Here is a 57,671-nt window from a genome sequence, read left to right on the forward strand (position 1 = left end):
GGTCCTTGCCGGCGCTGCCCTGGCCAGCCACCACCACGGCGGTCTGGTAGCCGGGCACGGTCGGGCGTGGATTCAGGCGCGCGCCGGTGCCGTCGAGCAACCGTGGCCGCCACGGCAGGCTGCGCTCGACCGCATCGAAGCGGTTGCCATAGCCCACCGCTTCGGCCTGCTGCCAGAGCGCGGCGTCATCGCCCTCGGCCAGCGCCGCGCCCAGCGCATCCTCCAGGCTGCGCCGCAGGTCGGTAGGCAGGTTGTTGATGCCGGCGTGATCGACACTGACCAGCAACAATTCCGGCGGTGTGGCACCGGGCGCCTGCTGCAGGCGCAGCCAGCTGCCCGAGTGCAGGCCGCGCACCGTTCCGTGCCCCTGCCAGTGCCGGCTGTGCGCTTCGCCCGCCTGTGCCAGCAACCGGGCCTGGCGCGACGCGGCAGCACTGTCACTGAAGGCATAGGCGCCGACGGCATCGAAATCTTCGCGTGCCGACTCGCTGCCACCGCCGTCCATCGGCGACTGCCCCGCCAGCGCACGCACCTGGCGGTAATCATCGCTCTGCAGGCTGACCGTCGTGCTGGCCAGGCGCCGGCACAGGCCAATGGCCTGCACGCTGTCGCTGCTTTCGGTGGCATCACTGCGATGGAAACGCACGCCGATTCCCGCACTGGTGGCGTCTTCGGGCAGCGCAACGCTGTCGGCGAAGATCTCCATGCCATTGCCGCAGGGCGCCTCTTCGTCGGCATACAGCCGCCAGCCCAATCCCTCTTCGGCCAGCACCCGTTGCAGGAAATCGCGATCACTTTCGCGGTACTGCACGCAGTAGCTGCGCACACGCGCACCGAGGAATGCGTCAACGCCTTCGGCCCAGCGCCAGCGTGCGATGTCGGCGTGCCCGGCCAGCACGGTGTCGACAATGGCGCGAACACTCTGCTCCTGGAACACGCGGCTGTGGCGCGCATGCTGCAGCCACCAGGTCCAGGACACCAGGCGCAGCCGGTAACGCACCAGCCCGCCATCGCCGCCGAGCCTGGCGGCATCAGCCACCAGGCCGCTGCGCTGCCATTGCCCGCCGTCGGCGAGCTGGGTGACCAGGGTGGCGCGCGTGGCCGGCAGCGCAGCCAATGCCACACCCGCGTCGGTGGCCAGCACATCGACCTCGGTCCAAGCGTCCTCGCCCAGCGCGTCACGTCCACGCCAGCGTTCCACGGTGCATGCGGTAAACGCACCGGACTGCAGACGATACAAGCGCAGGCCGTCACCAAGACCGGCGGCCTGCGTCTTCAGGTAATTCAGCTGATCCATGCCATTTCCAGAGTGGAGACGCCAGACTCTGGGTACACGGCGTCGGTTTCCAGCCTTCAAATCTACCAGATCGAGGTGTTCGTCAAAATCACGACGCAGAATGACGCGATAAACTGCGCTTTCCGTCACATAACCACCGGGAAGCCGTATTCAGGCATCGGGACTTTCCCCGAACCCGCAACGGCATTCACATTCAGCGGCTAGAATCATCGGCAGTCCCCAACGAGACCTGCCATGCTGGATCAGGAAGCCCTGCTGGCCCCGATTTCGGACCACGCCCCGACCGGTGAAGACCTGTCGTTCTCGGCTGAGTTTGATCGGATCATCGAAAACCGTCGCGCCGACGACCCGACCCTGGACCAGGGTGCGTGGCAGACCGACATCAAGTACGCCGACTGGAGCAGCGTGCTGCGCGAGTCCAACGACCTGCTGCAGACCCGTACCAAGGATCTGCGCCTGGCCGGCTGGCTGAGCGAAGCGGCCACCCAGCTGGAAGGATTCCAGGGTCTGGCCGCGGGCTACCGGGTCACCGCCGGCCTGTGCGACCGCTACTGGGAGTCGGTCCATCCGCAGGCACCGGATGGTGACTTCGAGGAACGCATCGGCAACCTCAGCTGGCTGCTGACCAACTCGCTGCAGTGGCTGCGTGCGGTGCCGATCATCGCCGCGCCGCAGGGGCGCTTCAGTCTGACCGATTTCGAGCATGCGCACGCGCGCGCCAATAGTGGCGAGGATGACGATGGCCGGCCCGGCCTGGACATCCTCAATGCCGCCCGCCGCGATACCCAGCACGGCTTCTACCGGCAGTTGGCCGATGACCTGCCCGATTGCAGCCAGGCGCTGGCCGAACTGCAGGCCGCAGTGGACAACCGGCTGGGCCTGGACGGCCCCAGCTTCAGCGCGGTACGCGAGCAGCTTGAGCACCTGCAGCGGACCGTGCAGCGCTTCGCACGCGATGCCGGTGTACTGCTGGACGGCGAGACCGAAGCCGCGCCTGATGGCGCCGCTGAAACCGGCTTTGCCGATGCGCCGATCAGCTTCGACGCGCCGCCGGCCACTGCGGTGCGCGGTCCTGCAGGCGCGCCCGGTTCACGCAAGGAAGCGCTGCAGCAGCTGCGCCAGGTCGCCGAATTCTTCCGTCGCACCGAACCGCACAGCCCGGTGGCCTATCTGGCCGAAAAGGCCGCGCGCTGGGGCGAGATGCCGCTGCACGTCTGGCTCAAGCGGGTCATCAAGGACCACGGCACGCTGGAGCAGATGGAAGAGATGCTGGACGTCAATCCGGACGATTGAACTGGCTGTCGCTTCAGCAGGGGAGCGGGCCCGCCCCGCTCCCCACTGCCATTACTGGATCTTGAACTCGATACGACGGTTGCGTGCGCGTCCATCGTTGCTCGTGTTGTCGGCCACCGGCTCGTCCGGCCCCTTGCCCAGCACGTCCATGTGGCTGCCCGGGATGCCCTTGGCCATCATGTAGTTCTTCACTGCCAACGCGCGTGCGTGGCTCAGTGTCAGGTTCGACTCGCGCTGACCGACATTGTCGGTATGGCCGATGATCAGGAAGCGGCTGTCCGGCATCTGCGCCATCTTGGCCACCATCTCGTCAAGGATGCTCATGCCGAAAGGCGTCAGGCGTGCGCTGCCACTCTGGAACTCGATGATGCGGTTGGCCAGGGTCTGGTCCAGCACATTCTGCTGCGAACCCACCTTCAGCGCATTGGTCACCGTGTAGCTGGTGTTGCTGGCCAGGCTCAGGTCACTGGCAACCTGCTGGCGCAGGGCCTCGTTGCCCACGTCACCGGTGATGCGCACGGCCTGGCCGTTGACCTCCAGCTTGCCCGGTGACACCCGCTTCAAGCCCGGGTTGATCATGCCGGCGACATAGTCCCCCCAGTTCGGCGGGGTCGCGATGGTTTCCACCTGGATGCGGTCGACCACCCGCTCGGCGCCGTACACCGCACGCAGATTGTTGAGCAGCTTGGCCTTGGTCGCCTGATCGGGCACCACGCCCTCGATCACCACCGGCCGCTCGCCGGCCGCCGTTGCAGCGGTCGCAGCCGGCGCGTTCTGCGCGGCCAGTGGTGCGGCGGCCAGCAGCAGCGGCAGCACGAGATGGAAAGAATTGCACAGGCGCATCGTCAGGTTCCCAGGAAAGTCTCGCCAAACAGCTTGCGTGCGGTGGCCAGCGCCAGGTCGTCACGATCGAGGAAGCTGCCGAAGCGGTTGAGGTTGTAGTCGCCGCGCAGGTAGTCGTCCACCCATTCCGAATGCTGGATACGGATCAGGAAATCACCGGCTTCAGCCGGGTCCAGCACCGCACGCAGCACCTGGCGATCGGCGCCGTTGAAACCGACGATCATGCTCGGTGCGGCGTCGTTGCGGATCAGCACGGCCAGCTCGAAATCGCCGCGGGCGACGAAACTGGACAGCAGATCCAGCCAGAACGCGGCCACCAACGGGCGATAGGCCGGCTCGCGCACGAGCGGGAACACCAGGGCCTTGTCGATGTTGACATCACCGCCACTGAGGACCGGCTGCAGCAGCAGGCCCAGGGCAGGCAGGACCTGGCGCAGCGCCACGTCGCCATGGCCGGAGTCGCGCAGCCGCTGTTCGAGGTCGGCCACGGTGGTGCTTTCCAGGAAGTCCTGGAAGCTGCCGTTGTAGTCGCCCGGGTCGGTGCTGATGCTGAAGCGGGCATCGGCCAACTGCGCCAGCGCCTGCGCCGCATCGCTGTCCTGGTATGCCTGGCGCGCCAGCCGGGCCAGGCCCGACCAGGCGTTGGACATGGCCAACGGGCTGCGGCCAATGAACGGCAACGGCTCGGGCGCATCCAGGCGCAGCGCCGACAGCAGCGGGAAGCGCCGTTCGGACGCATCGCGGCTGGCCAGGAAGTGGCCGCACAGCACCATCTTGCTGCGTGAACCGAGGAAGGCGTAGTGGATCTCCGGCGCCTCGTCGTAGCGCTGCTTCCAGTCCGGGCTCTGGCTCAGCAACTCCAGGCTCTCACCGGCCCAGCGATCGAGCCAGCCCAGCAGCTGGTGATTGTCGGCCGCACGGACGAAATCGCCGCGCGACGGCACCTTGCCGAAGTATGAGACCCCGGCACTGACCACCCGGCTCATCGCGCACCTCCTGCGGCCGGGGCCGGTGCGGTGGGGGCAGTGGACGGCGTAGCGGCGGCCGGCGCCTGCGGCGCAGCAGGCTCGCCACCTGCCACACGCTCGGGCAACTGCAGCCCGCGCTGCCAATCGCCGCCGCCCTGTGCCGCTTCGCCGGCGCGACGCACGATGCGCATTTCCACCGGGACCGACACGCCATTGCCGGTCCAGGTGATCCTGCTCGAATCATCCAGGCGCTCGACCTGGCCGGCCGACATCAGGCGGTTGACACCATTGGAGCCTGGCGCGCTGAACACTTCGACGGTACGCCCGTCGCCGGTCACTGCGGTGATCTTCACACCCGGCACCTGGCCAACGTTCGGGTACTGCATGGTCGTCCACTGCGGCGGCGTGTTGCGGTATCGCAGCACCTGGCCGTCGATCTCGATGGTGTATTCCAGCGCACCGGCCGCCGGCGAAGGCAGCATTTCGAAGATGGTGGTGTCCTGCGCGGCACCGGCTGCCGAACCGCTGACCCAGTTGCCATAGTTGGCCACCAGCTCGGCCGACAGGTTCACGCCCTGCCCGGCCCAGCGCCGGGTCTCCAGCAGCGGGCCGCGCTGGATCACCAACGTACCGAGGGCTTCCTTGTTGAACGCGGCGATGCTGCCGCTGGCACCGAAGATGCCGGCGATGTCGCTCGGTGCCGCGTCCACATCGGAGCTCAGGTTGAACGGGTACTGCTGGCCGATGCGCGCCTTGAACGGATCGTAGACCTGCGCCTTCCAGGTCTTGTTGACCTCCGCCTCGGTCGGCGGGATCAACGCGCTGAAGGTCTGGGTCAGCGGGCGCAGCAGCAGCGGACGCAAGGCTTCGCGCTGCTTCTCGTCCAGCCCGGTCAGCACCTGCTCGTCGACCAGTGCCAGGCCCACGCTCAGCTCGGAGCCTTCGTTGCTGAAGGTGTCCTGCATCAGCTTGCGGGTGCCCACACCAATCTCGCCCTGGCTCTTGATCGCGTTCAGGCGCGCGCGCAGCTTGGCCAGCGTTTCAAAGTAGGCGGTCATCACCGCCGGCTGGTCGCCACGCTCGCTGGTCAGGCGGGCGATGCCCTCGAAGGCCTTGCCGATCGGGCCCACGCCCTGCGCCGCGGCGGCCGCTGCCGGGTCCTTGCGCAGGATGGTGCGCTGGAACCAGGCCACGAAGCCCTTGCGCGCCTTGCTCGAACGCGCCAGCGCCTGCGGGTTGTCCCACACCGTCTCTTCGTTGATGCGCTCAAGCAGGATGCGCAGCGGCGAATTGCTGGCGTCGCCCAGCTTGTTGATGCGCGCCACGGCCTCATCGAAGGTGCTGAACTCGGCCACGCTCAGGCCCTGTACGAACTTGCTCCACTCGCGTGCGTAGTCGTTCTTGTACATGTTGACCAGCTCACGCGAGACGTGCTCCGGGCTGCCGGCCAGCGAAAGGTCACTCTGCTCGGTGGTGCCCAGCACCCAGTCGGTGGTGCTGAGCTGGGTATTGGCCGCTTCCTTGATCGCATCCTGCACGTAGTCTTCCCACGCCTTGCGCGAGAACGCACCGGAGATCGCGTAGTTGCCGTTGATCATCCGGCCATTGCGCTCGACACCGATCAGGTTGTCGACCGTGGTGGTGCCAAAGCGGGCACCGGCGCGCGCCTTGATCTGCGCATACACCCGCTCCATCGCCGGCTGGCCCTTCATCACCTGGCCCAGCGCCTGGCGGGTGTCGGAGACCAGGGTGACCTTGTTCTGCACCTGCGGCCAGCTCGGCGCGCCGGCCTGTGCCACGTAGAAGGTCATCAGCTTCTCGGCGGCACGCACCATTTCCTCGCGGCTCATCTGGCCACGGTTGGCTTCCAGCCAGGTGCGCCAGAACAGCGTCAGCTGCTGCGACAGGTGCGCGCCTTCCACATACTTGGGATTGCCCAGCATCAGGTAGGTCTTGAGCGCGTTGTAGGCGTCGTTGGTGCTGGTCGGCGAGGCGTTCTGGTACAGCACCTCGCTTTCGGCGGCGGCGCTGTTGCCCTGGCCCAGCTTGTCACGCTCGGCTACCACCTGGCCCAGGTAGTTCTCCAGATTGGCCACGGTCGGCGCCAGCATCACCTGCTGCATGCCGTGGTTGTATTCGCGCAGCAGCTTGTCGCGGATCGCCGAGCCCTGGTACAGGCCCAGGCGGGTGGTGATGCCACCGTCCTTGCCGTAGCGGTCCAGCTGCTCCATGCGGTCCTGCAGCAGCAGCAACGCATCGATGCGCGACTTCAGGTCCATGCGGTCCTTCTGCACGCGCACGGCCTGGTCCAGGTCCTTGGTGGCATTGGCCACCAGCTGTGCGTTGGTGGTGTAGGACCACGTCCACAGGCCCAGTGCCAGCGCCAGTACGCCCACCGCGCCGAGGAACACGCCATAGCGCAGGCGGTTCTGGTGCGGACTGGAGTACTGCCGCACCAGCTCCTTGTCGGCAAAGATCACCTTGCGGAACAGGTCCTTCAGGAAGAACGCGGTATGCCCGGTCGGTGCCTCGTCCACGTTCGAGCCACGCTCCAGGTTGAACTGGCGGCCGACGCGTTCGGAGGCGTGATGCACCGAGCGCCCTTCCTGCAGCGCGCTGGAGAAGTAGAAGCCGCGGAACACTGGCTTGAACTGGTAGGGGTTGTCCTCGAACAGGGTGGCGATGAAGGTGCGCAGCGCCGGCTTGATGCCGACGAACTCCAGCGGCAGTGACAGCAGGCCCGGCGACACTTCGCGGCCACGCTGCATCGCCATGTGGGTCAGGCTCATCTCCTTGATGCCTTCGGCCAGCTCATCGAAATGGCTGTCGAACGCGGCCAGCGCGTCACCCTGCTGCTGCACATCGAACGGCAGCGTGGCGCCCCACACGTGCTCGCGCTCGCCCGGATCGAGGTTGCGGAAGAACTCGCTGAAACCGGCGATCAGGTCGGCCTTGGTGAACAGCACATACACCGGCGCGAACACTTCCAGGCGCTCGGTGATTTCCTGCACGCGCTGGCGCAGGTTCTTGGCCAGCTCGATGGCAAATTCCGGCTTGCTGCCGGACAGCTCGGCCAGGCTGGCGGCGATGATCACGCCATTGATCGGCGCACGCGGGCGGTTCTTCTTCAGCAGGCCGAGGAAGGTCAGCCACTCCATGCGGTCCTCGACGCTGACCGAGTAGCGGCCGGCGGTATCGAGCACGATGCCGTTGGTGGTGAAGTACCAGTCACAGTTGCGGGTACCGCCGATGCCCTGCACCACGTTGCCGCGGTTGTCCTCGAACGGGAACTGCAGCCCGGAGTTGAGGATGGCGGTGCTCTTGCCGGCCGCGGGGTTGCCGATGATCACGTACCACGGCAGCTCGTACAGCGCGGCGTTGCCCTTCAGCACGCCCATCCGCGAGGACTTGATCTGCTTGACCGCATCCATCATCCGCGAGCGCAGCGCCTCGGTATCGGCGCGCTGCGCCGGCTGGGCGCCGGCCACCGCCTTGTCCGCCTCATCCTTGACCATCGCCTCCACGCGCTTGGCCGCGCGCCGGGCGAGGATCCGCTTGATGATCCAGACCAGCAGTGCCAGCACCAGCAGGCCGGCCAGCACGATGGCCACCCAGATGCCGATCTGCCGCGCCTCGGCCTCACCGTAGTGGGCCAGCGCAGCGGCACCGACCAGGCCGATCACCATCCACAGGCGGTAATCGCGCAGGTAGTAGCTGAAATTGCTCAAACTCATGCAGGGATCCAGGGGTCAGGAGGCCGACGGCGCATCGGCCGCCAGCGTCGGGGAAGGAAGTGGGTCGACCAGGCCGAACAGGCGTTGCTGGTTGTCGGCCACGCCGAGCAGCAGCACCGGTTCGCTCTGGCGTTGCAGTTGTGCGTGGGCCAGCGCCAGCTGGGCCACCGGCAGCACCGGGCCCAGCTCGCCGGCGCTGAGCGCCAGGGCCAGACTCTGCGGACTGAAATCGAGATCGGGGGCCAAAGTTGCGGCGATGGCGGCGGCATCCACCATCAGGTCGCCGCGATGATCGGCATCGTGCAGTACGAACCGGGCCTGGCCGCTGTCAGCGCCCAGCGCCGCATGCCACTGGCTTGCCAACGCCGCCAGCTGGCGGCGCTGCTCGGCCGGGCGCTGGCCTTCAATCTGTTCGGCGCGCACCAGCTGCGGCCGCCACAGGCGGCCATCCCCCTCGCGCGCGGCGTGCGTGCTGGCCAGCAGGACACCCGAGGCGCCCTCGCCCGGCACGCGCCCGTCAGGATCCTTGGCCGTCGCCAGCACACCGCTGGCCTCCCAGGCCGAGACGATGCCCGGATCGATGCTCGACGCCGCCGCCAGCAGCAGATGCCAACGCGGCGTGGACGACGCATGCAGCGCGTCGATCACCCGCTGCAGGTGCGGCCAGACCTCGCGCGTACCGTCGAGCGTGGTGACGCATACGTCGAAGCGGCGCGCATCCAAGCCTGCCACGCGCGCCTGCTGCAGCAGCCAGTCCTGCACCCACGGCCGCAGCGCATCGGACCAGCTGCCCGGCACCAGCAATTCGAGGGTGAGCACATTCTCCACGCGCTGCTCATCGCGGCGGCGCAGGCCGGCCACCACCACTTCCTCGGAGGCTTCGATCTCCGGCAGCGCCGTGAAGGCGACCTCCAACAGCCGCTCCAGCACCGGCTGCAACAGCGCCAGTGCGCGGCGCTCATGCGCGGCGGTATCGATGCCGTCCTGGCGCACCTGCAGCACCTCGAATTCGTCCAGGTCCGGCGCAGCACTCATCCGCAGCGGCAGGTTGTAGTTGTCGCGGAAGCGCCCATCGAGGGCGGGACGTGGCGGCGCTGCCGCTACCGCCAGCAGCGCCTGCGGGTCGAGGTCGACGCCCAGCTTCAGTTCGCCGGCCAGCAGCGCAACGGCCGGCACCTGCTGCGCAGGCTCTGCCGCGTGACGGGTCGCGCTCGTTACCGGACCGGGCGCGTCATCGCCGGCCTTGGCCAGTGCTGCATCGGCACCACGCCGCGCCGCACTGCGCAGCATGAAGCCGGCGCCACTCAGGCCGACCGGCAGCAGGCCCAGATAGGCCAGCATCTGCATGCCGGTCGGTACCGTGCCGCTGTTGCGCCAATAAAGAATCGTTGCGCCCCAGGTGGCGATGAAGACCATCACCACCGACGCTGCCTTGCCCAGCCATCCTGCCATCAGTTGCCGTGCTCCATGCGCTGCTCCCGTCGACCGCGTCGTTCAGCGCAGGCCGGTAGTGGCCTGTGAGGCCATCAATGTCGCCCCGCACGCGGTGCGGTCGCCATCGCGCGCCACCGGCTGACCGTCAATCATCACCGTGGCATCGCCACTGACGATCGTGGTCGCGCCATGCACGGCGCACACGGCACGGTCGCCCACCCGGGCCACCGGCTTGCCATTGATGTCGGTCTGGCCGGTGCCTGCCACCACGCTGCCTCCGTGGCTGAGCTTGTCACCGACGACGATAAACGGTCGTGCCATCCATCATGCTCCTTGATCCTGTGTGACCTGGCGCTCCATCGCCCCCTGTTCCCCGGCGACCCAGATCATCGCCGTAACCATACCAGTACCGCCCGGTGGTTATCACCCTTGGCGTGACAGTTCTTCACGCTTGGCCGCACGCGCCGCGCGGCAACGCGATGTCATTTCCACGTGAACATAATCCTTGATGCTGCGCCAGTTCCCACCCCAGTCCAGCCCAGCCTGTTCAGCCAGCTCGCCGTAGAGGAAGTAACCGCGCTTGGTCCATTCGTCGTTCATGTCCCACTGCAGCTTGCCATCGCGGATCGGCGCACTGTCCACACCGAGCCCGTACTGATGGCAGCTCTGCCATGCGCCAGCGCGTGTCGCCTTGCCCCCGCCATCAGCTCGGCCTGCCGCTGCGGGCTGCGATAGCCTTCGATCAACACCATTTCGTAGCCGTACTGGCGGCGCATCACCTCGTAGATGGCCAGCACGCGCTGCTGCAGATCGGCATCGATCTGGTCCCACTTGCGATCTGCCGTCACGATTTCGGGCCGCAGACGACGCACCTCGGCGGTGGTGAATACTTCCGGCGGCGGCGGTGGCGGCGGGGTCAGACGCTCGCCCCGCAGCAGCTGCGCCACCATCGAACTCGACTCTGCTAAATCATCGCCGCGAAAATCTTCGAGCACCACCGTCTGACGTGTGATCAATATCACAGTTGGCGGAATCAACAGCGCCGCCGCCGCGATCGCGATAATCGGCCAATGGCGGCGAAGGGCACTGTGTGCGGCACCGGCTTCTTCACGAACCCCACTGCGCACCCGGGTCACGCCGTGACCGACTTTATCCCCCACCCGGCCCGCCCTGCGACGGAATCCACCCAGCCGGCGCGCCAGCGCTTCGCGCAGCGATTCCACCGTTTCGGGAAACAACAACACCCAGCACACCACGGCTACAAGCACTACAGCCGCAATGGCAGCAACCACGATTGGCAACACCGGTCCTCCCTGACACGTAATCTGGTTGACGCCCCACCGCCTTTCACTAAGAATGCGGAAATTCGCTTCGGCAGATGCCGACTCAAACCAAGGGCTGGATGCACTTGAATAATGGCGGAATCAATCGGCCAAGTCTGCTCTCAGGGGGAGCGCAGGCAAAAGGCCAGGCCCCGAATTCGGGCCGTATTCTGGCAGACATGGAGGGCCGGCAGGCAACCGCGTCGCCCCGTGCTGCGCGCGTATCGTCAGGCGGCAACCGTCGCCTCGGCCTATGGCTGGCCATCGCGGGGACCGTGGCGGTCATCGCCGGGCTGACCGTCTGGGGCATGTCCGGCAGCGATGACTATCGCGAGCCCGGCGAGTATTCCCTGGCCCCGGAAACGCCCCATGCCACCGGCCATCCGGATATTCCAGCAGGCACGCCACGTGATGGGGCCGCGATGATCGTCGATGCACCGGCCGCTGCGGGTGATCCGGCCTTGCCTGCACCTGCACCGATGGAGAACGCGACCGCTCCGGCCGAAGCTGCTGCCGCGACGGCCGCAGCCGGTGCCTCGACCGCTGCCGCAGCGCCAGCGGCGTCTTCACGTGGCGCGGCGCCGGCAGCGCGCAGCAGCCGCAGCTCTGCTCCAGCGGCCGGCAGCAAGGGCAAGCAGGATGAAAACCTGCTCGGCACCTTGCTGGGCATCATCAAGGAAGAAGACAAGACCAAGGCGAAGGCCAAGAGCCAACCGCAGAACATGGACGACCTGATCGCGCAGATCGAGGCCGACCAGCGCAAGCGCACCGAAGACGAGCGTGCTGCGTTCGAGCGCGTGGCCAGCAAGAAGTCCGCCTCCACCGAATCGAACATCCAGGCCCAGTTGCGCGCCTGCCCGAGCCCGGCATCGTTGAAGGGTGTCGATTGTCGCCGCCGGATCTGTGCAGCGGTGAGCGGCAAGGACCCGGCCTGCCCGGCGATGTGACCTGCTTCTGTAGAGTCGAGCCGTGCTCGACTCGGCTCTCTTCGATCGCATACACGCAGCCTGCGCGGATCACGCAAGCGAGTCCGTGCCCAGCGGCAACCCAACATCAAGTGTGATCGCATGCGCGTCCTCGCACCGCAGCGCGGGATTCGTTTGGCGCCCTGCATCTACTTCCAGCGAGCATGGCCCGACCAAAGGAATCGTTCATGTCCACGCCTACCCTCCGCACTGCAGTGCTGTTGGCCATCCTTTCATTCACCACGTCCACATCCGCCCAGGTGGAAGCATCTCCCATCCAGGCGAAGCGCGGCTCCGGTGCTGAAACGCAGCAGAAGATCGTTTCGGACCTTATTGCGATCAAGGGTGGCACGTTCCTCATGGGCGATTTTGGCCCCGTACACAACGAGGACAAACTTCCCTACAGCGGAGAGATGAATGATGACGTTCTCCGCAGGATCACGCTGGACGGCTTCTCGATCATGGCCCACAAGGTATCGATTGAGGATTTCGATGCCTTTACGGACGCTACCAGCCGCCCGAGGGTGGGCACTTCGAGGATTGACGCAAAGCGATATCGCGCCGATCCCAAGGCCGCTGCCGGAGTGAAGTGGCGGGACGCCATGGACTTCTGCACGTGGGCCGGAGCGGCATCTGGCCGGAAGCTGACACTTCCCACCGAGGCGCAGTGGGAATTCGCAGCGCGCTCAGGCGGAAAGATGGTTGTGTATCCGACCGATACAGGCACAGTCGAAGATGGTCGCAATGTCGCAAGCTATTCCCGGCACCAGGATGGTAGCGGAGTCGCTCTGGGCAGGTTTCCTCCCAATCCCGCTGGACAGTACGACATGATTGATCACGGCTACGAATGGGTCCAGGATTGGTATGAGGAGGCTTACTCTGGCGGCGACTCCACAAATCCTTCCGGCCCAAAGAGCGGCACAGAGAAGGTCATCCGAGGGAATAACAATCGCGGTGGTGATTCGCTCGCCTTGCTTTCAATGACTTTTACTCGCGATCATCGCCTTCCGGATCATCCGAAGAATAAGGACATCGATGGCAGTGAGATCGATTCCAATCAGAACAGGAGCCACGGGTTTCGCTGTATCGCAGAGAACTGAACGACCAAGCCGGCGGTCGCCAGAAGATCGGCGCCCCACCCTGTACGATCATAGAGACGTACCAGATGAGAAATGGGCGAGCGCTACCGGAGCCTGCTGACTGGTCCGGATGCGCCAACTGTTGACCATCGCACTGCCCTGACGGCCAGACACAACCAAGTTCTTCAAGCCGCCGTATCGATCCACACGGTTGGCCGATTCGAACCTGCCGACCATGTTGCGAGCAACCGTCATGCCGGGGGCGGCGATCGATTCCTGGCGACGGAAAACCCTTTCGGTGTCGTTCCGAAAGCGCGTGTCCAGGCTCTGGCTTGCGCGGCTCTGCACGCAGCCCCGCCCACTACATAGATCCACCCGGAACCCGATATCGATCGAAGCTCAACAATGACAGGCCGAAGCAAAGGTTCACTCAAAGATTCCCCTGACGCTGCTAACATCTGCAGATTCAAAGAAGGAGCTGAATGTGCGTAGTTATCGACTGTGGCCCATTGGGATCCTCGCCCTCCTTCCCCTAGCCCCTAGTGCATGCGCTGGCAAACCCGCCAACAGCGCCCCCAAGCTCAAGAGCGCGAACATGCAGGCGCAAGTCTTCAGCAGCAGATCACCCAGGATCTGGTTCGAATGAAGGGTGGAACCTTTCTGATGGGTGACTTTGGTCCAGTACACAACGCCGACAAGCTTCCTTACAGCGGCGAGACCAACGACGATGTTCTTCGCAGGATCACGCTGAGTGACTTCTCGATAACTGCTCACAAGATATCGGTTGAGCAGTACGATGCGTTCTCCGATAGCACTGGACGCCCCCGGATCGGCACTTCCGAGATCGATGCAGGCCTCTATCGAAAGGATGTGAAGGCATCGGCCGGCGTGAGCTGGACTCAGGCACAAGAATTCTGTGCCTGGCTGGGAAGCAAGACGGGTAAGCGAGCCACACTTCCAACCGAAGCAGAATGGGAGTATGCCGCACGCTCGGGCGGAAAGATGGAAATTTATGCGACTGACAATGGTCGGATCGACGACGGTCGAAATGTGGCCAGTTTCGATCAGAACATGGATGGAAGTGGCGTTGCTCTGGGCAAGTATCCACCCAATCCCGCAGGACTCTACGACATGATCGATCACGGTCATGAATGGGTTCAGGACTGGTATGAAGCCAGCTATGCAGAGAAGGACCTACGCGACCCGCAAGGTCCAAAGAATGGGAGCGAAAAAGTCATTCGCAGTAGCACCAACCAAGGAGGGGACTCACTCGCACTTGTGTCGATGACGTTCACGCGCGCGTCTCGCGCGCCCGATGCGGCGGCACGAAAGGATCCCAAAGGGAACGACATTGAGGCCAATCAGAACTATGGATATGGTTTCCGATGCGTAGTTCGTGATTGAGCAAGCGCCATCGGAGGGAGTACGCGAAGCGCACTCCCTCAGCCATCAGGCAATCATCGTTTTATCATCCCGATCAAGCCACAGCCCCGGCGGATCCATCATCGCGAAAGTGGGTGCTTCACTGCCATCCAGGGCCGCCAGCTGAACTGGGTCATCGATCGTCATGATCTGGGCCACCTCATAGCCTTTCGGGAATTCATTGAGCAGCTTCGAGCGCTTCTCAAGGAACGACTGAAGATAGGAATTCCCCACATCCCCGACCTTGTCGCGCGAACGCTTGTTCATCGTCCCGAACACGTTAGGCAAATCATTGTTCAGCGAATAGCCGTAGTCGAGGAAGCGCACCACATCGCCTTCCGCCTTTCCTGCGTCCGCCCGACGTGCGCCATCGATCGTCATGTGCTGCATGACATTCATCCACTCTGGCCTGGACGTGACAGGCTGCAGAATGTTCAGCACCGCCTGCTTATGCCCGGGCAAAGCGTGAATCTCAACATCCCCCAGCCCGGAGAGAACTCGGGAAGATTGCGCGCATGTGATTCGGGATAGTGTCGAGTCACGGCGTACAGCAACATACCCCGGGCTTCTGGAGTCGCGTAGATCAGCCAATCAGGCTTGCTATTGATCCGGTTGACCAGAGCATCACGGGCAGCCGCCTTCTTCAGTCGATTCTGAAGTGCATTGAACTCGAAGTTGACGGCAGCAATGTTCTCGGAGAGCAGTACACCCATTGGGCTGTTCTCGGCGACAACCATGAACAACAACTTGGAGAGAATGTTGAAAGCATCCTGCGCGATGTAGGTTAGCTTGATGAATCCCGAGTGGGCCAACTGGTAGAACACCCACTTCACGAACTCCCGCATACCACCGGCGTCCACCGCAAAATCCACTGCTCCCTTGGCGCCAACACCCCAGCAGAGCCGCGCAGACGCGCGGATGCGGAATTTCCCGCTATTGAAGTAGATGTTCAGTTGCGCACTTGCGCCGGCACCCGCATTGACCGCGACATCCAACGCGATCTTGGCAAAGCTCACAGGCTCCTTGCGGTCTGGCGGCAGCCAACGCAGATCACCGGAAGGAGTGATGCCGCCCTCCACACCCGCGAACACCTCGGCTGTCAGCTGAACACCCGCTCCGCTTCCCTTCGGAGCCGATTCGTTCATACCCAACATCCGCACGCGTGCTGGATCAAGCTGTGCGCGTGGCAGCCCTCGCTGGCTGTCAAAATTTTCAGCGAGCGATTGCGAGCGGTCACGCTGCTGCGCGCTGGCAACGGGCTTCTTGCCTACATATTTGATTTCAGCAGAGCCGGCGAGCGTCCCCTTGGCACCAACGAAACCGTACAGTTCACAGGCCAGCACGAAGACGATTGCGCCGAGATCAACGTCACCAAACTGCATCTGCCAACCCTTGATGCTGGGCACGGAGTAGCTGTGGGTCCATTTCCCTTCGAACAGGATCAGCTTGGCCGACGCACTTGCCTCGGCCTTCGCGGCAGCGACGCCCTTTGACGGATTCCAGGTCGCGGCACTACTGGCTCCCGCACCGGCAACAAAGCGCAGCCACTGGGATGCACTCGCAACCTCGTAGGAGTCACTCTTCTTTACATGCTCCACAAACTCATTGCCACCGGCGTCGATGATGTCAAAGACGAACGGATCCATCTTTGTCTCGGCTTTGGCCTGCAACGTGATCGAGCGAATCGATTTCTTGAAATCCTCGGCATCGAAGGGCTTGGTGCTTGTGACCTCGTGCTTTCCTTCGCTTGAGCCGCTCACTGGCCCGCCCTTCACCTTGGTTCCGACCGACGTATTCACCGCTATCGGAATGCCCTTGATGCGGCGCTTCTTGAGCTCCTCGTATTTTTTCGCCGGAATATAGCGTCGGCGCAGACCAGAGCGATCTGCCAGGCTGCCGTTTCCTGCATGGCGCGCCTTGTCATAGGTCTCGAAGGTGACAACCTCCTTGAGGTCGGTCAACTTGGAGAAATTGTCATTGAGCATCTTCGCCACATCATCTTCGGCGATACCCAGCGCTTTTTCGGCAGCGGCGACCGCCGCCGCATCGCGGCCCTGCAGGGCATTGTCGAGGTTCGCCCTGGACCGATGCAGGCCGGCCATGGTGTTCTCGATCATGCCACTCAGTTCTTCAAACTCACTCCACACATCCGGCGTCAGCAGCAGAAGCTCCTGAGCTTCGGCATTGAGCACTGCGGGCGCGCTGATCTTGCCATCCACCTTGGCAGTGCGGCCCTGCCCTGACTCGCTCATCGCGACCTGGCTCTTCATGCCCAGTACGTACAGTGTCGTCGATTGTCCCTTGATCAAGGGGTCCAGCATGTCGGTGCTGCGGCCGACCTTGGTGCCCGGCAGATTGAAGTGGAACCGACGACGACCGTTGCAGGTGATGCGCGGCGTCATGCCGTTCTTGTCGGTGTTTCCCTTGATGGGGCGGCCCGCGGCGTCGTTACCGGCAACTTCACGCCCCTTCGCATCCACGCCATAGGCCAGATAGGGCGCATTCGGGATCGCCTTCTGGTCGGCCTGCATCTGGAACTTCACCCGGAAGTACGGCTGCAGCTCAAGCGCGCACTGGATCGGCGCCATCGTCATGATGGTGCTGTTGAGCTGAAGCTCGATATCGTGCGAAACCGCCTTCTTCTGGCGGCCGGCGAAATCCGGTTGCGCCCACTTGCGCTGGTCGAAGTCCCAGACTTCCAGTTGGAATCGTATTGTTGTGGGCGGAAGGAACGGAACCTGCGTGGCAGGTTTGACCCCCTTGTCCAACGGGTTCTGTAACGGATTCGGCGTGGTGTTCACGAATTTCGTGAGGCCCTGCGCGTCGGTGGTTCCGTTGACGACTTCGTTGCGATCAGGCAGCTGCAGGATCCGGTAGCGGACCTTCGCGGCGGGACGCTGCTGGCCGTTGTCGGCCAGATAGTAGAGTCTGAAATTTCCGGTTGCCATGGTGTCTTCCTTGTCGCGCGGCGTTCGTCAGCGCGCTTACGCTTCGTCGTTGAGGTAATAGCCTTCGTGCTTGGTTTCACCGTCGCCGACGAAGAGATGGATGTTCTGCGGGCCTTTGGTCACCACCTGCTCGGTTTCACCCTGCGCATTGGTGGTGCCCTCCCGTGTACTCCCATCGGGCATGACCAGAACGTACGGCGAGTTCGGCATCGGCTGGCCCGCATAGTCGCGAAGCACGTACTTGAGCTTGTAGGCATCCGCAGGATTCGGCAGAACCAGGGGCGCAGTAACACTCGCCGGCCCCACCCAATCCCGCTGGCTGGCCTTGAACTCCACCTTGCCCGGCGCGCCCAGCTCGATGTTGTCGCCCTCGATCCGAATGTAGGCACCGGCCGCCGTCGCCAGCAGATGCTTGCTCGGTGCCGACAGCTGCACATCCGCCTCAGTGCTGGCGATGCGCACCTGGGTCTTGGCCGCCACGATCATCTGGTGCTTGTGCGCCCGCGCACTCACCTTGCCCTGTGCGGCGTGCAGCGCGATGCCGCGCTCCTGGTTCGGGCTTTCACCGCTGGGCTGCACGCCGGCGGTGTACAGCACCAGCCCGCCGGCCACCGCCATCGTCAGTGAGCCCTGCGTCATCCAGTTCAGCGCCACGCCGCTGGCCAGCGTGGTGTGGGTGCCGCTCACCCAGACCTGGTCGGCCGGGGTCAGGCTCAGCACGCCGGCCACGCCACTGCCCAGCAGCACCGGCGCACTCCAGCCCGGCGCTTCACCGTCGCCCCCGGCGATGCTGCCGGCGGCGCTGCCGCTGTGGGTGGCGCGCAGCGTCTCCTGCAACTCGGTCAGCGTGGCATCCACCGGCAGTTCGGTCGGGTCGTTGGGCAGCTGTGCCTGCTGGTTGATCGCCGATTCGGCCAGCTGCTGCAGCAGCTGCTGGCTTTCCTGCAGCTGGCTCAATGCCTGCGGCGCGGCCATCTGCGGCGTGCCCTGTTCGGTGGTCAGCAGCAGGCCGCGACCGGCGCGCAGCGCGCCCTGGGCCTGGGTGGACAGCTCCACGCCAAAGCCGCGCTCGCCCTCGCGTACGTTGTCCTGGCCACCCTTCAGATGGCCCAGGGTCAGCGTGGTCTGGTGCTGGGTGGTGGACAGCTGCGCGCGGCCCTGCCCCGGGGTGTCGTCGAAACGCAGCTGCTGGTAGCCACCGGTACCGCCCTGGCTGTCGGCCAGCGCCTGGCTCTTGAAGCCGGTGTACACCGCGGCGTGGTCATTGCCCTCGAACCAGGCGGCGGCGTTGCCAGTGGCGCTGGCGCCGCCGCCGTTGATCTGGTTGTGTTGTGCATCCTGCTGGCCGCGCCCGTTGTAGACCGCACCGACCACCACCGGGCGGTCGATGTCGCCTTCCAGGAACGCCACCAGCACTTCCTGCCCGCGCCGCGGCAGCACCACGCCGCCCCAGTTGTCGCCGGCCCAAGGGGTCATCACCCGCACCCAGGTCCAGGCGCCGCCGTTGGCCGGGGCGTTGTCGTCGCCACCGGGATGGGCCAGGCCGCTGCTGGCGTTGCCGCCGCGCTGCCACGGGAACTGCACCTTGATGCGGTGGTCGCGGTCGGACAGCAGCGGCTCGCCGTCGCTGACCACGATCGCGCTGAGCGTACCGGTGATGGTCGGGCGCGGATGCAGGTGCGCGCCGTGGCCGTCTTCGGTCTGCGGCCGGTAGCTGACCTCGGCCGGAATGGCGACGAAGCGGTTGTCGTAGAACGCGGTGGACACCTCGCCCGGAGCATCGCCGTAGGCCAGACCGGACAGCGCGCCCGGCAATGCCGGCGCGGCCACGCTGGACGGGCCCAGCGCCTGCTCCAGCGCATCAAACACGTCGGCATCGAGGTTGTTGCGCGCCTGGTGATGCACCGACAGGCACAGGAACTGTGCGTCTTCACCCACCTGCGGATGCTGCGACAGGCCGAAGCGCGCGCCCGGGGCCAGTGCCCGCCACTGGCCGGCACCGTCGATGGTATGCGCGCGCACGCGCAATGCGTCCAGGTGCTGCTGCGCGCGGCGCTGGCCGCGTGCATTGTCCTGCCAGCCGTAGGGCCCGCAGGTATCGCGGTCGACGATGCCCAGGTCGTTGTTCTGCGCGGCCTCGGCGCTGGCCTGGCGGCGCTCCAGGGTGCGGTAGTCCCAGGTGGCGCGCTCGACCTTGCCCGGTCGCCAGCGGTGCGCGGTGGACCACTGCTGCACGCTGTCGCTGCGCTCGCTTTCGTCGCGGCGATGGAAGCGCACGCTACCCAATTCGGCGGTGTCGTGGCTGTGGTCGGCCAGCACCAGCGTGTGCGCGCCGAAGTCCGTGCCGCCGGGCTCGCCGGCATGCTCGAACCAGTAATAGATGCCCTCTTCGGCCAGCAGGCGCTGGACGAAGGCCAGGTCGCTCTCCTGATATTGGGTGGTCAGGCTGCGCCGTGCGTACTGGCTGGCGTCACCCAGCGACCAGCGCCAGACCGGCGTCAGACCGCTGTAATCGGCGAACAGGTCTTCGACGATCTCGACCACGGTCTTGTCGTGGAAGACGTAGCTGTCCACCCGCTGCGACAGGAACGCCAGCCACGGCTGCAGGCGCAGCCGGTAGCGGGCCAGGCCGCCGTTGCTGCCCAGCCGCTCGGCGGCGGTGATGCGGCCATGCAGCGGGCGCACGCTGCCATCGGCCTGTTGCAGCTGCAGCAGCGCGCCCTGCCCGATCAGCGGCGCCAGCTGCAGCCCGGCGTCCAGCGACAGGGCGGTGATCGTCCACTGGAAGCCGAGGCCGTCGATCTGCTCGACGCCATCGAGGGTTTCGGCGACCAGCACATCGCTTCCCAGCGACGTGTGCAGCCGCAGGAAGCGCTGTGCGTGCGAGGGGCCGGCCAGAGCCGCCCGCAGGTTGTTTACCAGGTCCATGGTGTTTTCCCGACGTCCCCTACTTCAAGGTGGTCTGCATGCGACGTGCGCATCGGTTGCCTCCGCTTCCCGCTTCCGCGCGGCCTGCGTCCCGACCGGGGCGCAGGCTCGCACAGCCATCAGGCCGCCTGGACGATCTCTTCCAGCTGCAGGCGCACGCCCTCGCTGATCTTCAGGCGGTAGTCGCGACCACCGGCGGTGATCTGCAGCTCGCGCACATTGCTCACCAGCTGCGGCTTGCCGACCACCGGGGCATCCATGTGGATGCGCCAGGAACCGCGGCTGATCTGCGCGGCGATGTTGCGGGCATCCTGGCGGGCCGCCGGCACGGCGGTGTCCAGCAGTTCGATCACATGCTCCGGGCGCAGCCGGTTCCAGGCACGCACGCGGTCCAGTTCGCGACCCAGGCCCAGCTCCAGGCTGTCACAGTGGTTGAGGGCCGCTTCGCGGTCAAATCCATAGAATTCCATCAGCGTTCTCCTTCTGCTCAGTGTCATGACACTTTGTATTTGAAGTCACCCTTCTTGCCGGCGGTGACCTTGATGGCGTTGATCCGATTCCCTTCGGCCATTGCCGCCAGCACGCTCTCGGCGATTTCTGGCAGCAGGGTTCCATTGAGGATGTGGTCAACGTTGCGCGCACCCGAGTCCACTTCGGTGCAACGTGCAAGCACGGCCTCCACCAGGCTGTCGTCCCAGCTGAAGGTGGCCTTGTGATTGGCGATGACGCGGTCGCGGATGCGGCCGAGCTTGAGCGTGATGATCTGCGCCAGCACGTCATCGTTGATGGGGTAGTACGGCACTACCTTCAGGCGGCCGAGGAAGGCCGGCTTGAAAGTGCGCATCAGCACCGGTCGCAGCGCATCGGACAGCGCTTCCGCGCCAGGGATTTCCTCGGCCGGCTTGTTCAGGCAGGCCTGCATGATCTGCGAGGAGCCGATGTTGGAGGTGAGGATGATCAGCGTGTTGCGGAAGTCGATCTCGCGGCCCTCCGCGTCATCCATCATGCCCTTGTCGAACACCTGGAAGAACATCTCCAGCACGTCCGGATGGGCCTTCTCGACCTCGTCCAGCAGCACCACGCTGTACGGGTTGCGGCGCACCGCCTCGGTCAGCACACCACCTTCGCCATAGCCCACATAACCCGGCGGCGAGCCCTTCAGGCCCGACACGCTGTGCGCTTCCTGGTATTCGCTCATGTTGATGGTGACCAGCTTGCGCTCGCCGCCGTACAGGATGTCGGCCAGCGCCAGCGCGGTCTCGGTCTTGCCGACGCCGGACGGGCCGACGAACATGAACACGCCGCGCGGCTTGTTCGGGTCTTCCAGCTTGGCGGTCGCGGTGCGTACGCGCTGGGCGATTGCATCCAGGGCATGGTCCTGGCCGATCACGCGTTCGACCAGCAGCGTGCCCAGGGTACGCACGGTGCGGATTTCGTCCTTGACCATGCGGCCCAGCGGCACACCGGTCCAGGCCGAAACGATCTCGGCGACCACGGTGCCATCGACCTGCAACGGCACCATCGGGGTCTCGCCCTGCAGCTCGCGCAGCGCAGCCTGCAAGCGTGCCAGTTCGGCGTGCTGCGGCGACAGTTCCGTCTTGGCCTTGCCACGCTTGGTGGCCGGCTTGGCCACGGCCACGTCGCCGTCGGCGTCGTCGGCGGCAGCGTCGGTATCGCGCGCCTCGTCGCCGCCCTGCTCCAACTGCTGGCGCAGCGCGGCGATCTGGCTGGCCAGTTCGCGCTCACGGCCCAGGCGCTCTTCATTGCTGGCCAGCACGGCCTGCGCTTCGGCCTGCTGCGTATGCAGTTCGGTCAAGCGTTCAGCATGCTGGTCGCTGCCGCCGGCGGTCTCGCGCTGCAACGCGGCGATTTCCGCCTGCAGGCGGTCCAGATGCTTGCGCGTATCTTCGATGATGGCCGGCGTGGCGCTCTGGCCCAGCGCAACCTTGGCGCAGGCGGTGTCGAGCACGCTGACGGCCTTGTCCGGTAGCTGGCGACCGCTGATATAGCGGTGCGACAGGCGCACGGCTTCGGTCACCGCCTCGTCCAGCACGCGGATGTTGAAGTGCGCTTCCATCAGCCCGACCATGCCGCGCAGCATCGCTGCGGCCAGCGCCTCGCTGGGCTCTTCGACCTTGACCACCTGGAAGCGGCGGGCCAGCGCCGCGTCCTTCTCGAAGTACTTCTTGTACTCGCCCCAGGTGGTCGCAGCGATGGTGCGCAGCTCGCCGCGCGCCAGCGCTGGCTTGAGCAGGTTGGCCGCGTCGTTCTGGCCGGCGGTGCCACCGGCGCCGATCATCGTGTGCGCCTCGTCGATGAACAGGATGATCGGATGCGGGCTCTTCTTGACCTCGTCGATCACGTTCTTCAGGCGATTCTCGAATTCGCCCTTGACGCTGGCGCCGGCCTGCAACAGCCCCATGTCCAGGGTGTGCAGCTCCACGCCCTGCAGCACATCGGGAACATCCTTGTCGGCGATGCGCCGGGCCAGCCCTTCGACCACGGCGGTCTTGCCGACGCCGGCCTCGCCAGTGAGGATCGGGTTGTTCTGGCGGCGACGCATCAGGATGTCGATCACCTGGCGGATCTCGCCGTCGCGACCGATCACGGGGTCGATCCTGCCCTCGCGCGCCCGCTGGGTCAGGTTGGTGGTGAACTGGTCCAGCGCCGGCGTCTTCGACAGGCCGCCCTTGGCCTCGCCCGGCACCACGCCCTCTTCCTGATCGCCCTCGCCCGGCGCCGAGGCGTCGGCGAATCGCACGGTCTGCACCGCTTCCTGTGAGCCCTCGGTGAGCTTGGCGAAATCGTGCTTGAGTTCGTCGCGCTTGAAGCGCACGAACAGCTTCGAGCCGCGGTAGGCCAGCTGCGAAAGATCCGGCTCGGTCAGCAGCGCCAGCAGCAGGTGACCACTGCGGATGCGGGTGGTCTCCGAATCCAGCGAGGCGATCAGCCAGGCATGCTCGAACAGCTTGGGAATGTGCTGGGAGAACACCGGGGTGCGGCTGTTGCCGGTCTTGAACTGGCTGATCTCGTCGTTGAGGTCACGTTCCAGCGATTCGGGCAGGATGCCGCTGCGCCGTGCGATCAGCACGAAATCGCTCTGCGGCTGTTCAAGCAGGGCCAGGAACAGGTGCTCCAGGTCCACCTCGTAGTTGCCGCGCGCCATGCACAGGTTCGCCGCCCGCTCGGCCGCCAGCCGGCAGGTGTCGTCCAGTTTGCTGATCAGGGTCTTGAGGTTGATGCTCATGCGGAAACACGCACTCCTTGCTGGAACCGTTCGGGGGCCGGCGGCGCGGACGCCATCGGCGCTGTGTCATTGCAACGTGTGGATGCCATAGGTGGTGTCCTCACGGGACGTGGTCTGTGTCTGGGTACACAGGTAGCTGTCCCAGCCAAGGCGGACGCCACCACCGCCGCCGAGTGCGCTGCCCTGCACATCCTCGGCGCGCAGCACCAGCCGCACTTCGTATTCAAGAATGCCGCCGGTCAGCAGCGACAGCCATTTGCTGAGCGCCTCGGCGGCACTGCCACCGGGCAGGAACGCGTCGAACTGGTCGCGGCGCAGCGGACCGATGCGCAGGCGCAGGCGCAGGTCGCGCTGCCAGACCCGGTCACCGGCCAGCGCACTGGCGCCCAGCACGGCATTGGCCTGGCCCAGGCGGGTGGCCTGCCCCGCCGGCACGCGATACCAGGCCCCGACGAACTGCTCCAGGTGCAGCGGCACCTGGAAGTAGTCCGACAGCACCCGCTGCATCAGCATCGCCGACACCGGGCGCTGGCGCACCGCACCCGCGTAATAGGCCACGGCCTGGTCGAAGATCTCGCCCTCGCCTTCGTGCAGGCGATCGCGCAGCTCGCTCATGCCCATGCCGAGCAGCGACAGCACCAGCGGCAGGAAGCGCTCGCGCCGATCCAGTTCGTACTGCAGCGCCAGCCGGTGCTTCTTCCAGGCAGCGTAGTGCAGCGACACCGCGCGGGTGGAGAAGATGTCCAGGAACGCACGCGCGGTGCGGTCGCGCTGGTACAGCTCGCGCAGCTGCAGGGTCTCGGTGTAGTGCAGCGGCAGCGCACCGGCCGTACCCAGCAGTCCCATGAACTGCGGGGTCAGATGGACCTCGGCCAGCTCCTCGCCATGCAGGGCCTGCTCGATGGCTTCACGTCCCTGCAGACGCTCGCCCTTGAGCGAATAGACCTCGCCGTCGGCCGACAGCTCGGTGGCCGGGAAGCCCAGCGACAGCGAGTTGCGGAAGCGCACCCGCATCGGCACGGCCTGGCCGGGCTTGACGCCCTGGCGCTGGAACACCTGCTCCAGCAACCGCACCGCCTGGAAGAACTGGAAGCGGTGCGGCTCGGTGAGCAGCTGCTGGGCTACGCCAGGATCGATTCGCCGCTGCGCGCTGGGCATCGGACGATCTCCTCTCCGCTGTCGCCGGACACCAGCACCAGTCGGGTAAAGCTGTTGGCATGCACATACAGTGCAAAGAAGTGGTCCATCACCTGGGCGAAGGCGGCCACACCGGTACCCACGAAGTGGGCTTCATTGAGGGTCAGACGGATCTCCAGGCCACGCACCACCGAGGCGAACTGGCGGCCATGCATCCAGGTGGTCACCGGGGTCTGCTGCAGTTCAAGGATGCCGTCGATCTGCCGTGCCGAGACGGTGCTGCCGGACAGGTCGTACAGGCGCAGCATCTCCTTCAGCGCAGGCAGGCCGCTGGCGGTCAGTGACAGCTGGTTCAACGACAGGTGTGAGATCAGGCGCCATTGCGCGTTGCGACCATGACGGAACCGCAGCGGCTTGCTCGGCTTGCGCAGCAGGCTGATCGCCCTGGCCGGGCTGCCGCCTTCGATGTTGAGATCACCGCCAGCGACGCCAAAGGCGAGCTGGTTGGGCAGGTCGCGGTTGCTGCAGGTCAGCTCCAGGCTGACCGTGTCGGTCTGCGGCAGCACCGGGTTGAACGAGAGGTCGACGAAGCTGATCTCGGTCTCGAAGCCCGGGCTCTGCCGGGCGATGTCCTCATCACGGCGCGCCACCCAGTACTGGCCAGTGCGCTCGGGATCTTCGCCATGATGCAGCGAATAGAACGGGCGGAAGGCCTGGATCAGCTCGCCCTGCGGCGTCTGCCGGATGCGGTGCACCGAATCGATCGAGTGCACCTCGTAGGCGAAGGCACGGCGCGCGTCGGCCAGCACCGGATAGTTCACCGTGCGGTGGGTGACCCGGATCGGTTCGCCACTGGTCTGGAACAGGTTGACGATGGGGGTGCAGCCCAGGCGCAGATTGTGCGGCCCCAGCTCTTCCAGCACCATCGTGCTGTCACGGTCCTGGCCCTGCGCCTGCAGCACCAGGTGCAGGGTGAAGCGGCGGCTGGCACTGGCGGTCAGGGCCGGCAGGTGGAGGTCGACGAAGCCGAATTTCTCCGGATAGGCGAACAGCTCGGTCAGCAGCCGGTAGGCCGGATGCGAGCGCGCCGGGAAGTCGATCAGGGCTTCATCGTCGGCAAAGCCGACCGGGCTCAACGGCACGTTGTCCAGGCGGCGCCAACGGCCGTCGCCATCGGATTCCACATAGGCTGCCTTGACCCCCAGCATCAACGCATCGCGCAGCGCGGCGCGCACCGACGGTTCGCCGTCGAGGAACAACCGCAGGCGATCGGTACCGAGTTGATGGAAGCCAAGCTGGTCGGACAGCAGCTGGAAGCCCATCGAGATCTGGCCGCCGCTGCCGGCGGGCAGCGTAGTGGCCATCGGCGCATCAGCCACGCTGCGGTACACCACCTGCTGCACGCCGACCGGCGCCAGCACCACGTCGTAGGCGGTGCGGAAATCGCAGGGCACGCCCCGCACCGGGCGGCTCTGCAGGGCGGTGCCACGCGGCACGCGCACCGGCGCGCTCAGCTTGGAGGCCACCCCTTCCATGTCGAAATGGGCGATCGAGCAGGACGGAAACGGCCGCAGGTAGTGCGGATACAGCACGTCCAGCAGCGCATCGGTGAACTCGGGATAGTCATCCTCGATGCGCTTGGACACGCGTGCACTGAGCAGCGCGAAGGCTTCGATCAGGCGCTCGACATGCGGGTCCTGGCTGCCTTCGGCAGACAGCTGCAGGCGCCCGGCGATCTTCGGGTAGCGCTCGGCGAACTCACGCCCGTAGCGACGGAGATAGGCCAGTTCGCGTTCGTAATAGGGCAGCAGATCCTGCATCAGGCGGCCTGCGTACGGCGTGCGCGGGTGACCTGGTACTGCAGGGTCGACGGCTGCAGCATCGCATCGAAACTGACCGGCTCGCGCGCCGGCTCCAGGTCCAGCAGCGCGTGGATGGTGAAATGCAGGCCGCCGGCGAACTGGTTGCCGGCATCAAGATGCACGTTGACATTGCGCAGGCGGCGCTCATGACGCGCCACGGCCTGCTCCAGCGAGCGGCAGATGGCCGCCCGGTCGTAGGCATTGGCCAGGCTCATGGCCGAAAAATCGGCCAGCCCGTAGGTCAGCAGCGACTGCCGGCAGTTGGGAAATTCCTTCATGTCGCCCTCCTGGAACGCGGCGCGCGAATTCAGCAGCCCCTCCAGGTCGCGGGCAATGGATTCCTTGTACTGCTCAAGCGAGACGGACTTGAAGACCGGCCCGGCGCCCGGTTGCTTGGGGGCGTCGTCGAACAGTTTTTCCAGCAGGCTGGGTTCGAGTCCCTTCATTGGAAGATCCACTCAGGTTCGGCATCCGTGCGGGCGGCAACGGTGCAGCAAAGGCGAGGCCGATCCTGGCCCCACCCGACGATCAGACTGCGATGGCGCACTAGGCGCCATCGCAGCGACACAACATCACACGGTGTAGTTCGGGATGTTCTTGGTTGCGCTCCACTGCGCCACGGTCTTGCCACCAACGCCGCCTTCCGGCTTCTGCTGCTGGTAAGTCCACTTGATGGCGCCGAAGCTCAGCTGAACAACTTCCTGCGGCATGCCTTCCTTGTCCACCGTCGTGGTGACGCGGTGGACCAGCACGTTCAGCAGCTCGACCGTGTAGTAATTGATCGCGTTGCCGTCCTTGTCGGCGCGCATGAACTGGATCTGCGCCTTGGGGAAGGTGGTGCCGTTGGAGGCGGCCTGGTTCAGGGCCGTGGAGGCGAGGTCGATCGACTTGGTGATTTCGATCGGGGACAGGTTCACGCGGGCAGCGGTGGTGCCGCCGGAGGTCGACGCGGTGGCCGAACGCGGCTGCAACAGGTCCTGCGAGAACGACTGGATTTCGATCCAGTCCTTGTGCTTGTCGTCGTGCGACTCGCCCTTGATGGTGTCAATCGAGAGGAAAGCGTGCTGCATATCTGGTCTCCTAAATTCCGTTCTTCCGTGAGATTTGATGTGCCAGGCGCGGGCCTGGCGGTTAAGGGGGCTACGCCCTCTTGAAATAAGCGTCACTGCAATCCGGGGAGCGGACTCCCCTGGACGCTTCAGTTACAGCAAACCGTTACGACTTTTTCGCGGACGCCGGCAGTTCGGCGACCAGACGCAACGAAACAGACAGCTCATCGAGCTGGAAATGCGGCCTGATGAAGGCCACCGCGCGGTAGACGCCAGGCTTGCCCGGCACCTCCGAAACCTGCACAGATGCTTCGCGCAACGGGAACTGCGCCTTGGCTTCCTGCGACGCGTTGTCGTCCAGCAGCACGTACTGGGCGATCCAACGGTTCAGGAATTCCTCGACGTTGCCCGCCGAAGCGAAGCTGCCGATCTTCTCGCGCATCATCGCCTTGAGGTAATGGGCGATGCGCGAGACCGCGAAGATGTACTGCAGCTGTGCAGACAGGATCGCGTTGGCATTGGCCGAATCGGTGTTGTACTTCTTCGGCTTCTGTGCCGACTGTGCGCCGAAGAATGCGGCGTAGTCGGTGTTCTTGCAGTGCACCAGCGGCATGAAGCCGAGGTCACTGAGTTCCTTTTCACGACGGTCGGTGATGGCCACCTCGGTCGGGCATTTCAGCGCCACTTCACCATCGTCGGTACGGAAGGTGTGGGTGGGCAGATCCTCGACCAGGCCACCGCCTTCCACGCCACGGATGGCAGCACACCAGCCGAAGCTCTCGAAGGCCTGGGTCAGACGGGCACCCATGGCGTAGGCGGTGTTGCACCACAGGAACTTGCTGTGGTCGGCCGCTTCGATCTCTTCGACGAAGTTGAAGCCCTCGACGGTGGTGCCGTCCTTCGGGTTGTACGGCAGGCGGCCCAGGAAGCGCGGCATGGTCAGGCCCACGTAGCGGCTGTCCTCGCTCTCGCGGAACGACTTCCACTTGGCATATTCGACGGTGTCGAACACCTTGGCCAGGTCGCGCGGCTTGCCCAGGTCGGTGAAGGTTTCCAGGCCGAACATGCCTTCGCTGGCAGCGGAGATGAACGGCGCGTGCGCCGCGGCGGCCACGTGCGACATCTGCTCGATGAAGTACATGTCCTCCGGCTGGCGGCCGAGGAAGTAGTCACCGATCAGCGCACCGAACGGCGCACCACCGAAGGTACCGAATTCTTCCTCGTAGACCTTCTTGAACAGCGCGCTCTGGTCGAAGTCGATGGCCGACTTGAAATCCTTCACCAGGTCCTTCTGCGGCGAATTGAAGACCTTGATCTTCATGTTCGGGCCGGTGGAGGTCTGCTGGCACAGGTAGTGCAACCCGCGCCAGCTGCCTTCCAGCTTCTGGAAGGCATCGGCGTGCATGACCGCGCTGAGCTGCTCGGAGATGATCCGGTCGATCTCGGCGATGCGGGCATCCAGGGTGAGATTGAGGTTGTCGGAGACCACCACGGTGCCGTCCAGGACTTCCTTCGCCAGCGCGGCGATGATGTCCTTGGCGCGGTCATGTTCGGTCTGCGACTTGGCGACCTTGCTCTTCTCGACGATCTGGTCGAGCAGGCCCACCTCTTCGGCGACGGCGGCCTGGGTGGCCAGTTGGCTGGCATCGGCTGACATCGGTCAGTCCTCCTTGGTCACGCCGAGCTTCTTCAGCTGCTCGGTGTTGTTGAGCACATCGGTCAGCAGGTCTTCCAGCTTCTCGTTGCCGGCCAGCTTGTTGCGCAGGTCGGCCAGCTTGGTGCGCGACTCGAGCAGGCGACGCAGCGGCTCGATCTGCTGCACCACTGCCTCCGGGCGGAAGTCCTCGATGGAGTTGAACTTCAGCTCGACGCCGAATTCGCCGCCGTCGTCACTGATCTTGTTCGGCACGCGATACACCGCTCGCGGCGCCACGCCCTCCATCACTTCATCGAAGTTGTCCAGATCGACGTTGACGAACTTGCGATCCTTGACCTTCGGCAGCGGCTGCTCCGGATTGCCACTGAAATCGCCCATCACGCCGACCACGAACGGCAGTTCCTTCTGTTCGATCGCGTCGCCCTTCTCCACGTCGTAGGTGAGCTGGACGCGCGGCGGGCGGATCTTCTGCAGCCGCTTCTGGATGCTTTCCTTCTTGGCCATGAGTGTCTCCTGACTGGGGCCGGTTCCGGATCAGTTGCCGATGTTCTGGAACGGATCGGAGGTGTTGGAGCGGGCGGCAGGCTTGGCCGGCTGCGTCGCGGCGGGCTGGGCGGCGGCGGCCGGAGCGACGGCACGACCGGCGCGGGTACGGGCGCGCGGCTTGGGCTTGGGCGTCGGGTCGAGAATGGCGTCACCCATGGTGTTGCGCAGGGTGGTGGCCAGGGTCTGCGCTTCCTTGCGGGCGGTATCCGACGCCAGCGCGCCACGGCCCTGCAGGCGGGTGAGCGACTGGTTGGCGACGCGGAAACCGGCAACGGTGATCACACCATCGGCAACCAGGTCGTTGGGATCGCGCTGGAGCACCTCTTCGGCGGCAACGATCGCACGGGCGTACTGGCCCTGGTCGAACTGCAGCTGTGCGATGCGCACCCACGGTTCCTTGCGCGTCGGGTCGGCCTTGGCGGCCAGCTCGAACGCACTGATCGCGGCATCGGCGCCGCCAGCGGTGACCTGCGCCTCCGCATTGCTCAGCGTGGTTTCGAACGGCACGACCTCGGCCTTCTTCGGTGCCGATGAGCAGGCCGCCAGGCCCGACAGCATCATCAGCGCGAACATCGGCCGGTACACAGCCTTCCCCATTGCCTTCACTTCCATAGTGATCCCTCGTCGAAATTAGTTCCTAAAGGGAGCCGAATCTCCGCCGATACAACACACGGGATTCCTGCCCCTGTCGGCGGCAGTGTACATTCGCGAATACGCGTCGGTATAGTGAATTTCGTCAAGAATATGGCGAATTTGATAGACACACTCTTCACATCCCGATGTGATATTCGCGAGCAGAAACCTTTATACGCGCACTTTTCACCCCCGCACTCCGAGCCCGCCGACTGCACATGAATGCGCAACTTTTCCGATTCCACCGCGTGATCTCCGTCACGATTTTCTCCCTGATTATCTCCAGCTCGCTTGCTGGATGCGCCAGCGACAGCAAGCTGGGTAAAGCGATGGACAAGACATTGCAGGCCGTCGGCATCCGCGAGGAGAAGCCCGAGGCACCGCCAGCGATTCCGCTGCGCCTGTATGCCGGCAGCAACCTCAATGCCGGCAATGACAAGCGGGCCACGGCGGCGGTGGTCAAGATCTACCACCTGCGCAGCCTGCAACGCTTCGAACAAGCTCCTTTCAACGCCTTCCTGGACCAGGCCGGCGAGCAGGCGGCGCTCGGTGCGGACCTGCTGTCGGTCAACGAAGTGGTACTCACCCCCGGCGCCCGACAGGAATTGTCCGAGCAGCTGAGTGAAGGAAGTGCAGTGCTCGGTGTGGTTGCCCTGTTCCGCGCCCCGGCCGAGAATCGCTGGCGGCTGGCCTTCGACACCAAGGGCAAGACGCTTCCGCAGGACGGCGTCACCATCGGCGTGCATGCCTGTGCACTGACCAGCGACAGCAAGGCCTTGTTGACACGTATTTCCGGCGATCCAGGCAGTCTTGCATCGATCCGCTGCGCAGGGGCGAAGTAATTCCGCGCCGGAATTCTGGCACTCGATTTCGCCGATGCGATAGTATCCCCTGACTCAACGTTTGCCCCCGCGCGCTTAATGTGAGATCCAACTCACACTTTCACATTGCTGGATAGGGGTTCTCGCCACAGGGGAAGGTGAGAATGGCGGGATCGGCCCTCCCGGACGATATTTTCGAGCTATTTCCAAGGATTGAACGTGGCTTATGTAAGCAGGATGTCGAAGGTTCTCTGGGGTGAAGGATTGTTCCTGCGTCCCCAGCATTTCCAGCGTCAGGACGCCTATCACGAAGCGCGGCTGCAGGATCTTTCGCAGACGCTGCATCCGTATGGTTGGGGTGCGCGCCGGGTGCGTTTCGATCCCCATGCGCTGTCGGGTGGCACGCTGCGCCCGCTCGACCTGTCGGCCGTGTTCCCCGATGGCGAGACCTACGACGCGCCGGCCCACGACAGCCTGCCCGATGCGGTCTCGCTGCAGGATCTGCCGCCCGGCGTGCAGTCCACGGTGGTCTACCTGGCACTGCCGCTGCTGCGCGACGATGGCGCCAACTGCGCCGATGCCGAAGGCACCGTGCTGGCCCGCTATCGGCAGGCCAACCGCGATACGCAGGATCTGTTCACCGACGCGGTGGAAGCCGAGCTGGCCTTCCTCAGCAAGGCGGTGAAGCTGCTCACCGACGACCAGCCGCGCGATGCCTATGCCACGGTGCCGGTGGCACGCGTGCGCCGCACCTCCAGCGGTGGCTTCGAGCTGGACGATGAATTCATTCCGCCGTGTGCACAGCTGCAGGCGTCGCCGTTCCTGCATCGCGAACTGCGTGCTGTGCTTGATGCCCTGCAGGCCAAGGTGGACGCGCTGTACGGTCTGCACCGGCAGACATCGCAGAACATCATCGAATTCCGCTCCGGCGACATCGCTTCGTTCTGGCTGCTGCACACCATCAACAGCTCGTTCAGTGCACTGGCGCACCTGCTGCATCATCCGCAGCTGCATCCCGAGCGCCTGCACCAGGAGCTGCTGCGTATGGCAGGTGCGCTGCTGACGTTCTCCAATGCGTACCAGCTGGGCGATCTGCCGGTGTATCGCCACGACCAGCCGGAGGCGTCGTTCCGCAAGCTGCTGGAGATCGTGCGCGCCCTGCTGGATACGGTGATCTCCACGCGCTACTTCAAGATCGCGCTGAACGAGATCAAGCCGTCCTATCACCTGGGCCGCCTCGATTCGCAGCGCATCGATGGCAATGCCTCGTTCTACCTGTCGGTGTCGGCTTCGCTGCCGGCGCAGGAGCTGATCCAGAGCGTGCCGGTCCGCTTCAAGGTCGGCGCGCCGGACGATGTGGAGAAGTGCGTGCTGTCGGCGCTGCCCGGCGTGAAGCTGGTGCATGCCGCGCAGGTACCGGCGGCGATTCCGGTGCGCCCGGGCAGCCACTACTTCGAGTTGGACGCGCGCGGCGCGCTGTATGAGCGCATGCTCAAGGCGCAGTCGGTGATGATCTACGTGCCGGCCGGCATTGCCGAGCTGAAGATGGAACTTGTGGCGGTGACCTCATGATGAACGCTCCCTGCCCCCGACCCCGGGCCCGATGCCGTCGCTGACCGCCAATGGCGCGATGGTCAATCCCACGCCGCAGGCGGCCAATCCACAGAGCCTGCAGGACCTGATGTCCGACGGCTTCTACCTGCTGCTGCTGCTCAAGCGCGGGCAGCTGCCGCACGATGCCGAAGGCTTCGTGCAGACCGTGCAGAAGTTCCTCGATGGCGTGGAGCGCAACGCGATGCGCATGGGCGTGGCATCGGAGGATGTCTACGCCGCCAAATACGCCTTCTGCGCGGCGGTGGACGAGGCGATTCTGTCGCAGCCTTCGCCGCTGCATGAGACCTGGGAGCGCAATCCGCTGCAGCTGCGCCTGTTCGGCGAGCACCTGGCCGGCGAGCACTTCTTCGACCGGCTGGAAGAGCTGCGCCGCCAGGGCGCGGCGCGCCTGCCCTCGCTGGAGGTCTACCACTACTGCCTGCTGATGGGCTTCGAGGGCAAATACCGCCTGGAAGGCACCGAGAAGCTGGGCTACCTGACCGCACGGCTGGGCGATGAAATCGTCTACCTGAAGGGCAAGCGCCACGGTTTCGCACCGCACGCGCTGCCGCCGGACAACGTTCGCCACAGCCTGCGCCGCGTGGTGCCGCTGTGGCTGCCGGCGGTGGTGGTGGGCTGCTTCGGCATCGTCGCCTTCTTCGGCATGCGCACCTATCTGGGCCACGAGACGCGCCAGCAGCTGGCCGCCTACAACGACGTGGTGCAGATGCCCGAACGCACCGCGCACATCACGATCACCTTGCCATGAGCCTGATGATATGGACATCCCAAGCTCCGCACTGCTCGCTTCCCTCGCCTCGCTGTCGCACCGCGACCGCCTGATCCAGCTCAAGGGCCCCGAGGCGGGCCTGGTGGTCGAACGCTTCGAAGGCACCGAAGCGGTCTGCGGCGACAACCGCCTGCAGATTGACTGCCTGGCCACCGATGCGTTCCTGGACCTGGACCCGTGGCTGGAACAGCCGCTGACCCTGCAGCTGCGCCAGGCCGACGGTGCGCTGCGGCAATGGCACGGGCTGTGCACCGAAGCGGCGCAGCTGGGCAGCGATGGCGGCCTGGCCCGCTACCGGCTGATCCTGGAGCCGTGGACCGCGCTGCTGCGCCTGCGCCGCAACGCGGTGATCTTCCAGGACCTGGACACCCGCGCGATCTGCGAGCAGATCTTCGCCGACTATCCGCAGGCGGTGTTCCGCTTCGACGTGCAGGCCGCACTGCCGGTACGCGCGATCACCACCCAGTACCGCGAGACCGATTGGGCCTTCGTCACCCGCCTGCTGGCCGAGGCCGGCCTGGCCTGGCGCATCGAGCAGGCGCAGGGCGATGAGGCCGCGCACACGCTGGTGGTGTTCGAGCCGGGGGCCGAACTGCCCGACGCCGGCCGCGTGCGCTTCCATCGTGCCGACATGGCCGAGGCCAGTGACGGCATCACCGCCTTCGCCGAGCGCCAGCAGCTGGTGCCCAACACCAGCACCGTGGCCAGCTGGCACAGCGAGCAGGTGACTGCGGTGGCCGCGCAGTCCAGCGCCGACGCCGGCAGCCTGCCGGCGCTGGAAGTCTATGTGCAGCCACGCGCCGGCCGCTTCGCCCAGGCCGGCTGGGCCGATGCCGAAGCGCAGGCGCGGCTGGACGCGCTGCGCGTGGGCCAGGTGCTGTACAGCGGCAGCGGCAGCGAGCGCCAGCTGGCCGCCGGCAGCACCTTCCGCCTGGCCCAGCACCCGCAGCACGAAGGCCAGGCCTTCGTGCTGCTGGCGGTGCAGCACGTGGCGCTGAACAACCTCGACCAGGGCATTGCCGAGCTGCTGGGCAGCCCCGCGCTGGAGCGCGGCGCCTACCGCAACAGTTTCCTGGCCACCGGTGCCGGCGTGCCGCTGCGCGCCCTGCCGCAGGACCGGCCGACCCTGCATGGCCCGCAGACCGCCCGCGTGGTCGGCATCGCCAACACCGCAGTCACTCCCAGCCGCGAGCACCAGGTGCGCATCCAGTTCGGCTGGCAGCGCGGCAGCCAACCCAACCCGGGCGGCCTGACCGACACCGGCAGCGCCCAGCCCGGCCATGCGCCCGGCGACCACACCAGCGGCAGCTGGGTGGCGGTGGCCGAATGGGTGGCCGGCCCGAACTGGGGCACCGCGTTCCTGCCGCGGGTGGGCAGCGAGGTGCTGGTGGAATTCCTGCACGGCGACATCGACCAGCCGCGCATCACCGGCCAGCTGTACAACGGCGAGGTGGCCCCGCCGTTCGGCGGCGGCATCGACGAGAACGCGCGCCACCCCGGCGTGCTCAGTGGCCTGCACACCCAGGCCCATGACGGCAGCGGCACCCAGCAATGGGTGATGGACGATACGCCGGGCCAGCTGCGCACCCGCCTGCACAGCTCGCTGGCCGACAGCCGGCTGGAGCTGGGCTACCTGATCGCCCACCAGGACACCGCCCGTGGCGCACTGCGTGGCGAGGGCTTCGAGCTGGCCACCCAGGGCTGGGGCAACGTGCATGCCGGCGAAGGCCTGCTGCTGTCGGCCAGCCTGCAGGAACGCGCGGCCTCCACGGTGATGGACAACGCCAGCGTGGTGGCTCAGCTCAAGGGCGCCGAGCGCAGCCTGGAACAGATGCAGCAGACCCTGGCCCAGCAGCAGGTGCCGGGCCTGGCCGAGTTTGAACGTACCAAGCAGCTGCGCGAACAGATCGACCCGAAGGCGCAGGGCCGCTTCCAGGGCGAGGTGAACGGGCAGAGCGCGATGAAGCCCGGCAGCGATGGCCGCAGCCCCGGCGAGCAGCCGGTGGAACGGCTGGGCACACCGCTGCTGCTGGCCGAAGCGCCGCACCACATCGCCTGGACCACCCCGGCCAGCGCGGTGGCCTATGCCGGGCAGAACCTGCAGATGACCGTGCAGCAGGACCTTCACGTCAGCGCCGGCGAGACCCTGGCCACCGTCTCCGGCGAGCATGTCTCGCTGTTCGCGCAGAGCGGCCCGCTGCGGGTGATCGCCGCGCAGGGTCCGGTCAGCCTGCAGGCCAACGATGGCGAACTGGAACTGCTGAGCGATCAGGCCCTGACCATCACCGCCACCGACGACCGCATCGACGTGCTGGCGCAGACCAAGGTGGTGCTGCAGGCCGGCAACAGCGCGATCACGCTGGAGGGCGGCAACATCACCTTCAGCTGCCCGGGCGAGTTCAAGGTGAAGGCGGGTGAGCATCCGTTCATGGGGGCCGATACCAACCCCGCCATTCCCGAGCACCTTCCGCGCGGCACGCAACTGGTGCCGCAACAATTCGGGCTGCGCCTGGTTGAACAGTTCGGCCTGCAGGGACTGGCCGGCAAGCCCTACACACTGGACATCGGCGGACAACATTTCGAGGGCGAACTCGCCTCCGATGGCAGCCTGATGCATGAGATGCCCGAAGGCGCGAAGCAGGCCAAGCTGAAGGTGTTTCCGTTCGGCGCCGACAACCATCCCTGGGAATGGACACTCGACCTTGCCGCACAGAAACAGACCGACGAGCACACCGGACTGCAATCGCGCCTGAAGAATCTTGGATTCTACGATGGTGCGGTCGATGGCGACTTCGGCCAGCTCAGCCGCATGGCCATGCAGCGCTTCCACCAGGCGCGTGAGCTGGTTGGGCTGAACACGCCCAGTCTTCCCGGCGTCACCTCGCTGGGCAAGGACCACGACATCTAGGACGGATGCATGATCTACGGCAATCACAACCTGCAACGAGGCGACCACGACGGCACGCCTGCAAACAACCGGCCGCCTCGCTGGGGGCCGTCGACAATCCGCCGCCACCCACGCCCGCCAACGCGCAGACGCCGCAGAACCAGGGCGGGGCGACGCTGGCGATTCCGCAGCACGTGCGCCAGCTCCAGCAGGACCTGCGCACCCTGGGCTTCATGTTCGTCGGCACACCCGATGGTGGGTTCGGTCGCGGCACCGAGTGGGCGGTACGCGAGTTCCAGATCTACGCCAGCATGGCCAATGCCGCGCAACTGAACCAGGGACGGCTGCACGGTTGGCAGCCCCAGGCAGGCTTGACCGCACCGGAAGTGATGGCGCTGGGACTGCGCCCCAACTCCAATCCACCGGAAAGCTATCACGTCGCCTCATTGGATCGGGTCGCCAACGGATCGCGCTACACCGGCCCGATCAGCGGCGTGATGAATGCCGACACGCGCACCGCGATGGAACACTGGCTACGCAACAACTATCGCTGCCCGGTGGTCATCGAGGCATGGCAGGTTGCCACCGGCAACAACCAGCGCACCACACCGTTCACCAACGGCATCAATATCTGGAACTTCGACGAGATCACGCAGGGCACCGTGCGCAATGCCGCCAATCGCGTGGTCGCGCGCGTGCGGATGTTCAGCAGGGACTTCACCGGTCATTACACACTTCCGAACGGCCGCCGCGATGACCAGTACCAGTCGCTGGGCAGCTACGCGCGGTTCATGACCTACGGCGGCCCGATGAGCGAGGTGCCCAACCATACCTGGGCCGAAGCGGAAATGACGCCCGAACGCCTGATCGGTCCAGCGACGACCACGGCAATCCTGGCCGCCACACCCAACGGCGCCGCAGCGTCCACCTATCGTGTTGTGCGCGCCACGGCCGAGCAGGAATGCATGGGCATGTTCGACAGCATCAACGCCTACGATGACGCCCTGGTCTCTCTCGGCCCGTGCCATTGGACCATGGGCCTGATGCCTGCCGGCGGCTATGACAATGGCGAGCTGCCTGGCTTCCTGGCCTACTTCCTGCATCGCAACCAGGCCGACTACCAGCGCTATCTCGGGAATCTGGGTCTTTATCCGGCGACGGCCTGGGCCGGCGTCAACACGGGGCCGCTCTGGGACCGCACCGGTCGCAAGTATGTCGGCTGGATCCGCCATCACAACGAACAGACGCAGCCTGCGCAGGCGGCGACCGGCCTGGCCCAGCTGCCCATGGTCGACCGGGCGACCGTAGAGGCCAACTACTTCAAGACCTGGCACTGGTTCTATCGACTTGCCATGATCGGCCGCACCTGCGCGAACTTCCAGCAGGCGATGTGGGACATGGTCCGCTTCCGCATCCGCGACATCCGCTCAGCCCCCATTGCAGTCAATGTGGGAGCCGTCCACATCAACGCAACGCTGGGTGACATCTACACCTCGGAAAAGTCGGTCGCGATCCTGCTTCGCTGGCATATCTTCCGTCCGGGCCACGTGACCGGCGCCCGCGTCAGGGATTCGTTGACCCGCGCCATCAACGGCCATGCCCAGCTGAACTGGGCGACGGCACCGGCGCAATGGACCAACGCACACGAGCAGGCGATCACCGCGCAACTTCTCACCGACGCGCTTACCGTCAACGACACGCAGGATCGTCTCGCCAACTGGCCGACCTATGCCGGGCGCAACAGCCGCAACTACACCCTCAACAACGAGCTGGGCGCATTGCGTGATGGCCGCGGCTCCTTCCACTTCGATACCACGGGAATATGACGATGCCTTCCGTTCTTCGAGCCGCCCCGCTGCTGGCCGGCCTTTGCCTGGCCGCCTCCTGTGCAGCCAAGCCCCCTGTCGCCGATACCCTGGACCGCGCCTGCGCCGCAGTCGCCATCGACGATCGGATCGAGCTGCTCCCTCTGGAAGGAAAGCACGTCAGCGCCTGTCCGCCCGGCGACGATGAAGGCTGCCCGTACAGTGGCCAGCAGGGAAAAACATCGCTGAGCGACACACCGGATCTGAACAAGGATGGGCGCAAGGATGCCATCCTGACCTACTTCGGCAGCAGTTATGGCGATATCGACGTGACCGACAAGCTGGTCCTGGCCCAATGCAAGGACGGAACCTACATCCGTCTTCTGGAAGGAAAGTTCACGACACTGACCGCTCCGGCCATGCCGCATGCCACGTGGCCGGTTCTGGAAGCGACGAGGAACTGCCCGCTGGGCCGAGGTGATGCGGTTCGCACCGAAAAGATCCAGCTGACCTTCGATCCCAGGACGGCGAAGTATCGTGGACCGGCCGGACTGAATCTGGCCGCGGCCTGCCAGGCCCAAGGCGACTGACGAATCGCCACGAGCCCTGTGGCCGTTGTACGGTAACGAACGCCTGCGCACGTTGACTGCCACGCCTTGATCCAACGCATGCCGTCGCCACAGGCAGGGTGCTATGGTGGCGCCATCATGTTCCCTGGAGCCGCTCCGATGACCCGATTCTCCCCTGCCCGTCTGGCCCTTGGTGCCCTCGTCACTCCCCTGCTGCTGGCCGCCTGTGTCAGCACGCCGGGCCCGGAAGTGAAGGGTACCGGCCGCTGCGACGCCAGCCAGCTGGGGTGGGCGATCGGCCAGCCGGCCAACGAACCCAACATCCGCCGTCTCTCCAGTGAGAGTGGTGCCGGCCTGGTCAACCCGATCGGCCCCAGCACCATCACCACCAAGGACATCCGCCAGGATCGTCTGCGGGTGTACGTGGACAAGGACAACATCATCACCGCCACCCGCTGCGAGTAAGCGCCGCAGACGGCTTTTGTAGAGTCGAGCCATGCTCGACTGCTCTCCGGTCAGTCCGCACGGAATGTCAGTCGAGCAAGCTCGACTCTACATCTCAGGGTTCGGTATACCCGGCGCAGTCCGGCAGCGCCTGGTCGGGGTGGAACATCCCATCGCTGAAGCGGAAAAGACGCGTATAACTGCACGCCGCGTCCTGCTCGGTGCGCAGGTCCTTTTTCTTCAGCGGGCCCTTCGCCAGCGAATCCTCGAAGCGTGAGACGCCAGCCGGGAACCGTGTTGCGACGGTCTGATAGCGCAGCACCGGCATGCCCTCTGCGGCCACGTCCAACCCCAGCTTCGCCGAGAAGCCATACTCATCGTGGCAGGCCCCCGCGCGCTGCTTGATGTCCTGCTCGCTGAAGCAGGCGCGGATCATTGCGTTGCCCAGCCACGGTACGGTCAGCACGTCATCATCAACCTGGATGTCGTCCTCCAGGTGGCGCACCCGTGCCAACTGCAGGGTGGACGCATCGGCCCCGCCGCCGGAGTACATGGTGCTGAATCTGACGATGCCACCGACCAGCACGTTCTGCCGTGCGCGCTGCTGTGGATCCTGCACGGGCGCATCGGCACCCACCCCTGGCGCCAGCCGCACGATCCAGGGCCACAGCGACAGCTCGCTCTCCGCTGGCACCGCGATGCTCACGTGGTAGACGTGCGGAGACGGCTGGCCCGGCACCCGCTCCTGCACCTCAAGCGTCGTGGGCCGGTCACCATCGCTGGCCACCGGCTGCACGCGCACGCACCATGCGCCGTCACTGGTGCAGCTGCGCATGCCGGTGGCATCGAGCACCTGCCCCAGTGGCTCCATCACGTTGCCGGCAGCATCGCGCTGCTGCGGCAGGATCGAAGCCTGAGCCAGCGCCAGCAGCGGAGTAGCCAGCAGAGCCGCGCACAGGGCCGTGCGGGCGACGATCGTGCGCATGAATGAGATTCCTGCTCGTGGAATCACGATGGTAACCGCTCCCCGTAGAGTCGAGCTCGCTCGACTGCATGGAATACGGCAAACGAAGCCGTCGAGCAAGCTCGACGCTACGCGGATCGGTTGTCTAGCCGCAGTCGCAGCCACCCCAGCCCTTCGCCTTCGACGTCTGGCCGATGCCAGGGTTGAAGGTGTTGCTCGGGTCCAGCTGCCGGTAGAACGCGGCCAGCGCCGGCTTGGCCGGATACAGGTGGCCGACATTGTGCTCGGCCGGATACTCTGCGCCGCGCTGGTCCAACAAGGCCCACATCGCGTGCTCGATCGCCATCGGGTCTTCACCCTTGCGCGCGATGTAGTCCTGGTGGAACACGTGGCACAGGAAGTGCCCGTAGTACAGCTTGTGCAGCAGTCGGTTGTCGATGTCGGCAGGCAGCTGCTCGAACCAGTCGGCGTCGTCGCGGCGCAGCGCGATGTCCAGCGCGACGATGTCCTGCACCTGTGCGCGGTGCACTTCGCGATAACGCACGGCGGCACCGGCCACCGCGAAGCGATGCAGGAACGCCTTGCGCCCTTCCTCGGCCGTGCAGTGGAAATAGCTGCCTTCGTGATCAGCAAAGAAGTCGCGCAGCCAGGCTTCGGTCTGCGCCGCGTCCTGCGCGGACACCTTCAGCAGCAGGTGATGCTCATAGCGCTGGCGGAATTCGCCCATGCGCGCGGGCAGATGCGAGGGCAGCAGGCCGGTCAACCCCTGCATCACCCGGTCGGTCACCCCGCGCAGGCCCAACCGCTCGAACCAGCCATCGACGCGGCTCTTCAGCGCGAACGCGGCCGGCACACGCGCGGTGCCGAGGTGATTGATCAGCAGGAAGCTGTCCTTGCCGTAGCGTTCGCCGATGTCATACGCATCGCGGTGGATGTATTCGCCGGCAATCGGCAGGCGCTCGAAGCCGGTCAGCAGCTGGCGACGGATCGCGGTCAGGCTGTCGGTGCGGTTGCTGCCGATGTAGAAGACTTCGGCGGCTTCCTTCTCGAAGGTGTCCAGGCGCACCGCGAACACCGCAAGCTTGCCAGCCGAACCGGCCGCCTCGAAGTGACGGCTGGGATCAGCATTGAAGCGTGCCGGGGTATCAGCATCGATCCGCCGTACTTCCTCGGCGTAGCGCGGATCGGAAGCGGCACGACCGGCGCCATCGCCCACGTCGGCGGCCGTGTAGTCACCGGCCTGCAGGCGCTGCAGGATCTGCTCGGGCGTGTCACCCAGCGCAATACCCAGATGGTTGACCAGCTGCAACCGGCCCTGCGCGTCGACCTGCGCGTACAGCGCCAGTTCGGTATACGCCGGACCACGGCGCACCAGCGCGCCACCGGAGTTGTTGCAGATGCCACCCAGCACCGACGCACCGATGCACGACGAGCCGATCACCGAATGCGGCTCGCGGCCGAGCGGTGCCAGTGTCTGCTCCAGCCGGTCCAGCGTCGCACCGGGCAGGCACAGCACCTGGCGGCCTTCGTTCAACAGCTGGATGCCGGTCAGGCGCAACGTGCTGACCAGCACGATCGGACGGCCATAGTCGTCGCCATCCGGGGTCGAGCCGCCGGTCAGACCGGTGTTGGCCGCCTGCAGGATGATCGCCGCCCCACCCTGCACCGCCGCCTGCAGCACGCGCCACAGTTCCAGCAAGGTGCCCGGGCGCACCACGGCCAGCACTGGGCCCTCACCGAAGCGATACCCGCGGCGGAAGCGGCGGGTGGCCCTGTCGCCGGTCAGGACGTGGTGACGGCCAACAGCATCGCGCAACTGCGCCAGCACGGTCTGCGGGTCGCTCACGGCAGGTTGACCAGCGAATCGCGGCCGATGTCGGCGATGCGGCGTGCGCCGGTCAGCGTCATCGCCACGCGCATTTCCTTGGCGATCAGGTCCAGCAGGTTGGCCACGCCGGCCTCGCCCTGTGCGGCGAGCGCGTAGACGAAGGCACGGCCCAGCAGCACGGTGTCGGCGCCCAACGCCAGCATGCGCACCACGTCCAGACCGGTGCGGATGCCGGAGTCGGCCAGGATCTTCAGGTCGCCCTGCACCGCATCGGCGATCGCCGGCAGCGCGCGCGCAGTCGACAGCACGCCATCGAGCTGGCGACCGCCATGGTTGGAGACCACGATGCCATCGGCACCGAACTTGACCGCATCACGTGCATCATCCGGGTCGAGGATGCCCTTGATCACCATCGGGCCCTTCCAGAACTCGCGGATCCACTCCAGGTCCTTCCACGAAATGGACGGATCGAAGTTGCTGCCCAGCCAGCCGATGTAGTCCGCCAGCCCGGTCGGGTTGCCACGGTAAGTGGAGATGTTGCCGAGGTCGTGCGGGCGACCCAGCAGGCCCACGTCCCACGCCCACTGTGGGTGGGTGATGGCCTGGCCGATGCGGCGCAGCGAAGCGTTCGGGCCACTCATGCCCGAGTGCGCGTCACGATAGCGCGCGCCCGGCACCGGCATGTCCACGGTGAACACCAACGTGGTCACGCCCGCGGCCTGTGCGCGCTCCAGCGCATTGCGCATGAAGCCGCGATCACGCAGCACGTACAGCTGGAACCACATCGGGCGCTGGATCGCCGGTGCCACTTCCTCGATCGGGCACACCGACACCGTGGACAGGGTGAACGGAATACCCCGGCTGTCGGCCGCACGGGCCGCCTGTACCTCGCCGCGCCGGGCATACATACCGGTCAGGCCGACCGGCCCCAGCGCCACCGGCATCGCCAGCGTTTCGCCGAACAGCTGGGTTTCCAGGCTCAGGTCGGACATGTTGCGCAGGACGCGCTGGCGCAGCGCGATGTCGGACAGGTCGGAAACGTTGCGCTTCAGCGTGTGCTCGGCATACGCGCCGCCATCGATGTAGTGGAACAGGAACGGTGGCAGCCGGCGTTGCGCGGCAGCACGGTAATCGGTGGAGGCGGAGATGATCATGGGGTCAACCGTGTGGGGAGGGTAGACGCGAGGCCCGCGCGCGCCGGGCTTCGTTGTCATCGAGGGTGCGCAGCGTGGTGTGCACGAACTCGAGGTGGGCATGCGCGGCGGCGCGCGCGCGTTCGGGGTCGCCGGCCAGGACCGCATCCATCATCTCGCGGTGCTGGTCGGACAGCGGCGAGAAGGTCCTGGCCGAGGTATAGAGCTTCTCGCGGCTCTGCGAGATGTTGGTCTGCAGCAGCTCGAACAGGCCACGCATCACCTGCAGCAGCACCAGGTTGTGCGAGGCTTCGGCAATGGACAGGTGGAAGGCCGCGTCAGCCTCGGCCTCGCCGCTGGGATCGTCCTTGCCGTGCGCATCCATCATGGTCTGGAAGGCGTGTGCGATGCGCGCGCGGTCCTCGTCGGTGGCGCGCAATGCGGCATGCCAGGCGGTGGCGCCTTCCAGCGCGTGGCGGATCTCCAGCACATCGAAGCGGTATTCCGGGTCGCCCTGGAACAGCGGCAGGTACGGGGCCAGCGGTTCGTCCAGCGCCTGCCGTGCCCGCGCTGCCGGCTCAGCCACATAGGTGCCGCCGCCCACGCGGGCGGTCAACAGGCCCTGGCTGGCCAGCTGCGCGATGGCCTCGCGCAGCGCGGTACGCGAGACCCCCAGCTGCACCGCCAGCGTGCGCTCGGCCGGCAACCGGTCGCCCGGCTGCAACCGTTGTTCCTGCACCAGGCCGCGCAGCTGCGCGGCCACCTTGTCCGAAATGCGTTGCGTGCTCATGGCGCCATTGTGGCCTGAAGCGAGCAATGAGGGGTCAGACAGCCGGGCATGGCTCAGGGGATCATCCAGGTCAGCCAGTAGGCCTGGGCCAGGGTGATCAGGCCGACCATCGTGGTGAAGATCAGGCTGTGCTTGACCGTGAAGCGGAACAGGTCCGATTCCTTGCCGGCCAGGCCCACCGCTGCGCAGGCGATGGCGATCGACTGCGGCGAGATCATCTTGCCGGTCACCCCGCCGGTGGTATTGGCCGCCACCAGCAGCACATCGGACACACCGATCTGCTGCGCGGTGGTGGCCTGCAGTGCCGAGAACAGCGCGTTGGACGAGGTGTCCGAACCGGTCAGGAACACGCCCAGCCAGCCCAGGAAGGGCGAGAAGAACGGGAACGCATCGCCGGTATGCGCCAGCGCCAGGGCCAGTGTGGCCGACAGCCCCGAGTAGTTGGCGATGAAGGCGAACGCCAGCACCATGCCGATCGAATAGATCGGCATGCGCAGCTCGCGCACGGTTTCACCGAAGGTCTGCAGCGCCGAGCGGGCCGGCATGCGCAGGGTGATGATGGCGATCACCGCAGCCAGGATGATCGAGGTACCGGTGGCCGAGAACCAGTCGAACTTGTAGATCGCTTCATAGCTCAGCGGCGCCGGCACGATTGGCGGCATCTTCTGCACCATCTGGTCCAGGCCGGGCACCGGAATCTTCAGCACCCAGTTCTCCAGCGGGCCGCCAGCCGCGAACAGCGTCTTGAACGGCTTGATGCTCCACAGGGTGACCATCGCGGTGAGGATCAGGAACGGCGACCACGCCTTGGCGATCTGTCCGACGCTGTAGCGCGGCGCTTCCAATGCCTGTGCAGCCGCTTCGGCACTGGTTTCGGTGTCGAAGCGGAAGATCCGCACCGGCTTCCAGCGGCGCAGGAACAGGGTCAGGCACACCAGCGACGCCAGCGAAGCGGTGATGTCCGGCAGTTCCGGACCGATGAAGTTGGAGGTCAGGTACTGCGCGATGGCGAACGAGCCACCCGCCACCAGCACCGCCGGCCAGGTCTCCTTGATGCCGCGCCAGCCATCCATGATCGCCATGATCCAGAACAGCACGATGATCGTAAGGAACGGCAGCTGGCGACCGGCCATCTGCCCGATCTCGAACGCATCCAGGCCCGTGACCTGCCCAGCCACGATGATCGGAATGCCCATCGCACCAAAGGCCACCGGCGCGGTGTTGACGATCAGGCACAGTCCGGCCGCATACAGCGGCTTGAAGCCCAGCCCGACCAGCAGTGCCGCAGTGATCGCCACCGGTGCGCCGAAACCGGCCGCACCTTCCAGGAAGGCACCGAAGGCAAAGCCGACCATCAGCATCTGCAGGCGCTGATCTTCGGTGACCGACAGGATCGAGGCGCGGATGATGTCGAACTGCCCGGTCTTGACCGAGACCTTGTACAGGAACACCGCGCCGATGATGATCCAGGCGATCGGCCACAGCCCATAGACGAAACCGAAGCCGGCCGCGCCCAGCGCCTGGGTCAGCGGCATGCGGTAGAACAGCAGCGCCACGCCAAGGGCGATGGCCACGGTGATCGTGCCGACCAGCCAGCCCTTCATGCGCAGCACGGCCAGGGCGACGAAGAAGAATGCGATCGGCAGCAGCGCGATCAGGCTCGACAACCACAGGTTGCCAGCGGGGTCGTACAGGTGTTGCCAGGGCTGCATGGAGGCTCTCGACTGGGGGCGGGATGTGCTCCACCCCGAAGGATGGATCGCCACGGCCCGTCACTATTGGTATTACCATTAATGACGATGATCGGACCGCTTGCGGCGAATTGAACCGCCATTCCGATGAAGAGCCTATTAGACCATAGGGCTAGTTGCGATATTGGTCGTACCATTTGGCAGCCTGAGGGTCGGATCCCCGCGTGGGCTCCGACCCCACAGCGCGTCAGATCTTCTTCTCCACCCGCCGCATCACCGCCAGCACCAGCACACACAGCACGCTGACCCCGATGGCAATCACATACTTGCCGATGCCCACGGCAATGCCGATGGCGGCGGCCATCACCAGCGAACTGGCGGTGGTCAATCCGCTCACCTGGTCCTCGCGCGAGCCGCGCAGGATGGTGCCGGCCGCCACAAAGCCCACGCAGGCCACTACCGCCTCGATCAGGCGTACCGGGTCGACCTGCAGCAGGTCGCGGTAGCGCTCCTGCTGGAAGTGCTCGGCCACCGAATCGCCCAGCCCGACGATCAGCGCCGCAGCACCGGCGATCAGCATGTGCGTGCGCAGGCCGGCGGCGTGCTTGCCCATCTCGCGTTCGATGCCGAGCACGCCGCCGAACAGCATCGCCGTTGCCACGCGCAGCAGGATCGAGAAGTCCTGGGACAGTTCCATGCGGCCTCCGGAAGTTTCCGGAAGACTTGCGCGATCGGCGTGGGACGGTGGTGAAGGCGGCACCACGGTCCGTTCACCCGGAAGCGCCGGGTCATCGCCGACGCCACCGCAGCTCAACGCATCACTGCGCCAGGTAGCCACCATCGCTGGCGTAGTAGGTTCCGGTCACTGCGCCAGGTAGCCACCATCGATGGCGTAGTAGGTTCCGGTCGCGAAGGAAGCCTCGTCGCTGGCCAGCCAGGCCACCAGTGCCGCCACTTCCTCGGCGGTGCCCAGCCGCTTCAGCGCGTGGCGCGCTTCCAGCGTTGCGCGCACCTTCGCGTCCATCTTCTCCAGCAGCGGCGTACTGATGAAGCCCGGGCCGACTGCGTTCACCCGGATGCCGTCGGCCGCGTGCTCCCACGCCGCGGTCTGGGTCAGGCCGACCACCCCGTGCTTGGCCGCCACGTAGGCGGTGGAACCGGCATAGCCGACCTGGCCCAGGATCGAGGCCATGTTGATGATGCTGCCACCGCTGCCGGCCGTGCGCATCGCCTGGATCTGCGCCCGCTGGCACAGGAACACGCTGGTCAGGTTCACATCGATCACCCGCTGCCAGGCATCCACCGGGTAGTCGCCGCTGCTGGCGGCCGGCCCACTGATGCCGGCGTTGTTGACCGCGATATGCACACCGCCGAGTTCCTTCACCGTGCGCTGCACTGCGGCCTGCACCGCCGCATCATCGGTGACGTCCAGCGCCACACCGATCGCCTTCGCGCCGCACGCCTGCAGCTGCGCGACGGTGGCATCCACCGCGTCCTGTTTCAGGTCCCAGACCGAAATGCGGGCGCCGGACGCAGCCAGCGTCTGTGCCACCGCCAGGCCGATACCGGATACACCGCCGGTCACGATCGCGGTCTTGCCACTGAGCTGGTAATCGATCATCTACGTTCTCCATCGTTGGGGGATAGCGATGCGGCGCGCAGCCGCCAATCCGCCACGCTACGCCCGTCGCTGTGACGAGCCGGCTGACATCGTGTCCGCATCCGATCGTTCCAGCCGTGCAACCTCAACTTCGGTTGATGTATGGATATACGTACGGATATGCAGGCAAAACGCCCGCGTATGCTCAACGGCGAATTCACTTTGGCCGTAATCATCAATCGGTTTGACCATATTGGAATCAAAAGCGCGCGAATCGCGGCGACAATGGGAAACGTTTCCAGCTTCTTCGACACACACTTCCCATCTGGCGCTTTCCCAGCCCTCCACAGTGCCGTCGCCACCGCGCGGCTGCACGCACGAGCACCGGCGCAGCACCCGCAGTGCGGCGCCCCGCGCAAGGCACCGCCAGTGTCCACCTCCAGAGCACGTGCCGAGCGATGTCCCGATACTTCACCTTTGCCGATTACCGCCGTTTCGGCCAACGTCACGGCTTCGACTACCGCGCCGACCCCGAACACCTGCGCGATGACCAGTGGGCCGGTCGCGGCGAGGTCAACGAACAGTTCCTGCGCGGTGGCATGAGCCTGATCGCGTCCGACGTCCATAACCGGTTCCCGTATGTGGCTACCGCGCAGCAGAGCCCGGGGCTGGTGATCCGCGTGATGCTGCAGGGCCAGGTCGACGTGCGTATCCCGCGACGTGCAGGATTCACCCTGCGCGCTGGCACCGCGATGACCGCACACCATCGCGAGCAGATCGAGATGACCGGTGCGCATCCCGGTGAAACGCGCATGCGCGGGGTCAGCGTGATGGTGCCCAGCCAGCTCGATCCGGAACTGTTCCAGCTGCCGCAGCTGGAGAGCGCGCTCAACGCGCATCTGGAATGCCGCCACTGGGCCATTCCGCACACCTTGCTGCCCGTGCTGGGACAGCTGTTCGACAGCCCGTGGCAGGACGGCATCGACGCGCTGTGGCGCGAAGGCGTGGCGCTGCAGCTGCTGGCAGTCGGCCTGCAGGCCGAGGATCTGCAGACCGAGCAGGTACGTACGCTGCGTGCCGGGCAGCGCGAGCGCCTGGAGCGCGTACGCGCTTACCTGCACGATGACCCCAGCCATGCCCACAGCCTGGTCGAACTGGCGCAGCTGGCGTGCATGAGTCCGAGCTCGCTGCGCCGCCACTTCGCCCAGCAGTATGGAAGCTCGGTGTTCGACTACCTGCACGAGCAGCGCATGCGCCATGCCGAGCAGGGCCTGCGCGAAGAGGGCTGGACCGTCGAGCAGGCGGCCGCGGCCAGTGGCTACCGCCATCCCAGCAATTTCGCCGCCGCCTTCCGCAAGCGCTTCGGGCTGGTGCCCAGCCGCTGGCGCACGGGTCCGTCGAAGGTCGGGTAAACGCGGACCTGACCTGGTAGGTGTCGACCTTGGTCGACAGGCTTCCTGTGCCGTTGCCGTTGCCGTTGCCGATGCCGGCCAGCGGCCGGCACTACCGGATCGCGGCGCGTCGATCGGCTTGCGTTGGCCCCGCCCTGGTGCGTGTCGACCTTGGTCGACACGCTTCCTGTGCCATTGTCGATGCCGGCCAGCGGCCGGCACTACCCTCGCATCAGCCGGGCACGGCCCGGTGCCTCAATACACCGGCAGATCGATGTAACTGGCCTGCGCCGCGCTGTGCCAGACCCGCTGCGTGGCCTTCTGGTAATCGCCCGGCTTGGCCAGGTAGATGTTCGGCACATAGGTCTGCGGGTTGCGGTCGTACAGCGGGAACAGGCTGGACTGCACCTGCACCATCACCCGGTGCCCCTTCTGGAAGGTGTGGTTGGCGTTGGGCAGGTCGAAGCGGTACGGCAGCACCTGGTTGGCGGCCAGCGGCTTGGGATCACTGAAGCTCTCGCGGTAGCGGCCGCGGAAGATCGCCAGCGACACCGGCAGCTCATAGCCACCCATCTCCGGTGTGGATGCTTCCTGGTCCGGATACACGTCGATCAGCTTCACCACCCAGTCGCTGTCGGTGCCACTGGTCGAGGCCTGCAGGTGCACCACCGGCGCGCCACCGATGCGCAGCGGCGCGGTCAACGGTTCGGTGATGAAGGTCAGCACGTCGGGTCGGCCATCGACGAAGCGCTGGTCCTTGACCAGCCAGGTCGTCCACATGTCACGGTCGCCAAAACGCACCGGGCGCGGCACGAACGGCACCGGCTTGGCCGGGTCGGACACGTATTCCTCGAAGTCGCCCTCGCCCGCCGCCGGTGCCTGGAATGCCAGCTTGCCGCCGGCACGCAGGTACAGCGGCTTGCTGCTGGCCGCACAGTCCTTGTCGCAGCTGCGCGGCCAACCCTTCAAGCGGTCCCAATGGTTTTCGCCGGTGTTGTAGATCAGCACCGGGGGCGTATCGGCCTTCGGCGCACCGTCCACCAGGTACTGGTCGAAGAACGGCTTGAGCACATCACGACGGAACTGCAGCGCGGTATCGCCGTCGAACTTCAGCGCCCCCAGTTCACTGGCACTGTAGTTCACCTGGCTGTGCCGCCACGGGCCCATCACCAGGTAGTTGCGGTTGTTGCCGCTGTCGCGCCCTTCCATCGCCTGGTAGGCATGGTTGGCGCCCCACATGTCCTCCTGGTCCCACAGGCCCTGCAGCCACATGGTCGGCACCTTCAGCGGCGTCTTCGCCATCACCGCATCCAGCGCCTGGCCCTGCCAGAAGGCGTCGTAGGCAGGGTGCTCGACCAGCTTCTTCCACCAGGTCAGCTGGTCCACGCCGGTAAAGCGCGCATAATCGCCGGCCGACCCGATGCGCAGGAAGGTGCTGTAGTCGTCGTAGCCGAGGCTGGGCAGCGGCGTGCCCTTGCCGCGCTTCTCGGTCTGCATCGCGAAGTAATTGAAGTTGACCTGGCGGAAGGCGCCGTAGTTGAGCCAGTCGTCACCCATCCAGCCGTCGACCATCGGGCTCTGCGGCGCGGCCACCTTCAGCGCCGGATGCGGATCGGTCAGCGCCATCACCACGGTGAAGCCTTCATACGACGAACCGAGCATGCCGACCTTGCCGTTGCTCTCCGGCACGTGCTTCACCAGCCAGTCGATGGTGTCCCAGGCGTCGGTGGAATGGTCGACCGGGGTGTTGTTCAGTGGCCCGCGCAAGGGCCGGGTCATCACGTAATCGCCCTCGGAGCCGTACTTGCCACGAATGTCCTGGAACACGCGGATGTAGCCGCCATCGACGAACACCTCATCGCCCTGCGGCAGCAGGTCGCGCATGCGCGGCGAGTCGCTGCGGTTGGCACGGCCGGCAGCGTCGTAGGGCGTACGGGTCAGCAGGATCGGCGCGTTGCGGGCACCCTTGGGCACCACGATCACCGTGTACAGCTTGGTGCCATCACGCATGGGCACCATCACCACGCGCTTGTCGTAGTCGCGGCCGACATCGGGGGCGACGAAGGGCATGCCGCTGACGTCCGGGGTCATCGGCGGTGTATCGGCGGCCAGCACGCTGCTGGACAGGCAAAGGGCGATGGCTAGAGCAACGGCACGCACACGCATGGACAACCCCTTCCGGCAGGAAAGGCCCCAGCGTACTCCTGCCCTGGGCCGTGAAGTGTGTGCGGGCTTTGCATTCTGCGGTGGATGCAGGCAGGACTGATGGCACATGTGCTGCCCGACGGGCACGCACTGGTCTGGCCGTTGTAGAGCCGAGCCCACGCTCGGCTGGGGCCACTGCAACCTCCCCGAAGAGCAGCCGAGCGTGGGCTCGGCTCTACAACATCAGGCCGCCATCACTTCATGCAGCGCCAGCCAGCACCAGCGCCCCTGTTCCTGGCGCAGCACCGCCAGCGACTCCCGCCATGCGGGGTTGCCGCCATCGATCGAATGGCCTTCGCGATAGCGCAGCACCGCCAGCGGCAGTGGCGCGTCCACGGCCTGCACGGCCTCGATGGCGATCTGCAACCCCGGTCGCGCGCCATGGGCGCCGGCGAACAATGCCTGCACCGCATCGCGGTCCAGCCGTCGCCCGGCGATACCGACCATGCTGAAGTCCGCACAGAAGTGCGTCATCAGATTCTCCAGCGCATCGGCGCTCATCTCGGCACGGAACCAGGCCTGCAGTTTGTCGTGCAGGTGGTGGATTTCATGTTCTGCGGTGGTATCCATCAGGTGTTCTCGGGTTGCGAAAGGGAAACAGAAGGCGAGCGGCGTAGCAGCGCCATCGGCAGCAGCGTCAATGCGGCGGCCAGACCCAGCGCCACGCGGGTGGCGCTTGCCGGCAACCACTGCATGGCCAGCGCCAGCAGCAGCGCGATGGCCGCAGTGCCGAGGCAGAAGCTGAGCTGGCGGTTGAGGTTCCACAACGCACTGGCGTCGCCCAGCGCCTCACCCTCGACACCCTGGAACGCCAGTGTCTGTGCGGTGCTGCTGCACAGGCTGCCGCCGGCGCCCATCAATGCGAACAACAGTGCAGCCAAGGCGAAGGCCGGCTGTGGCAGCAGCGCCATCAACAGCAGGCCGCTGGCCTGAAGCAGCATGCCGGCGCGCAGTACCGTGGCCGGGCCGAAGCGGGACAACAGGTGCTTGCTGGCCGTGATCGCGACGGCCGAGGCCAGCGCCCACGGCAGCATCAATGCGCCGATGCGTGCGGCACTGTAACCGGCCTGGTGCAGCTGCAGGGTGCTGGCCAGCTGGCTGCCGATGAACACGCCGGGCACTGCCAGATACACCAGCATCGCCAGCCGCAGGCCACGCTGGGACAACAGCGACCAGCGCAGCAATGGATGCACCTGCCGCCGTGCATGCCGCAGGTGAACCGCCGCCAGCAGCAGTGCGATCAGCAGCAGTACGGCACCGGCAGCCCGATGGTCACGCTCGCCCAACCAGGTGAGTGCCAGCAGCAACGCGCCCAGCGCCAGCATCGCGGTGGACAGCGCATAGGCCTGCAGGTGCGGCGCACTGCGCTCACCATCGGCCGGCATCCAGGCCAGCACCAGACCCATGGCCATCACCGCCAACGGCAGGCTGGCCCAGAGCACGCCACGCCAGGACAGCCACTGCACCAGCAGGCCACCCAGGGCCGGCGCCAGGGCCGGCACCAGCAGCGCCACCAGCAGGATGCGTCGGGTCAGCGCGCCACGTTGCTCGGGCGTGCAGTGTCGATAGGCGCTTGCCTGCGCAACCGGGATCAGCAGGCCACCGGCCAGCCCCTGCAGCAAGCGCCAACCCAGCAGCCAGCCGATACCCGGTGCGGCGCCCGCCAGCGCAGCGGCGCCCGCGAACAACAGCAAGGCCATCAGCAGCAGGCGCCGCTCGCCGCAGCGTGCGGCCAGCCAGGGCGCCAGTGGAATCACCACGCTCAGGCCGAGCATGTAGGCGGTGCCGACCCAGGCCAGGCTGCCGATGTCGGCGTGCAGTTCGGCGGCCAGCGCCGGATAGGCCACCGTGGCGATGAACATGTTGACCAGGTCCAGAGCAAACACCAGCAGGAAGATCGCCTCATGGCGCAGGCGGGGGACGGCATCGACGGCGCTCCAACAGGGAAGCGTCCAGCATGCCGGCCGGGCCTTGTTGGAAAAACACGACAGCAGCTGCAACACTGTCAAATAGTTTTTGACAGTGGATGATCATGGTCAGCCTCGATCGCTTCGATATCTTCCGTGCCGTGGTCGAGGCCGGCAGCTTGACCGCAGCCGCCGACCGCCTGGGCCTGAGCCGCGCGGTGGTCAGCTTCAACCTCAAGCGGCTGGAGCAGGAGCTGGGCGTGACCCTGCTGCTGCGCAGTACCCGCCACCTGGCGCTGACCGAGGCCGGCGAGCAGTTCCTGCAGCACTGTGTGCAGGCGTTGGACGCTGCACAGGCCGCCATCGATGCCGCGCGCCGCGACCAGCACCAGCTGCAGGGCGTGCTGCGCCTGACCACCACACCGGAGTACGCGCAGCTGCGCCTGATTCCGGCACTGGAGGCGTTTCGCATGCGCCATCCGGCATTGCAGCTGCACCTGTCGACCTCGCCGGCGCCGGCCGACCTGATTCCCGAGCGCTTCGACCTGGCGATCCGTCTCGGCCGCCTGCCCGACTCGGCGCTGCACGCCATCGAACTGGAAAGGCATCCGTTGTGTGCGGTGGCCGCGCCCGTGCTGCTGGCCCGGCTGCCCACCGCGGATGCGGCCGATGACCCGGTGCAGCTGGGCACCTTGCCCCGCCTGGGCTATCCGCGCCTGGCCGATGTGCCGGTGGTTGCCCCCGATGGCAGCGACGCGCTGTTCGCCACCAATCCGGGCAATGCAGTGGTGCGCGTGGATGGCGCCAGCAGCCTGCGTGCTTTCGCCGTGGCCGGTGCCGGCGTTACCGTGCTGCCGCGCTGGCTGATCGAGGACGACCTTGCCCTGGACCGGCTGCGTCCGGTGCTGCGCCATCATCGCTTCCCGCAGCAGAGCGTGTGCGCGGTCTATCCGCACAGCACGCAGCCCTCACCGAAGGTGCGGCAGCTGATTGATTTCCTGCGCGGGTGGTTCACCGGCACGCCCGGGTGATGACGGCGTCCGCCGGGCGCGGCCTTCTGTAGAGCCGGACCACGCCCGGCGAGCGCAGCGGTACCCCACAAACAAACACGGCCCCTTGCGGGGCCGTGTCTTCATGCATCAGCGCAGCACCTGCTCCACCAGCTGCACGTCCACCGTCTGCAACGGTTCGGCCGCATTGCGCGACAGCTGCACCTGATAGGTGCCGCCGTCGATCTTCCACTGGCGGGCCTGTGCATCGTAGTGCGCCAGGGTCTTCGGCTCGGCTTCGATGCGGATGCGGCGCTGTTCGCCCGGCTGCAGGCTCACCTTGTCATAGCCGATCAGGCGGATCGGCGTGGTGCTGCCGGCCGGCAGCTTCAGGTACAGCTGGGCCACGTCGGCACCGGCGCGCTTGCCGGTGTTGCGGATGTCGACGCTGGCCACCAGGCGCGAACCTTCCACGCTCACCTTCAGGTTTTCATAGGCGAACGAGGTGTAGGACAGGCCGTGACCGAACGCGAACGTCGGGGTCAGGCCCTTGGCCGCCATCCACTTGTAGCCGACGTTGGCGCCTTCGATATCGAAATCGAACACATCACCGAACGGCTTGGCCGGCTTGAAGCCAAGGCCGTCGATGTGCGGGCGCGGCAGCTGCGATTCGTCCGCCACCCAGGTCACCGGCAGGCGGCCGGACGGATTGACCTGGCCGGTCAGCAGCGCAGCAATGCCTTCACCACCGCGGATGCCCGGGTACCAGGCCTGCAGCATCGCCGGCACCTGCGCCAGCCACGGCGTGCGCACCGGGCCGTTGGTTTCCAGCACCAGCACGGTCTTCGGGTTGGCCTTGGCCACCGCCGAGATCAGCGCGTCCTGGTTGTCCGGCAGCTGCATGTCCGGCAGGTCCACCGATTCGGCCGCCCACTGGGTGGCGAACACGACGGCGACGTCGGCCTGCGCTGCGGCCTTGGCCGCCGCAGCGGCGTTGGTGCCGTCCACGTACTCGATGGTCGCGTCCGGGCGCGCCGCACGCAGCGATTCCAGCGGCGAGGACGGGTGGAAGATCACCGGGCCCGGCCAGGTGGTCGGCAGCACGCCCGGCACCGCATTGGTGCCCTTGGCGGTCACGCCCACCATCGACGAACCACCACCACCGATCACGCCCTTGTCGGCGTGGCCACCGATGATGACGATGCGCTTCACCGTGTCGGCCAGCGGCAACAGGTTGCCTTCATTGCGCAGCAGCACGCTGCCTTCTTCCACCGTGCGCTGGGCCACGGCAAAACCGGCCTCGGCATCGACCTTCTGGTGCTGCGGCGGGTTGTCGAAGTTGCCGTGCAGGAACATCGTGCGCAGGATGCGCGCCACCATGTCGTTCAGGCGCGCCTGCGGCACCACGCCACCGTGCACGGCCAGGCGCAGCGGCTCATCGAAGAACACTGCCGCATCGAACACTTCACCGGCCGACTGCTGGTCCAGGCCGGCCAGCGCCGCCTTCGAACCACTGTGCACGCCACCCCAGTCGGACATCACGAAACCGGGGAACTTCCATTCCTGCTTCAGCACCTGGTTCATCAGGTAGCCGTTCTCGCAGCCGTAGGTGCCGTTGATCTTGTTGTACGAGCACATCGCCACGCCCGGGCGGCCGGCTTCGAGCGCGATCTCGAAGGCCAGCAGATCCGACTCGTGCATGGCCTGTTCGCCGATGCGCACGTCGTGGAAGTTGCGACGGGTCTCCATGTCGTTCAGCGCGAAGTGCTTCATCGAGGAGATCACGTGCTGGCTCTGCACACCCTGGATCAACGCGCCCACCATCGAACCGGCCAGCAGCGGATCTTCACCGGCGTACTCGAAATTGCGGCCATTGCGCGGGTCACGCTGCAGGTTGACGCTGCCCGACAACAGGATGTTGAAGCGCTGCTGCCACGCCTCGCGGCCCATGGTCGCGCCACCGGCGAAGGCGACTTCGCGGTTCCAGCTGGAGGCGGTGGACGGTCCCGACGGCATGGCGGTTGCGAAGTCACCCGGACGGATGCCACCGGGATTGGTCACGCCGACACCGGCATCGGCCGACTGCTGCGACGGAATGCCCAGGCGCGCCACGCCCGGCACGAAGCCGGCCGAACCCACCGCGCCTTCCGGCAGCGGGCCACCGTCCTTGCCCAGCCCGAAGTAGCTGTGCAGCATCTGGAACTTCTCGTCCTCGGTCATCGCCTTCAGCAGCAGCGCGGCGCGCGCGTCGGCGTTGAGGGTGGTGTCCATCCACGGTGCGTCGCCGTGCCTGTCGGCAGCGTAGGCCAGGGTCAGCAGGGTGGCACGCAGGCTGCTGCCTTCCACCTTGAACGGTGCGCTGCTGGCGGCCTGGAAGCCATCACTGAAGTAGCTGGCATCGGCTTCCAGTGCCACCCGCGCCGGATCGAAGCCTGCGGCCTTGGCCGAGTCACCGGCCACCGCGCCGAGCAGCACCGCCGGTGCACCCAGCCGCGAACGGGTGACCAGCGCCGGCAGCTGCGCGGCACCTGCGCCGGCGTCGGTATAGACCGCGACGGTGTGGCGGCCATCGTCCAGGCGCAGATAGTTCAGGCCCGGCCGGTCGGGGCCGGATTCAGCGGCGATCGGCAGCCGCGTCAGCACGGCCTGGCCGCGCTGGGTCTGGCCATCGTCCTTGCCGGCGGTGATGAAGCGGTATTCATAGCCCAGGCCATCGGCCAGCACCTGCAGCGGATCGACCTGGCCGATGCCGCGCTGCACCTGGCGCACGCTCACCGCGTCCACCTTCAGGCGCTTCAGCTGCGCGGCCAGGGCCGGCATCGCCTCGGCGTTGGGCGCCTGTTCCAGGGTCAGCACGGTGAAGGCGGCGGGGTCGGCCCAGGCTGGAGCGGCCAGTGCGGCAGACAGGGCCAGGGACAGTGCAAGCGGCTTTGTAAACGTTTTCATCGGCAGGCGTAATTCCGTTGCCAAGGCAATCGGTCCAGGGAAAGTGCCGCCGAAGGGTGCAGCGTTCATGCCGCGCAGGGGTTGCCAGGCAACGTCCCGCAGGCCGAAGGGCGGGCCGGTCTGCGCGCGGGACCCTCCTCCCGGCGTGACAACCTGCCTGCCCGGGCCGCGCAGGGCGACCCAATCATGTGAAGATTGTGCGAGGGCGTTCACACCTGTCAACAGGACCTAAGTCACAGGGGCAACCGGGCCGGTGGTTATCAGGCCATCACCGGCGGTCATCAGCAGGCCTCGCAGGGCTGCTGATAATGGAGATCCCTGGCCACGAACCGAGCCCATGACCGTCCACCGCGACTTCGACCATCTCTGGCGCGACCGCTGCGATACGTCCAGCCAGCGCGCGCCACGCGTGCTGATCCGGGTGTTCGTGGCCCCCGGTGAGCTGGAACGCAGCGTGGCCTTCTACGAGCAGTTGCAGGGCGTGGTCGCCGACGCTGGATTCCCGTTTCCCGACGCCGGGCTGCGCCTGGCGATGGTCGGTGCGTTCCTGCTGATCGAAGGCAGCGCGGCGGCGCTGGCACCGTTCACCTCGACCACCGGCACACTGCTGGTCGACGATGTTCGGCCCTATCACGACAAGCTGGTCGCGGCCGGCGCCGAAATCATCTTCCCGCTGCAGGTGGTGCCGACCGGCGCGGCGTTCAACGCCGTGCACCCTGATGGCACGGTGGTCGAGTACGTGCATCACCGGCCGGATCCGCACGGGCGGTGAGGTGACGGCCGGGCTGCGCCCGGCACCCGCAGAGGCAACGGCCAAAGCAACAGCAGAAGCAAAAGCTGGGCTCCTGTGGGTAGGCGGGGCGGGTCCGGTTGCGGGGGACGCCGTAAATCCATCCATGGAGGCTCGGTCGCGCCATCCATGGCGCTCACGCCCCCGCAACCGGACCCACCCCG

The 57,671-nt window shown here is 66.1% G+C and carries 45 protein-coding genes and 1 pseudogene (1 of these 46 cut by a window edge); 15 read left to right on the forward strand and 31 right to left on the reverse strand.

What is annotated here, in order from left to right:
- A protein-coding gene (locus N4G47_RS10815) for a type VI secretion system Vgr family protein (protein ID WP_475287047.1) crosses the window boundary here: on the reverse strand, nt 1-1,297 show its 5' portion. 1,487 nt of this gene lie to the left of the window's left edge; only the first 1,297 of its 2,784 coding nucleotides appear in the window; the start codon lies at nt 1,295-1,297; the stop codon falls past the left edge of the window.
- 234 nt (nt 1,298-1,531) lie between these two features.
- Between N4G47_RS10815 and tssA the strand changes: the two genes are divergently transcribed.
- The gene (tssA, locus tag N4G47_RS10820) at nt 1,532-2,590 is read left to right on the forward strand and encodes a type VI secretion system protein TssA (RefSeq protein WP_475287049.1); all 1,059 of its coding nucleotides are present in this window, start codon (nt 1,532-1,534) and stop codon (nt 2,588-2,590) included.
- A gap of 51 nt (nt 2,591-2,641) precedes the next feature.
- Here tssA and N4G47_RS10825 read toward each other — a convergent pair whose 3' ends face one another.
- The 7 genes from N4G47_RS10825 to N4G47_RS10855 all read right to left on the reverse strand — a co-directional run bounded on the left by N4G47_RS10825 (nt 2,642) and on the right by N4G47_RS10855 (nt 10,873).
- Nucleotides 2,642-3,433, reverse strand: a complete 792-nt coding sequence (locus N4G47_RS10825) for an OmpA family protein (RefSeq protein ID WP_475287051.1) — start codon at nt 3,431-3,433, stop codon at nt 2,642-2,644.
- Nucleotides 3,434-3,435: 2 nt separating this feature from the next.
- Nucleotides 3,436-4,419 (reverse strand): type VI secretion system-associated protein TagF, encoded by a 984-nt coding sequence (gene tagF / locus N4G47_RS10830; RefSeq protein ID WP_107230850.1) that lies wholly within the window; start codon nt 4,417-4,419, stop codon nt 3,436-3,438.
- Nucleotides 4,416-8,135 (reverse strand): type VI secretion system membrane subunit TssM, encoded by a 3,720-nt coding sequence (gene tssM, locus N4G47_RS10835; RefSeq protein ID WP_475287053.1) that lies wholly within the window; start codon nt 8,133-8,135, stop codon nt 4,416-4,418. Before tssM ends, tagF begins: the two co-directional genes overlap by 4 nt.
- Nucleotides 8,136-8,150: 15 nt before the next feature.
- On the reverse strand, nt 8,151-9,587 hold the full coding sequence (locus N4G47_RS10840) for a hypothetical protein (RefSeq protein ID WP_475287055.1): 1,437 nt from the start codon (nt 9,585-9,587) through the stop codon (nt 8,151-8,153).
- A gap of 42 nt (nt 9,588-9,629) precedes the next feature.
- Nucleotides 9,630-9,890, reverse strand: coding sequence for a PAAR domain-containing protein (locus N4G47_RS10845; RefSeq protein WP_249843724.1), 261 nt, complete (start codon nt 9,888-9,890; stop codon nt 9,630-9,632).
- Nucleotides 9,891-9,992: 102 nt separating this feature from the next.
- Entirely contained in the window at nt 9,993-10,211 is a 219-nt protein-coding gene (locus N4G47_RS10850) for a M15 family metallopeptidase (RefSeq protein ID WP_475287057.1), read from the reverse strand.
- Nucleotides 10,166-10,873, reverse strand: coding sequence for a M15 family metallopeptidase domain-containing protein (locus tag N4G47_RS10855; RefSeq protein WP_475287059.1), 708 nt, complete (start codon nt 10,871-10,873; stop codon nt 10,166-10,168). The genes N4G47_RS10850 and N4G47_RS10855 overlap by 46 nt, the downstream gene beginning before the upstream one ends.
- 293 nt (nt 10,874-11,166) lie before the next feature.
- Here N4G47_RS10855 and N4G47_RS10860 point away from each other — a divergent pair, with 293 nt between their 5' ends.
- The 3 genes from N4G47_RS10860 (at nt 11,167) to N4G47_RS10870 (ending at nt 14,339) form a co-directional block, all read left to right on the forward strand.
- Nucleotides 11,167-11,838: a hypothetical protein gene (locus N4G47_RS10860; RefSeq protein ID WP_475287061.1), complete on the forward strand. Its 672-nt coding sequence runs from the start codon at nt 11,167-11,169 to the stop codon at nt 11,836-11,838.
- A 206-nt stretch (nt 11,839-12,044) separates the two neighbouring features.
- Entirely contained in the window at nt 12,045-12,956 is a 912-nt protein-coding gene (locus tag N4G47_RS10865; protein WP_475287063.1) for a formylglycine-generating enzyme family protein, read from the forward strand.
- Between the two features lie 525 nt (nt 12,957-13,481).
- A complete protein-coding gene (locus tag N4G47_RS10870; protein ID WP_475287065.1) occupies nt 13,482-14,339 on the forward strand; it encodes a formylglycine-generating enzyme family protein in 858 nt (285 codons plus the stop codon).
- 45 nt (nt 14,340-14,384) lie between these two features.
- On the opposite strand, the gene N4G47_RS10875 is transcribed toward N4G47_RS10870, so the two are convergent.
- The 12 genes from N4G47_RS10875 to N4G47_RS10930 form a co-directional block, all read right to left on the reverse strand.
- Nucleotides 14,385-14,798, reverse strand: coding sequence for a DNA repair protein (locus N4G47_RS10875; RefSeq protein ID WP_475287069.1), 414 nt, complete (start codon nt 14,796-14,798; stop codon nt 14,385-14,387).
- Nucleotides 14,792-17,305, reverse strand: coding sequence for a DNA repair protein (locus N4G47_RS10880; RefSeq protein ID WP_475287072.1), 2,514 nt, complete (start codon nt 17,303-17,305; stop codon nt 14,792-14,794). Before N4G47_RS10880 ends, N4G47_RS10875 begins: the two co-directional genes overlap by 7 nt.
- 36 nt (nt 17,306-17,341) lie before the next feature.
- The gene (locus tag N4G47_RS10885; RefSeq protein WP_475287074.1) at nt 17,342-20,233 is read right to left on the reverse strand and encodes a type VI secretion system Vgr family protein; all 2,892 of its coding nucleotides are present in this window, start codon (nt 20,231-20,233) and stop codon (nt 17,342-17,344) included.
- 119 nt (nt 20,234-20,352) lie between these two features.
- Nucleotides 20,353-20,703, reverse strand: a complete 351-nt coding sequence (locus N4G47_RS10890; protein ID WP_008268344.1) for a hypothetical protein — start codon at nt 20,701-20,703, stop codon at nt 20,353-20,355.
- Nucleotides 20,704-20,726: 23 nt separating this feature from the next.
- Nucleotides 20,727-23,480, reverse strand: a complete 2,754-nt coding sequence (tssH, locus tag N4G47_RS10895) for a type VI secretion system ATPase TssH (protein WP_475287077.1) — start codon at nt 23,478-23,480, stop codon at nt 20,727-20,729.
- A 66-nt stretch (nt 23,481-23,546) separates the two neighbouring features.
- A complete protein-coding gene (gene tssG, locus N4G47_RS10900) occupies nt 23,547-24,638 on the reverse strand; it encodes a type VI secretion system baseplate subunit TssG (protein ID WP_107230861.1) in 1,092 nt (363 codons plus the stop codon).
- Nucleotides 24,602-26,437, reverse strand: coding sequence for a type VI secretion system baseplate subunit TssF (gene tssF / locus N4G47_RS10905; RefSeq protein WP_475287080.1), 1,836 nt, complete (start codon nt 26,435-26,437; stop codon nt 24,602-24,604). The genes tssG and tssF overlap by 37 nt, the downstream gene beginning before the upstream one ends.
- Nucleotides 26,437-26,925: a type VI secretion system baseplate subunit TssE gene (gene tssE, locus N4G47_RS10910; RefSeq protein ID WP_057496761.1), complete on the reverse strand. Its 489-nt coding sequence runs from the start codon at nt 26,923-26,925 to the stop codon at nt 26,437-26,439. Before tssE ends, tssF begins: the two co-directional genes overlap by 1 nt.
- A 126-nt stretch (nt 26,926-27,051) precedes the next feature.
- Nucleotides 27,052-27,549: an Hcp family type VI secretion system effector gene (locus N4G47_RS10915; protein ID WP_006465355.1), complete on the reverse strand. Its 498-nt coding sequence runs from the start codon at nt 27,547-27,549 to the stop codon at nt 27,052-27,054.
- Between the two features lie 145 nt (nt 27,550-27,694).
- On the reverse strand, nt 27,695-29,185 hold the full coding sequence (gene tssC, locus N4G47_RS10920) for a type VI secretion system contractile sheath large subunit (protein WP_107230863.1): 1,491 nt from the start codon (nt 29,183-29,185) through the stop codon (nt 27,695-27,697).
- Nucleotides 29,186-29,188: 3 nt separating this feature from the next.
- Nucleotides 29,189-29,689: a type VI secretion system contractile sheath small subunit gene (gene tssB, locus N4G47_RS10925; protein WP_107230864.1), complete on the reverse strand. Its 501-nt coding sequence runs from the start codon at nt 29,687-29,689 to the stop codon at nt 29,189-29,191.
- Between the two features lie 30 nt (nt 29,690-29,719).
- Nucleotides 29,720-30,343 (reverse strand): tetratricopeptide repeat protein, encoded by a 624-nt coding sequence (locus N4G47_RS10930; RefSeq protein ID WP_107230865.1) that lies wholly within the window; start codon nt 30,341-30,343, stop codon nt 29,720-29,722.
- A gap of 239 nt (nt 30,344-30,582) precedes the next feature.
- Here N4G47_RS10930 and tssJ point away from each other — a divergent pair, with 239 nt between their 5' ends.
- The 8 genes and pseudogenes from tssJ to N4G47_RS10970 all read left to right on the forward strand — a co-directional run bounded on the left by tssJ (nt 30,583) and on the right by N4G47_RS10970 (nt 39,294).
- Complete coding sequence (gene tssJ / locus N4G47_RS10935; RefSeq protein WP_475287084.1) at nt 30,583-31,206, forward strand: type VI secretion system lipoprotein TssJ; 624 nt, start codon at nt 30,583-30,585, stop codon at nt 31,204-31,206.
- Nucleotides 31,207-31,422: 216 nt separating this feature from the next.
- Nucleotides 31,423-32,757, forward strand: coding sequence for a type VI secretion system baseplate subunit TssK (gene tssK, locus N4G47_RS10940; protein WP_107230867.1), 1,335 nt, complete (start codon nt 31,423-31,425; stop codon nt 32,755-32,757).
- A gap of 31 nt (nt 32,758-32,788) precedes the next feature.
- Nucleotides 32,789-33,547: a type IVB secretion system protein IcmH/DotU gene (gene icmH / locus N4G47_RS10945; protein ID WP_475287086.1), complete on the forward strand. Its 759-nt coding sequence runs from the start codon at nt 32,789-32,791 to the stop codon at nt 33,545-33,547.
- A 10-nt stretch (nt 33,548-33,557) separates the two neighbouring features.
- The gene (tssI, locus tag N4G47_RS10950) at nt 33,558-36,476 is read left to right on the forward strand and encodes a type VI secretion system tip protein TssI/VgrG (RefSeq protein WP_475287088.1); all 2,919 of its coding nucleotides are present in this window, start codon (nt 33,558-33,560) and stop codon (nt 36,474-36,476) included.
- Between the two features lie 5 nt (nt 36,477-36,481).
- A pseudogene (locus N4G47_RS10955) lies at nt 36,482-36,742 on the forward strand (peptidoglycan-binding domain-containing protein); the annotation flags it as partial.
- A 24-nt stretch (nt 36,743-36,766) separates the two neighbouring features.
- On the forward strand, nt 36,767-38,281 hold the full coding sequence (locus N4G47_RS10960; RefSeq protein WP_279920124.1) for a hypothetical protein: 1,515 nt from the start codon (nt 36,767-36,769) through the stop codon (nt 38,279-38,281).
- A gap of 2 nt (nt 38,282-38,283) precedes the next feature.
- A complete protein-coding gene (locus tag N4G47_RS10965) occupies nt 38,284-38,850 on the forward strand; it encodes a hypothetical protein (protein WP_475287090.1) in 567 nt (188 codons plus the stop codon).
- A 138-nt stretch (nt 38,851-38,988) separates the two neighbouring features.
- Nucleotides 38,989-39,294 (forward strand): hypothetical protein, encoded by a 306-nt coding sequence (locus N4G47_RS10970; protein WP_475287091.1) that lies wholly within the window; start codon nt 38,989-38,991, stop codon nt 39,292-39,294.
- Between the two features lie 94 nt (nt 39,295-39,388).
- Here N4G47_RS10970 and N4G47_RS10975 read toward each other — a convergent pair whose 3' ends face one another.
- The 7 genes from N4G47_RS10975 to N4G47_RS11005 all read right to left on the reverse strand — a co-directional run bounded on the left by N4G47_RS10975 (nt 39,389) and on the right by N4G47_RS11005 (nt 47,300).
- Nucleotides 39,389-40,258 (reverse strand): hypothetical protein, encoded by an 870-nt coding sequence (locus N4G47_RS10975; protein WP_475287093.1) that lies wholly within the window; start codon nt 40,256-40,258, stop codon nt 39,389-39,391.
- A gap of 124 nt (nt 40,259-40,382) precedes the next feature.
- Entirely contained in the window at nt 40,383-42,083 is a 1,701-nt protein-coding gene (dld, locus tag N4G47_RS10980) for a D-lactate dehydrogenase (protein WP_475287095.1), read from the reverse strand.
- Entirely contained in the window at nt 42,080-43,219 is a 1,140-nt protein-coding gene (lldD, locus tag N4G47_RS10985) for an FMN-dependent L-lactate dehydrogenase LldD (protein ID WP_475287097.1), read from the reverse strand. The genes dld and lldD overlap by 4 nt, the downstream gene beginning before the upstream one ends.
- 4 nt (nt 43,220-43,223) lie before the next feature.
- Complete coding sequence (gene lldR, locus N4G47_RS10990; protein WP_475287099.1) at nt 43,224-43,988, reverse strand: transcriptional regulator LldR; 765 nt, start codon at nt 43,986-43,988, stop codon at nt 43,224-43,226.
- A 53-nt stretch (nt 43,989-44,041) separates the two neighbouring features.
- On the reverse strand, nt 44,042-45,700 hold the full coding sequence (lldP, locus tag N4G47_RS10995) for an L-lactate permease (RefSeq protein ID WP_475287100.1): 1,659 nt from the start codon (nt 45,698-45,700) through the stop codon (nt 44,042-44,044).
- 226 nt (nt 45,701-45,926) lie between these two features.
- On the reverse strand, nt 45,927-46,376 hold the full coding sequence (locus N4G47_RS11000) for an MgtC/SapB family protein (RefSeq protein WP_475287102.1): 450 nt from the start codon (nt 46,374-46,376) through the stop codon (nt 45,927-45,929).
- 165 nt (nt 46,377-46,541) lie between these two features.
- Nucleotides 46,542-47,300, reverse strand: a complete 759-nt coding sequence (locus N4G47_RS11005; protein WP_475287104.1) for an SDR family NAD(P)-dependent oxidoreductase — start codon at nt 47,298-47,300, stop codon at nt 46,542-46,544.
- A gap of 437 nt (nt 47,301-47,737) precedes the next feature.
- On the opposite strand from N4G47_RS11005, the gene N4G47_RS11010 reads away from it, so the two are divergent.
- A complete protein-coding gene (locus tag N4G47_RS11010) occupies nt 47,738-48,691 on the forward strand; it encodes a helix-turn-helix transcriptional regulator (protein ID WP_475287106.1) in 954 nt (317 codons plus the stop codon).
- 234 nt (nt 48,692-48,925) lie between these two features.
- Here N4G47_RS11010 and N4G47_RS11015 read toward each other — a convergent pair whose 3' ends face one another.
- From N4G47_RS11015 to N4G47_RS11025, 3 genes are all read right to left on the reverse strand, one after another.
- On the reverse strand, nt 48,926-50,836 hold the full coding sequence (locus tag N4G47_RS11015) for a CocE/NonD family hydrolase (RefSeq protein WP_475287108.1): 1,911 nt from the start codon (nt 50,834-50,836) through the stop codon (nt 48,926-48,928).
- Nucleotides 50,837-51,058: 222 nt separating this feature from the next.
- A complete protein-coding gene (locus N4G47_RS11020) occupies nt 51,059-51,445 on the reverse strand; it encodes a DUF4440 domain-containing protein (RefSeq protein WP_475287110.1) in 387 nt (128 codons plus the stop codon).
- Nucleotides 51,445-52,788 (reverse strand): MFS transporter, encoded by a 1,344-nt coding sequence (locus N4G47_RS11025; protein WP_475289929.1) that lies wholly within the window; start codon nt 52,786-52,788, stop codon nt 51,445-51,447. The genes N4G47_RS11020 and N4G47_RS11025 overlap by 1 nt, the downstream gene beginning before the upstream one ends.
- A gap of 119 nt (nt 52,789-52,907) precedes the next feature.
- Here N4G47_RS11025 and N4G47_RS11030 point away from each other — a divergent pair, with 119 nt between their 5' ends.
- Nucleotides 52,908-53,813, forward strand: a complete 906-nt coding sequence (locus N4G47_RS11030) for a LysR family transcriptional regulator (RefSeq protein WP_475287112.1) — start codon at nt 52,908-52,910, stop codon at nt 53,811-53,813.
- Nucleotides 53,814-53,921: 108 nt separating this feature from the next.
- Here the strand turns inward: N4G47_RS11030 and N4G47_RS11035 are convergent, their stop codons facing one another.
- Complete coding sequence (locus N4G47_RS11035) at nt 53,922-56,717, reverse strand: beta-glucosidase (RefSeq protein ID WP_475287114.1); 2,796 nt, start codon at nt 56,715-56,717, stop codon at nt 53,922-53,924.
- 337 nt (nt 56,718-57,054) lie between these two features.
- Here N4G47_RS11035 and N4G47_RS11040 point away from each other — a divergent pair, with 337 nt between their 5' ends.
- Entirely contained in the window at nt 57,055-57,489 is a 435-nt protein-coding gene (locus N4G47_RS11040) for a VOC family protein (protein ID WP_249843693.1), read from the forward strand.
- The last annotated feature ends 182 nt before the right edge of the window (nt 57,490-57,671 follow it).

It is taken from the genome of Stenotrophomonas sp. GSD10, assembly GCF_056172695.1.

Excerpts from the sequence above, each read along its gene's own strand:
- N4G47_RS10865 (WP_475287063.1), top strand. The coding sequence starts at position 12,045 with ATGTCCACGCCTACCCTCCGCACTGCAGTGCTGTTGGCCATCCTTTCA.
- N4G47_RS10975 (WP_475287093.1), bottom strand. The coding sequence starts at position 40,258 with ATGCGCACGATCGTCGCCCGCACGGCCCTGTGCGCGGCTCTGCTGGCT.
- N4G47_RS10960 (WP_279920124.1), top strand. The coding sequence starts at position 36,767 with ATGGCCAATGCCGCGCAACTGAACCAGGGACGGCTGCACGGTTGGCAG.
- N4G47_RS11015 (WP_475287108.1), bottom strand. The coding sequence starts at position 50,836 with ATGCGTGTGCGTGCCGTTGCTCTAGCCATCGCCCTTTGCCTGTCCAGC.
- icmH (WP_475287086.1), top strand. The coding sequence starts at position 32,789 with ATGCCGTCGCTGACCGCCAATGGCGCGATGGTCAATCCCACGCCGCAG.
- N4G47_RS11000 (WP_475287102.1), bottom strand. The coding sequence starts at position 46,376 with ATGGAACTGTCCCAGGACTTCTCGATCCTGCTGCGCGTGGCAACGGCG.
- N4G47_RS10845 (WP_249843724.1), bottom strand. The coding sequence starts at position 9,890 with ATGGCACGACCGTTTATCGTCGTCGGTGACAAGCTCAGCCACGGAGGC.
- N4G47_RS11005 (WP_475287104.1), bottom strand. The coding sequence starts at position 47,300 with ATGATCGATTACCAGCTCAGTGGCAAGACCGCGATCGTGACCGGCGGT.
- N4G47_RS11035 (WP_475287114.1), bottom strand. The coding sequence starts at position 56,717 with ATGAAAACGTTTACAAAGCCGCTTGCACTGTCCCTGGCCCTGTCTGCC.
- tagF (WP_107230850.1), bottom strand. The coding sequence starts at position 4,419 with ATGAGCCGGGTGGTCAGTGCCGGGGTCTCATACTTCGGCAAGGTGCCG.
- lldP (WP_475287100.1), bottom strand. The coding sequence starts at position 45,700 with ATGCAGCCCTGGCAACACCTGTACGACCCCGCTGGCAACCTGTGGTTG.
- tssK (WP_107230867.1), top strand. The coding sequence starts at position 31,423 with ATGTCGAAGGTTCTCTGGGGTGAAGGATTGTTCCTGCGTCCCCAGCAT.
- N4G47_RS10890 (WP_008268344.1), bottom strand. The coding sequence starts at position 20,703 with ATGGAATTCTATGGATTTGACCGCGAAGCGGCCCTCAACCACTGTGAC.
- tssE (WP_057496761.1), bottom strand. The coding sequence starts at position 26,925 with ATGAAGGGACTCGAACCCAGCCTGCTGGAAAAACTGTTCGACGACGCC.
- tssF (WP_475287080.1), bottom strand. The coding sequence starts at position 26,437 with ATGCAGGATCTGCTGCCCTATTACGAACGCGAACTGGCCTATCTCCGT.
- tssA (WP_475287049.1), top strand. The coding sequence starts at position 1,532 with ATGCTGGATCAGGAAGCCCTGCTGGCCCCGATTTCGGACCACGCCCCG.
- N4G47_RS10870 (WP_475287065.1), top strand. The coding sequence starts at position 13,482 with ATGCGCTGGCAAACCCGCCAACAGCGCCCCCAAGCTCAAGAGCGCGAA.
- N4G47_RS10930 (WP_107230865.1), bottom strand. The coding sequence starts at position 30,343 with ATGGAAGTGAAGGCAATGGGGAAGGCTGTGTACCGGCCGATGTTCGCG.
- lldR (WP_475287099.1), bottom strand. The coding sequence starts at position 43,988 with ATGAGCACGCAACGCATTTCGGACAAGGTGGCCGCGCAGCTGCGCGGC.
- N4G47_RS10885 (WP_475287074.1), bottom strand. The coding sequence starts at position 20,233 with ATGGACCTGGTAAACAACCTGCGGGCGGCTCTGGCCGGCCCCTCGCAC.
- N4G47_RS10825 (WP_475287051.1), bottom strand. The coding sequence starts at position 3,433 with ATGCGCCTGTGCAATTCTTTCCATCTCGTGCTGCCGCTGCTGCTGGCC.
- N4G47_RS11010 (WP_475287106.1), top strand. The coding sequence starts at position 47,738 with ATGTCCCGATACTTCACCTTTGCCGATTACCGCCGTTTCGGCCAACGT.
- N4G47_RS11020 (WP_475287110.1), bottom strand. The coding sequence starts at position 51,445 with ATGGATACCACCGCAGAACATGAAATCCACCACCTGCACGACAAACTG.
- N4G47_RS11030 (WP_475287112.1), top strand. The coding sequence starts at position 52,908 with ATGGTCAGCCTCGATCGCTTCGATATCTTCCGTGCCGTGGTCGAGGCC.
- tssM (WP_475287053.1), bottom strand. The coding sequence starts at position 8,135 with ATGAGTTTGAGCAATTTCAGCTACTACCTGCGCGATTACCGCCTGTGG.
- tssH (WP_475287077.1), bottom strand. The coding sequence starts at position 23,480 with ATGAGCATCAACCTCAAGACCCTGATCAGCAAACTGGACGACACCTGC.
- tssC (WP_107230863.1), bottom strand. The coding sequence starts at position 29,185 with ATGTCAGCCGATGCCAGCCAACTGGCCACCCAGGCCGCCGTCGCCGAA.
- tssI (WP_475287088.1), top strand. The coding sequence starts at position 33,558 with ATGGACATCCCAAGCTCCGCACTGCTCGCTTCCCTCGCCTCGCTGTCG.
- N4G47_RS10880 (WP_475287072.1), bottom strand. The coding sequence starts at position 17,305 with ATGGCAACCGGAAATTTCAGACTCTACTATCTGGCCGACAACGGCCAG.
- tssJ (WP_475287084.1), top strand. The coding sequence starts at position 30,583 with ATGAATGCGCAACTTTTCCGATTCCACCGCGTGATCTCCGTCACGATT.
- N4G47_RS11040 (WP_249843693.1), top strand. The coding sequence starts at position 57,055 with ATGACCGTCCACCGCGACTTCGACCATCTCTGGCGCGACCGCTGCGAT.
- tssG (WP_107230861.1), bottom strand. The coding sequence starts at position 24,638 with ATGCCCAGCGCGCAGCGGCGAATCGATCCTGGCGTAGCCCAGCAGCTG.
- N4G47_RS10965 (WP_475287090.1), top strand. The coding sequence starts at position 38,284 with ATGCCTTCCGTTCTTCGAGCCGCCCCGCTGCTGGCCGGCCTTTGCCTG.
- N4G47_RS10915 (WP_006465355.1), bottom strand. The coding sequence starts at position 27,549 with ATGCAGCACGCTTTCCTCTCGATTGACACCATCAAGGGCGAGTCGCAC.
- lldD (WP_475287097.1), bottom strand. The coding sequence starts at position 43,219 with ATGATCATCTCCGCCTCCACCGATTACCGTGCTGCCGCGCAACGCCGG.
- tssB (WP_107230864.1), bottom strand. The coding sequence starts at position 29,689 with ATGGCCAAGAAGGAAAGCATCCAGAAGCGGCTGCAGAAGATCCGCCCG.
- N4G47_RS10970 (WP_475287091.1), top strand. The coding sequence starts at position 38,989 with ATGACCCGATTCTCCCCTGCCCGTCTGGCCCTTGGTGCCCTCGTCACT.
- N4G47_RS10840 (WP_475287055.1), bottom strand. The coding sequence starts at position 9,587 with ATGGCAGGATGGCTGGGCAAGGCAGCGTCGGTGGTGATGGTCTTCATC.